The 53,599-nt window shown below is 70.1% G+C and carries 43 protein-coding genes and 1 pseudogene; 30 read left to right on the forward strand and 14 right to left on the reverse strand.

Annotation, left to right across the window (positions count from 1 at the left end; translation table 11 throughout):
- Positions 1-1,398, reverse strand: a 1,398-nt coding sequence (locus ACE3QP_RS18145; RefSeq protein WP_374437947.1) for a M14 family metallopeptidase, incomplete at its 3' end; no start/stop codon positions are given.
- A gap of 225 nt (positions 1,399-1,623) precedes the next feature.
- Between ACE3QP_RS18145 and ACE3QP_RS18150 the strand changes: the two genes are divergently transcribed.
- From ACE3QP_RS18150 to ACE3QP_RS18160, 3 genes are read left to right on the forward strand one after another with little or no spacing between them, the layout of a single operon-like run.
- The gene (locus ACE3QP_RS18150; protein ID WP_374437949.1) at positions 1,624-2,757 is read left to right on the forward strand and encodes a DUF3369 domain-containing protein; all 1,134 of its coding nucleotides are present in this window, start codon (positions 1,624-1,626) and stop codon (positions 2,755-2,757) included.
- A gap of 57 nt (positions 2,758-2,814) precedes the next feature.
- The gene (ssb, locus tag ACE3QP_RS18155) at positions 2,815-3,330 is read left to right on the forward strand and encodes a single-stranded DNA-binding protein (RefSeq protein WP_374437950.1); all 516 of its coding nucleotides are present in this window, start codon (positions 2,815-2,817) and stop codon (positions 3,328-3,330) included.
- Positions 3,330-4,166 carry an META domain-containing protein gene (locus tag ACE3QP_RS18160; RefSeq protein ID WP_374437952.1) on the forward strand — a complete coding sequence of 279 codons (837 nt, stop codon included), beginning with the start codon at positions 3,330-3,332 and terminating at the stop codon, positions 4,164-4,166. The genes ssb and ACE3QP_RS18160 overlap by 1 nt, the downstream gene beginning before the upstream one ends.
- A gap of 161 nt (positions 4,167-4,327) precedes the next feature.
- Here the strand turns inward: ACE3QP_RS18160 and ACE3QP_RS18165 are convergent, their stop codons facing one another.
- Both ACE3QP_RS18165 and ACE3QP_RS18170 read right to left on the reverse strand, forming a co-directional pair.
- The gene (locus ACE3QP_RS18165) at positions 4,328-4,687 is read right to left on the reverse strand and encodes a hypothetical protein (RefSeq protein WP_374437953.1); all 360 of its coding nucleotides are present in this window, start codon (positions 4,685-4,687) and stop codon (positions 4,328-4,330) included.
- Complete coding sequence (locus ACE3QP_RS18170) at positions 4,687-5,634, reverse strand: TraB/GumN family protein (RefSeq protein ID WP_374437954.1); 948 nt, start codon at positions 5,632-5,634, stop codon at positions 4,687-4,689. The genes ACE3QP_RS18165 and ACE3QP_RS18170 overlap by 1 nt, the downstream gene beginning before the upstream one ends.
- Before the next feature lie 69 nt (positions 5,635-5,703).
- Between ACE3QP_RS18170 and ACE3QP_RS18175 the strand changes: the two genes are divergently transcribed.
- The 8 genes from ACE3QP_RS18175 (at position 5,704) to ACE3QP_RS18210 (ending at position 17,898) form a co-directional block, all read left to right on the forward strand.
- Positions 5,704-6,672, forward strand: coding sequence for an SIS domain-containing protein (locus ACE3QP_RS18175; protein ID WP_374437956.1), 969 nt, complete (start codon positions 5,704-5,706; stop codon positions 6,670-6,672).
- Positions 6,673-7,245, forward strand: a complete 573-nt coding sequence (locus tag ACE3QP_RS18180; RefSeq protein ID WP_374437958.1) for a KdsC family phosphatase — start codon at positions 6,673-6,675, stop codon at positions 7,243-7,245.
- A complete protein-coding gene (lptC, locus tag ACE3QP_RS18185) occupies positions 7,242-7,910 on the forward strand; it encodes an LPS export ABC transporter periplasmic protein LptC (RefSeq protein WP_374437960.1) in 669 nt (222 codons plus the stop codon). Before ACE3QP_RS18180 ends, lptC begins: the two co-directional genes overlap by 4 nt.
- Positions 7,907-8,683, forward strand: coding sequence for an SDR family oxidoreductase (locus tag ACE3QP_RS18190; protein ID WP_374437962.1), 777 nt, complete (start codon positions 7,907-7,909; stop codon positions 8,681-8,683). Before lptC ends, ACE3QP_RS18190 begins: the two co-directional genes overlap by 4 nt.
- 84 nt (positions 8,684-8,767) lie before the next feature.
- Entirely contained in the window at positions 8,768-9,718 is a 951-nt protein-coding gene (locus tag ACE3QP_RS18195) for an ABC transporter substrate-binding protein (protein ID WP_374437964.1), read from the forward strand.
- The gene (locus ACE3QP_RS18200; RefSeq protein WP_374437966.1) at positions 9,715-14,292 is read left to right on the forward strand and encodes a PAS domain S-box protein; all 4,578 of its coding nucleotides are present in this window, start codon (positions 9,715-9,717) and stop codon (positions 14,290-14,292) included. Before ACE3QP_RS18195 ends, ACE3QP_RS18200 begins: the two co-directional genes overlap by 4 nt.
- Complete coding sequence (locus ACE3QP_RS18205) at positions 14,289-15,395, forward strand: HD-GYP domain-containing protein (RefSeq protein WP_374437968.1); 1,107 nt, start codon at positions 14,289-14,291, stop codon at positions 15,393-15,395. The genes ACE3QP_RS18200 and ACE3QP_RS18205 overlap by 4 nt, the downstream gene beginning before the upstream one ends.
- Before the next feature lie 256 nt (positions 15,396-15,651).
- Positions 15,652-17,898: a hypothetical protein gene (locus ACE3QP_RS18210; RefSeq protein ID WP_374437970.1), complete on the forward strand. Its 2,247-nt coding sequence runs from the start codon at positions 15,652-15,654 to the stop codon at positions 17,896-17,898.
- Between the two features lie 74 nt (positions 17,899-17,972).
- Here ACE3QP_RS18210 and ACE3QP_RS18215 read toward each other — a convergent pair.
- Positions 17,973-18,323, reverse strand: a pseudogene (locus ACE3QP_RS18215) (RNA recognition motif domain-containing protein); the annotation flags it as partial.
- 184 nt (positions 18,324-18,507) lie between these two features.
- On the opposite strand from ACE3QP_RS18215, the gene ACE3QP_RS18220 reads away from it, so the two are divergent.
- The 5 genes from ACE3QP_RS18220 (at position 18,508) to creD (ending at position 23,515) form a co-directional block, all read left to right on the forward strand.
- A complete protein-coding gene (locus ACE3QP_RS18220; RefSeq protein ID WP_374437971.1) occupies positions 18,508-19,293 on the forward strand; it encodes a helical backbone metal receptor in 786 nt (261 codons plus the stop codon).
- Positions 19,294-19,305: 12 nt separating this feature from the next.
- Positions 19,306-19,929: a MarC family protein gene (locus ACE3QP_RS18225; protein ID WP_374437973.1), complete on the forward strand. Its 624-nt coding sequence runs from the start codon at positions 19,306-19,308 to the stop codon at positions 19,927-19,929.
- Positions 19,930-20,005: 76 nt separating this feature from the next.
- Positions 20,006-20,653: a winged helix-turn-helix domain-containing protein gene (locus ACE3QP_RS18230; RefSeq protein WP_374437974.1), complete on the forward strand. Its 648-nt coding sequence runs from the start codon at positions 20,006-20,008 to the stop codon at positions 20,651-20,653.
- A gap of 6 nt (positions 20,654-20,659) precedes the next feature.
- Complete coding sequence (gene creC / locus ACE3QP_RS18235) at positions 20,660-22,081, forward strand: two-component system sensor histidine kinase CreC (RefSeq protein ID WP_374437975.1); 1,422 nt, start codon at positions 20,660-20,662, stop codon at positions 22,079-22,081.
- 54 nt (positions 22,082-22,135) lie between these two features.
- Positions 22,136-23,515 carry a cell envelope integrity protein CreD gene (creD, locus tag ACE3QP_RS18240; protein WP_374437976.1) on the forward strand — a complete coding sequence of 460 codons (1,380 nt, stop codon included), beginning with the start codon at positions 22,136-22,138 and terminating at the stop codon, positions 23,513-23,515.
- On the opposite strand, the gene ACE3QP_RS18245 is transcribed toward creD, so the two are convergent.
- Positions 23,516-24,904 carry a M17 family metallopeptidase gene (locus ACE3QP_RS18245; RefSeq protein ID WP_374437977.1) on the reverse strand — a complete coding sequence of 463 codons (1,389 nt, stop codon included), beginning with the start codon at positions 24,902-24,904 and terminating at the stop codon, positions 23,516-23,518.
- Positions 24,905-25,018: 114 nt separating this feature from the next.
- On the opposite strand from ACE3QP_RS18245, the gene cadR reads away from it, so the two are divergent.
- The 11 genes from cadR (at position 25,019) to ACE3QP_RS18300 (ending at position 37,283) form a co-directional block, all read left to right on the forward strand.
- Positions 25,019-25,477, forward strand: a complete 459-nt coding sequence (gene cadR / locus ACE3QP_RS18250) for a Cd(II)/Pb(II)-responsive transcriptional regulator (protein ID WP_374437979.1) — start codon at positions 25,019-25,021, stop codon at positions 25,475-25,477.
- Positions 25,478-25,586: 109 nt separating this feature from the next.
- Positions 25,587-25,760 carry a hypothetical protein gene (locus tag ACE3QP_RS18255; RefSeq protein ID WP_198111108.1) on the forward strand — a complete coding sequence of 58 codons (174 nt, stop codon included), beginning with the start codon at positions 25,587-25,589 and terminating at the stop codon, positions 25,758-25,760.
- Positions 25,761-25,809: 49 nt separating this feature from the next.
- A complete protein-coding gene (locus ACE3QP_RS18260) occupies positions 25,810-27,087 on the forward strand; it encodes a hypothetical protein (protein WP_374437981.1) in 1,278 nt (425 codons plus the stop codon).
- A 71-nt stretch (positions 27,088-27,158) separates the two neighbouring features.
- Positions 27,159-29,177, forward strand: coding sequence for a M13 family metallopeptidase (locus ACE3QP_RS18265; RefSeq protein ID WP_374437983.1), 2,019 nt, complete (start codon positions 27,159-27,161; stop codon positions 29,175-29,177).
- 47 nt (positions 29,178-29,224) lie between these two features.
- Positions 29,225-31,234, forward strand: coding sequence for a M13 family metallopeptidase (locus tag ACE3QP_RS18270; RefSeq protein WP_374437985.1), 2,010 nt, complete (start codon positions 29,225-29,227; stop codon positions 31,232-31,234).
- Positions 31,235-31,327: 93 nt separating this feature from the next.
- Complete coding sequence (locus tag ACE3QP_RS18275; protein ID WP_374437987.1) at positions 31,328-32,104, forward strand: sulfite exporter TauE/SafE family protein; 777 nt, start codon at positions 31,328-31,330, stop codon at positions 32,102-32,104.
- Positions 32,105-32,115: 11 nt separating this feature from the next.
- On the forward strand, positions 32,116-32,919 hold the full coding sequence (locus ACE3QP_RS18280) for an HDOD domain-containing protein (protein WP_374437989.1): 804 nt from the start codon (positions 32,116-32,118) through the stop codon (positions 32,917-32,919).
- Positions 32,916-33,239, forward strand: coding sequence for a divalent-cation tolerance protein CutA (cutA, locus tag ACE3QP_RS18285; protein WP_374437991.1), 324 nt, complete (start codon positions 32,916-32,918; stop codon positions 33,237-33,239). Before ACE3QP_RS18280 ends, cutA begins: the two co-directional genes overlap by 4 nt.
- A 33-nt stretch (positions 33,240-33,272) precedes the next feature.
- Complete coding sequence (gene asd / locus ACE3QP_RS18290) at positions 33,273-34,124, forward strand: archaetidylserine decarboxylase (protein WP_374437993.1); 852 nt, start codon at positions 33,273-33,275, stop codon at positions 34,122-34,124.
- On the forward strand, positions 34,121-35,431 hold the full coding sequence (locus tag ACE3QP_RS18295) for a tryptophan--tRNA ligase (protein WP_374437995.1): 1,311 nt from the start codon (positions 34,121-34,123) through the stop codon (positions 35,429-35,431). The genes asd and ACE3QP_RS18295 overlap by 4 nt, the downstream gene beginning before the upstream one ends.
- Before the next feature lie 160 nt (positions 35,432-35,591).
- Positions 35,592-37,283: an AMP-binding protein gene (locus ACE3QP_RS18300; protein WP_374437997.1), complete on the forward strand. Its 1,692-nt coding sequence runs from the start codon at positions 35,592-35,594 to the stop codon at positions 37,281-37,283.
- A gap of 151 nt (positions 37,284-37,434) precedes the next feature.
- On the opposite strand, the gene ACE3QP_RS18305 is transcribed toward ACE3QP_RS18300, so the two are convergent.
- From ACE3QP_RS18305 to ACE3QP_RS18345, 9 genes are all read right to left on the reverse strand, one after another.
- Complete coding sequence (locus ACE3QP_RS18305) at positions 37,435-38,619, reverse strand: GGDEF domain-containing protein (RefSeq protein ID WP_374437999.1); 1,185 nt, start codon at positions 38,617-38,619, stop codon at positions 37,435-37,437.
- A gap of 10 nt (positions 38,620-38,629) precedes the next feature.
- Positions 38,630-40,642 (reverse strand): diguanylate cyclase domain-containing protein, encoded by a 2,013-nt coding sequence (locus ACE3QP_RS18310; protein WP_374438001.1) that lies wholly within the window; start codon positions 40,640-40,642, stop codon positions 38,630-38,632.
- On the reverse strand, positions 40,639-42,660 hold the full coding sequence (locus ACE3QP_RS18315) for a diguanylate cyclase domain-containing protein (protein WP_374438004.1): 2,022 nt from the start codon (positions 42,658-42,660) through the stop codon (positions 40,639-40,641). Before ACE3QP_RS18315 ends, ACE3QP_RS18310 begins: the two co-directional genes overlap by 4 nt.
- 78 nt (positions 42,661-42,738) lie before the next feature.
- A complete protein-coding gene (locus tag ACE3QP_RS18320; RefSeq protein ID WP_374438006.1) occupies positions 42,739-43,617 on the reverse strand; it encodes an alpha/beta fold hydrolase in 879 nt (292 codons plus the stop codon).
- 4 nt (positions 43,618-43,621) lie between these two features.
- Positions 43,622-44,425: an esterase/lipase family protein gene (locus ACE3QP_RS18325; protein ID WP_374438008.1), complete on the reverse strand. Its 804-nt coding sequence runs from the start codon at positions 44,423-44,425 to the stop codon at positions 43,622-43,624.
- A 91-nt stretch (positions 44,426-44,516) separates the two neighbouring features.
- Positions 44,517-45,974 (reverse strand): wax ester/triacylglycerol synthase family O-acyltransferase, encoded by a 1,458-nt coding sequence (locus ACE3QP_RS18330; protein ID WP_374438010.1) that lies wholly within the window; start codon positions 45,972-45,974, stop codon positions 44,517-44,519.
- Between the two features lie 117 nt (positions 45,975-46,091).
- Positions 46,092-47,765 (reverse strand): ABC transporter ATP-binding protein, encoded by a 1,674-nt coding sequence (locus tag ACE3QP_RS18335; protein ID WP_374438012.1) that lies wholly within the window; start codon positions 47,763-47,765, stop codon positions 46,092-46,094.
- A gap of 5 nt (positions 47,766-47,770) precedes the next feature.
- Positions 47,771-48,826: an ABC transporter permease gene (locus tag ACE3QP_RS18340; protein WP_374438014.1), complete on the reverse strand. Its 1,056-nt coding sequence runs from the start codon at positions 48,824-48,826 to the stop codon at positions 47,771-47,773.
- Entirely contained in the window at positions 48,823-49,761 is a 939-nt protein-coding gene (locus ACE3QP_RS18345) for an ABC transporter permease (protein WP_198111091.1), read from the reverse strand. The genes ACE3QP_RS18340 and ACE3QP_RS18345 overlap by 4 nt, the downstream gene beginning before the upstream one ends.
- A 240-nt stretch (positions 49,762-50,001) precedes the next feature.
- On the opposite strand from ACE3QP_RS18345, the gene ACE3QP_RS18350 reads away from it, so the two are divergent.
- The 3 genes from ACE3QP_RS18350 to ACE3QP_RS18360 form a co-directional block, all read left to right on the forward strand.
- Positions 50,002-50,508, forward strand: a complete 507-nt coding sequence (locus ACE3QP_RS18350; RefSeq protein ID WP_374438017.1) for a hypothetical protein — start codon at positions 50,002-50,004, stop codon at positions 50,506-50,508.
- Positions 50,509-50,607: 99 nt separating this feature from the next.
- Positions 50,608-52,410, forward strand: coding sequence for an ABC transporter substrate-binding protein (locus tag ACE3QP_RS18355; RefSeq protein WP_374438018.1), 1,803 nt, complete (start codon positions 50,608-50,610; stop codon positions 52,408-52,410).
- Positions 52,407-53,599: ABC transporter substrate-binding protein (locus tag ACE3QP_RS18360; protein ID WP_374438020.1), on the forward strand; the 1,193-nt coding region annotated here is incomplete at its 3' end. The genes ACE3QP_RS18355 and ACE3QP_RS18360, both read left to right, overlap by 4 nt.

The raw sequence follows: 53,599 nt of genomic DNA on the forward strand, positions 1-53,599 counted from the left end.
GAAACCGCTGTTGCACACCGCCAGGCGCACGCGCCAGGTGTCTTCGCCCAGCGCCTGTGCGCGTGCCTGCAGCAGCTCCAGGCGCGGCAGCGAAAGCGCCAGCTGGTTCATCCACAGCGGGAACTGCTTGACCTCCTGCTCGCGCAGTTGCGGCGGCGGGTTGCGCCAGAAGTTCATCAGGTCCCAGCCGCCGATTTCCACCTCCCCCAGCTGCGGGTGCTGGAAGGGCTTCCAGTTGACGAAGGCGGTGTCGGGTCCGAGCGAATCGCTCCAGCGGATCAGCTTCAGGTCATGCTCGGCGGGGTGCTCGCGGTACCAGTCGATCCACTTGTAGTCGGTGATGCCGGCGGCCTTGTTCGGGCTCCACAGCTCCACCACCCAGAACAGTGCGCCCAGGTGCTCGTAGAACCACTGCTGGGTGCCGGTGATGACTTCCTTGGGGTGGTACTTGAACTCGTGCCAGGTGCTGATGGCCGGGTAGCCGGTGTGCTGCGTGCCCAGCTCGCTGAAGCGTTTGATGGACCAGAGGTCCTCGGGAATCATGTCGTCGTCGCTGCGCGTGCCGCAGCAGCGCAGGATCACGCCCGAGTGCGTGTGGTAGCTGATGGCCGCGCCGATGTTGGGGTGCTTGACGGCGAAATCCACCACGGCGCGCACCTCGGGCTCGCTGGTGGGGTAAGGGCCGGCACCCACCTGCTCGAACTCCTGGCGCCACTCGCTCGGGAAGTTGCGGTTCAGATCCAGGCCCTCGACATCCTTGTTGACGCGCACCTGGATGCCGTCGAAGCCCTGCACGAAGCCCTCGGGCATGACGCGGTAATAGGTGCCGCCGAACTCGCCCGGCGCGCGCGGGATCAGCACGCGCGGGTCGTCGGGGTGCTGGCGCCAGCCGCCGTTGGCGTCCTTGATGCGCATGCTCAGGATGCGACCGTCGCCATCGATGTCCTCGGGCGTCAGGCCATCCACCGGCGCTTCGTCATAGGGGTAGCGGCGCGTGCCCGAGCGCACATGGCGCGGGCGCTCGGCCAGGGCCAGCTCGGCGCCGTCCGGGCACAGGCGCGGAACCAGATAGATGGTGCGCGTGTCCAGCAGCCGGGTGATGGCGGCGTCGCTGCCATAGCCATTCAGCAGCTGGTGCAGGTAGTAAAGGCAGGCGGTGGAGGCCAGCAGCTCGGCGGCGTGGATGTTGCCGTCCACCCAGAGCGCCGGCTTGTCGGCGTGCGCGCCGGTGTCGTAGTTGGTCAGGGCCAGCAGCCAGATGTCGCGGCCCTCCTGGCTCTTGCCGATGGAGAACTTTTCCACCAGCCGCGGCCGCGCCGCCGCGTAGGCGTCCAGCAGCTCGCCCAGCTCGGCATGGTTGTAGAAGCGTTCGAAGCGTGGTTGCGGCAAGGGCGGCATGGCGGGAAGGGGAAACGCAAAGCGGGCGATTGTTGCGGCCCGGCGCGGTCGCGCCGAAGCGGCACAGCCCTGACGGGCGTGCAAAACGCCCGGCGCGACGCCCTCCAAGGGACTTTGCCAATGGCGTTCCCCCGGGCTTGGACAGGCCGGCACTCTGGCCTATAAGCTGGACTGGCCAGCAGCTGCGGCATCCCGCCGCCGCCCCGACCCGGGGAACATCGCCGCATGAACGCCGTGGACACACCGAACGAAGACGACTGGCTGATCGACGACAGCGACACCAGCAGCACCCAGACGCTGCCGCCCTGGCGCGTGCTCGTCGTGGACGACGAACCTGACGTGCACTCGGCCACCCGCCTGGCCCTGTCCAACGTGGTCTACAAGGAGCGCTCGGTACAGGTGCTCTCGGCCTACTCCGGCACCGAAGGCTTGATGATGCTGCGCCGCGAGGCCGACATCGCCCTGGTGCTGCTGGACGTGGTGATGGAGACCGAGGACGCCGGCCTGCGCCTGGCGCGCCAGATCCGCGAGGAGCTCAACAACCATCTGGTGCGCGTGGTGCTGCGCACCGGCCAGCCCGGCCAGGCGCCCGAGCGCGAGGTCGTGCTGCAGTACGACATCAACGACTACAAGAACAAGACCGAGCTGAGCAGCCAGAAGCTCTTCACCACCGTCATCAGCTCGCTGCGTGCCTACGAAGGCCTGAACATGATCGAGCGCAACCGCGCCGGTCTGGAACGCATCCTCGAAGCCTCGACCGATTTGTACCACGTGCGCTCGCTGCGCGAGTTCGCCTCCGGCGTGCTGAACCAGGTCAGCGCCATCCTGGACGTGGGCGCCGACGGCGTGCTGTGCGTGCTGCACGAAGCCGACCAGCCCAGCCCCAGCACCCCGGTGGTGGTGGCCGCCACCGGCGCCTATGCGCACATGGCCGACTCGCATACGCCCGAACTGGCTGCCCAGCCCTTCTGGAGCGCCGTGCAGCAAGCGTTTCGCGAGCGCCGCAGCAGCATCGATTCCCGCAGCGCCGCACTCTATGTGGGCACCCCCGAGCAGCACGAGTTCGTCGTGCTGGTCACTCCGCCCTTGCCGCTGGCCGAGCTGCAGCGCGAACTGCTGGAGACCTTCTGCGACAAGATCGGCTGGGCCTTTGACAACCTGCACGCGCTGGACGCCATGCGCCAGGCGCAGGGGCGCTTCGTGCAGGGCATTGCCGAGCTGTTCCAGGCGCTGCAAGGCGGAGATGCACGGCAACTGCCCGCCCGACTGGAGCCCTTGCTCGACCATCTGGCCCAGCAGGGCCTGGGCAGCATCGACGCCGCGCAGCTGCGCCAGCGCCTGCTGAAGGCCTGCGGCTAGCCCACCCTACTATCATTCCGCCCCTTTCTTCATTCACACCGTTTGGTGGAGCTCGTCATGGCCTCGGTCAACAAAGTCATCGTTCTCGGCAATCTGGGGCGCGACCCCGAACTGCGCTACACGCCCTCGGGCGCCGCCGTCTGCAATGTGTCCATCGCCACCACGCGCAACTGGAAGAGCAAGGACAGCGGCGAACGCCAGGAAGAGACCGAATGGCACCGCGTGGTCTTTTATGACCGTTTGGCCGAAATTGCCGGCGAATACCTGAAGAAGGGCCGCCCGGTGTATGTGGAAGGCCGCTTGAAGACCCGCAAGTGGCAGGACAAGGACGGCCGCGACAACTACACCACTGAGATCATTGCCGAGCAGATGCAACTGCTGGGCGGCCGTGAGGACGGCGGTGGTGGCGGCGGCGGTGGCTATGCCCGCGGCGGTGGCGACGACTATGGCCACGAGGCTCCGGCCGAGCGCCCGCAGCGGCCTGCCGCCCGCCCGGCGCCGCCTCAGCGCCCTGCGCCGGCACCTAAGCCCGCGAGCGGCTTCGACGACATGGACGACGACATTCCCTTCTGATGTTCCCCCGCAGTGCCGCCGCGCTTGCGGCCTGCGTGCTGGCGGCGGCCTGCAGCAGTTCAAGCCAGCGGGCCATTGAACCGGCCCGCCCGGTTGCCGCCGTGGCGGCCCAGTCGCCTGTGGCCCCCCACGCCCACCTCGCCCCACTCACCCCTCTGACGCCCCGGCCCGCCGCCAGCGCCACCGCAGTGCAGTTGGCGCCCCCCCGTTTTGAGGCCCAGGGCCACCAGCCGCGCTGGAGCCTGCGCCTGCAGGGGCAGGACGAGATCGTGTTCGAGGCCGAGGACGGCCTGCGCTTCCGCACCCAGACCCTGTTCACCCCGGACACCAGCCCAGGCGCGGCGGCCCTGGGCATTGAGGTGCAAGGGCACCCTGCCCTGCTGTCCGCGGAGCGGCGCCTGTGCCGCGACGCGCGGAGCGCCCAACCCCATCCCTGGCAGGTCAGCGTGACCTACCGGGGCAAGGTGTACCTGGGCTGCGGTGGTCGGCCGGCCACCTTGCTGGAAGGCGCAGCCTGGCAAGCCGATGCCCTGGATGGCGCGCCCTCGCTCAGCCCCAGGTTGAGCAGCCTCCAGTTCGAGCCCGACGGCCGCGTCAGCGGACGCACACCGTGCAACCGCTTTTCGGCGCGCTTTGACACCCGGGACGGCGGCCTGAGCCTGAGCGCACCGGCCAGTACGCGCATGGCCTGCCAGGAGCCGGCGCGCCAAGCCGAGGAGGCCGCCCTGCTGGCTTTCCTGCCGCAGGTGGCGCGCTTCGACTTCGAGCCCGGCGGCGACCTGCTGCTGCGCGCCGCCGACGGGCGGCGGCTGCGCCTGTCGCGCGCGGCGCGCTAGGAGTCTGCGCGGAAGAAGAGATCGAAGCGAAAGACCCGAGGCGAGCGGGCAATGGGTGTACGGATTCGAGGCGCGTACCCGTAGGTACGCAACGAGAAGCCGCACCCCAGTGCACGGTCGTTTCGGGGCTTGCAGCCGATTTCGTTCTGCCGCGCAGACTCCTAGATCTCGTCTTTCCCGCCTGCCGTCTCGCAGCGCTGGGTGGCCGGCACGCAGCGCGCACCCGGGTCCATCAGGGCGATGCAGGTGCCCAGCCGGCCGCTGGCCTGGTTCTCGGCCCGGCGCGCGGCGCGGTGCGCCTCGGCCAGTTGCTCCAGGCGCTCGGGCTTGGCGGTCAGCGTCGAATAGGGCAGGTACTGCTCCGGTCCGCCACAGGCGCGGCTGCCCACAGCCAGGGTGCGGCACTGCGCCGTTTCGGTGCAGCGTGGCACGCCGATCTCGCGCTCGATCTGGGCGCGCAGTTCCGCCGCCGTGGGGCTGACCGCTCCGGCCAGCACGATGAGATAAGCAGCCAGCGTCATCAGTGCAAACGCTCCACTTCGAAACCCTGGGCCTTGAGCAGGCCGGGCAGGGCTTGCGGTCCGCTCATGTGCAGCAGGCCCACGGCCGCCAGCACCGGCTTGCCCTTGCCATGCTCCTCCGCAATGCGGCGCGCCAGATGCGGGTTGCGGTCGTCGTTGAGCATCTTGTGGAAGGCGCGCTCCTCTTCACTGGGCTTGCACTGGCACAGGGTTTCGATGTCCCCCAGCAGCGCCAGGTCGCCCTCGACCCAGGCCTTGCCCAGGCGCTCCAGGGTGCGTGGGCTCTCGCCCTTCTCCAGGCCTTCCAGCGTCATGTGCAGCATGCGGCGGGCTTTGCTTTCTTCCTTGGGCAGCAGCACCGACATCTGCAGGCCGATGGTTTCCAGCGCCACGATGGGGCGCTGCAGGCTGCGGGCGGCACCCAGCAGGGCCATCTCCTGGCCGAAGGCCGGATCCAACCCGGCACGGCGGCCGGACAGCGCCACATAGGTCACCGCCTGCATCACCGGGTGCAGATGGGCCAGCGCCTGCGTGGGCACGCAGGCGGCCTTGGCCTGGGTGTCCAGGCGCTGCTGCTCTTCCGTGCTGAGCGGCAGCGGGGCGGCGCTGCGCTGGGCCTCGGCCATCTCGCGCTGGGTGTCGGGCGCGGTCACGTCCACCTCCACCGCCAGGACCTCGGTTTCGCGCAGGGCCTGGCGCAGGTTCGGGCCGGGGAATATCCAGTCCAGCTGGCCGACATGGGCCGTGCCGTACAGGTAGGAGGTGCGGCCGTCCTTCTTCAGCCTCCACAGCGCGCCGCGGTCGCGCGCCTTGGCCTGGCCCTGCTGCAGTTGATCGGGCGTGGGCGGGGCCGCCACCGGGGGGCAATCCTGGGCCAGGGCCTGCAGGGGGGGCACCCACAGCGCCAGCAGGGCGCACAGGGTGGACGCAAACAGTCGAACGCTCATCACATACCTCGGCAGGAACTGGGCGCAAGCCCGCAGGGGCCGAATCTTGCCTCGATAAACTGCCGCCCCATGCCTCCCAACCCGATTGCAACCGCGCGCGAAGCCCTGCGCATCGAGGCTCAGGCCCTGACGGCCCTGATTGACCGCATCGACGAGTCGATGGCGCGCGCCGTGCAGATCGTGCTGGCCAGCCGCGGCCGCGTCATCGTCATGGGCATGGGCAAGAGCGGGCATGTGGGGCGCAAGATCGCCGCCACCCTGGCCAGCACCGGCACGCCGGCCTTCTTCGTGCACCCGGCCGAAGCCAGCCATGGCGACCTGGGTATGGTGACCGCGCAGGACCTGGTGCTGGCCCTCTCCAACAGCGGCGAAAGCGATGAGCTGGCCGTCATCCTGCCCGTCATCAAGCGCCTGGGCGTGCAGCTGATCGCCATCACCGGCAACGCCCAGTCCACGCTGGCCCGCCATGCCGACTGCGTGCTCGACAGCCGCGTCGAGCAGGAGGCCTGCCCGCTGAACCTGGCCCCCACCGCCAGCACCACCGCGCAGATGGCGCTGGGCGACGCTCTGGCCGTGGCCCTGCTGGATGCGCGCGGCTTCCGCCCCGAGGACTTCGCGCGCTCCCACCCCGGCGGGGCGCTGGGGCGCAAGCTGCTCACGCACGTGAAGGACCTGATGCGCCAGGGCGAGGCCCTGCCCACCGTGGCGCCGGACACGCCCTTCACCGACATGATGAAGACCATGTCCGCCAAGACCCTGGGCTGCGCCGTGGTGGTGGATGGCAGCGGCGTCCTGCAGGGCATCTTCACGGACGGCGACCTGCGCCGCCTGATCGAGCGCGGCACCGACCTGCGCCCGCTGCGCGCGGCCGACGTGATGCACGCCCGGCCGCGGACCCTCCGCGCCGAGGCCCTGGCGGTGGATGCCGCCGACCTGATGGAGGAGGCGCGCATCACCGTGGTGCTGGTGGTCGATGAAGCCGGACGCCTGGTCGGCGCCATCAGCAGTAACGACCTGCTGCGCGCCAAGGTGATCTGAGTGAAACCCGTTCTTTCCTTTCCGCCCGAGCTGCTGCTCCTTGCCCAAGGCGAGGGCCCCGGCATGAAGGCCATGATCTTTGATGTGGACGGTGTGCTCACCGATGGCCGCATCTACATCGGCGAGCAGGGCGAGTCCTTCAAGGCCTTCAACACGCTCGACGGCCACGGCCTGAAGTCGCTGCAGCACGCCGGCATCGAGCCCATCGTCATCACCGGTCGCGACGCCCCTGGCGTGCGTCGGCGCATGGCCGATCTGGGCATCCGCCACGCGCTCTACGGCATCAAGGACAAGCTCGCTGCCGCGGAAGGCCTGCTGGCCGAGCTGGGCATCGCCTGGAGCGAAGTGGCCGCGATGGGCGACGACTGGCCCGACCTGCCGCTGCTGCTGCGCGCCGGCCTGGCCATCGCCCCACCCGGGGCGCATGCCGAGGTGCTGGCGGTGGCGCAGCACGTCACGCGTGCGGCGGCCGGCTACGGCGCGGCGCGGGAAGCCTGCGATTTGCTGTTGGTGGCCGCGGGGCAGTACGGCCGCATCTTTGCCGCGCATTGCCAGACGCTGGACGGGAAATGACCAGTCCGGCGCTGGCTCCCCTGGGCGCGGGCACACCGCGCCGCGCCCGCCAGTCCTGGGTCTGGCGCATCCAGACCTGGCTGTTCAACTACCTGCCCCTGGCCGTGCTGGCCCTGGGCGCACTGTTCACCACCTGGCTGGTGCGTCAGACCCCGCTGCCGCAGGGCCCCACCGAGGCCGTGCCGCTGCGCCATGTGCCCGACTACGAGATGCGCCAGTTCGAGCTGCTGCGCTACCTGCCCGACGGCCGCCAGCAGGCCTGGCTGCGCGGCGAACGCCTGCGCCATTACCCCGATGACGACCAGATCGAGGTCGACCAGCTGGAGCTGCGCATGCAGGACGAGCTGGGCCGCACCCTGCTGGTGACCGCCGCGCGCGGCCAGGGCCCCTCCAAAGGCGAGCGCCTGGTGCTCAGCGGCGCCGTACAAGTACGCCGCTTCGCGGTGGGCGCCGACCCGGGCAGCGCCGCCCCCGAGCTGGAACTGCGCACCGAAAAACTCACCGCCCTGGTGCCCGAGCGCCGCCTGCAAAGCGACGTGGCGGTGGATGCGCGCGCCCCGCGCCTGCAGCTGCAGGCCCAGGGCTTCGACTACCAGCATGCCAGCGGCCTGCTGCAGTTCCGCGGCCCCAGCCGCACCGTGATGCAGACCCTGCCCCGCCCATGACCCAGCGACTCGTCTTCATCACCGGCGCCTCCAGCGGCATCGGCCAGGCCCTGGCCCTGCACTACTACCGCGCCGGCTGGCGCCTGGCCCTGCAGGCCCGCCGCGTCGAGGTGGTGCAAGCCTGGGCGCAGGAACAGCAGCTCGACCCGTCGCGCTGGGCCGTCTATGGTGCCGATGTGGTCGATGCCGCCGCCTTCCAGCGCGCCGCCCAAGACTGCATCGCCCGCCAGGGCCTGCCCGACACAGTGATTGCCAGCGCGGGCGTCAGCATCGGCGTGGACACCGCCCTGGCCGAAGACCTGCCGGTGTTCAAGCAGGTGCTCGACACCAATGTCTACGGCACGGCGGTGAGCTTCCAGCCCTTCATCGAGCCCATGCGCCAGCGCGGCAGCGGCCGCCTGGTCGGCGTGGCCAGCGTGGCTGCCATCCGCGGTCTGGCGGGCCATGGCGCCTACTGCGCCAGCAAGGCCGGCGTGGTCAGCTACTGCGAGGCCCTGCGCATCGAATGCCGCGGCAGTGGCGTGCAGGTCGTCACCCTGGTGCCCGGCTACGTGGACACGCCGCTGACGCGCGTGAACAGCTACGCCATGCCCTTCCTGATGCCGGCCGATGCCTTTGCGGCCAAGGCCTTCCGCGCCATCGAGGCCGGTGTGAGCTACCGCGTCATCCCCTGGCAGATGGGCGTGGTGGCCAAGCTGATGCGCCTGCTGCCCAATGCCCTGTTCGACAAGCTGCTGAGCGGGCGCGGCCGCAAGCCGCGGGCCGAAGGTTGAGACAGATCAAGTCGCGCTAGGCCATCGGCCCGGCGGGACGGGCACACTCGGTTCCCGATCGGAGGGTCGCTAACCGGAGCGCGCGTGGCCATCAAGCGTCGGCACATCCTGCAGGGTCTGGGGTCGCTGGTCAGTCTGGCGGCCTGCGCACCCCCGCAGCGCCCGCTGCGGTTGGGCAGCATCGTCTTCCCCGGCTATGAGCCGCTGTTCCTGGCGCGCGAGCTGGGCTGGCTGGCGCCGGAGCGGGTGCGGCTGGTGGAGCTGATGTCCAACACCGACACCCTGCGGGCCCTGGCGGTCGGCCACCTGGACGCCGCCCAGCTCACGCTCGACGAGTTCCTGACCGCCGTGCACGACGGCGTGGAAATGCGCATTGTCAATGTGCTCGATCTCTCCGAGGGCGCAGACGCCGTGATGGCCCATCCGCAGCTGCCGGTGGGCGCCCCACTGGCCGGCAAGCGCATCGCCGTGGAAGAGAGCGCGGCCGGCGCGGTGATGCTGGCGAGCTTCCTGCATGCCCAGCAACTGCAGCCCGAGCAGCTGAAGCGTGTGCCCAGCACCCTGGTGGAATCCGTCGACCTGCTGCGCCGCGGCGAAGTGGATCTGGTGGTGAGCGCCGAGCCCTGGATCACCCAGCTCGAAGCCCAGGGCGCGCGGCGCCTGTTCGACAGCCGCGCCATCCCCTGGCGCATCGTGGATGTGCTGGCTGTGCGCAGCGATGCCCTGCCCCAGCACGCCGGCCATCTGGCTGCGGCCCTGAAGGCGCACTTCGACGCCCTGGCCCACTGGCAGCGCCAGCCCGAGGATGCCGCGCGGCGCACGGCGGCGCGCCTGCAGCTGGCCCCCGAGCAGGTGCCGCACGCCCTGCGCGGCCTGCGCCAGCCCGACGCGGCCACCGCACGCCGCTGGCTCAGCCCCGGCAGCCCGCTGCTGGAGCGCGCCCTGGCCCTGCAGGCCGTGATGCTCAAGGCCGGCCTGCTGCAACAGCCGCGCGAGTTGGCCGATCTGTTTGACACCCGCTTCCTGCCCACATGAGATTTCGGCTGCGCACCGTCATCCCCGTCCTGCTGCTGCTGGCCGTGGCCGCCGTGGTGCTGCAGTCCTATCTGCGGGCGGTGTCGGATGGCCGTACGGTGCTGCAGCAGCAGGCCGAGCGCGACGCCGGCGCCCTGGCCGACCGCCTGAGCCGCCTGGCCGAACGTCACGTTCCGGGCAATCTGCCCGAGATGGAGGCCGAGCTGACCCTCAGCGCCACCGATCTGCGCGCCGAGCGGGTGGTGCTGACGGACATGAAGCAGACCGTCATCGCCGCCAACCGCCTGGCCTGGCGGGGGCGGTCCCTGCGGGAGGTGTGGCCGGAGCTCGGCGCCGAGCGACTGGCCCGCCAGGAGCTCAACCACCAGCCCGATGTGCAGCTCTCGCCCGACGGCCTGAACCTGAGCGTGCTGATGCCCTACACCCCCCGGGCCACCGGCGCGGCGCTGCGCAACCAGCAGCACGGCCTGGTGGCGCTGAGCTTCGACCTGCGCCAGGAGGAAGCCGAGCTGCGCTACCTGAGCCAGCGCCGCGTGCTGACGCTTGGGGGGGCCACGGCGCTGGTGGTGGGTTTGCTGGCCTGGGCCCTGCGCCGCTATGTGAGCCAGCCGCTGGACCAGATGCGCGCCGCCAGCACCCACTTCATGGCCAACGAGGACCGCGTGCACCGCGTGCCCGAGCACGGTGCGGAGGAGTTGGCCACGCTGGCCCAGACGCTGAACCGGCTGCAGGAGAGCGTGCAGCGCTCGCGCGCGCAGCTGCGCGAAGGCGTGGCGCACTTCCAGGCGCTGGCCGATGCCGGCCGGCTGCTGGTCTGGCAGATCGACGCCAACCAACAGCTTGAGTACGCCAATGCCGTGCTGCGTCGCCTCAAGGGCTGGAGCGGCACCGAACTGCCGCCCGCCCCGCACTGGACCGAGGCCCTGGGGGTCTTGCCGGACCCCACCGTGCAGCAGCGGCTGGCCCAGCTGTGGGCGCAGCACAGCCCCTTCAGCATCGAGCTGCAGATGCTGGGCGCCAATGGCCAGCTCTGCTGGGTCCTGTGCGACGCCAGCCCGCGCCTGGACGACAGCGGGCGCTGTACCGGCTACCTGATGCAGGGGCTGGACAAGACCGAGCGCAAGCAAAAGGAGCTGGCGCTGATCCAGAGCGAGCAGCGCATGGCCTCGCTGATCGACGGCGCCATGGACGCCATCGTCTCGGCCGACGATCAACAGCGCATCCTGCTCTTCAACCCGGCGGCCGAGCGCATGTTCGGCTACCGCGCCACCGAGCTGCTGGGCCAGCCGCTGACGCTCCTGATGCCCGAGCGCACCCGCGCTCAGCACGGCGAGCGCATGCGCGGTCTGCCCCTGTCCTCCGGCCTGAGCGCCGCGCAGCGCGTGGCCGACAAGCGCCTGCGCGGCCTGCGTCGCGACGGCACCGAATTCCCCATCGAAGCCTCGCTTTCGCACATGGAAGTGGGCGGGCAGCACCTCTTCACCGCCATCCTGCGCGACGTGAGCGAGCGCGAACGCATGCAGGCCGAGCTGCATTCGCGCGAGGGCATCTTCACCGTCATTGCGGACCAGGCGCGCGAGTCCATCGTGCTGGTGGAACCGGACACCGGCCGCTTCCTGGAGTTCAACCGCTCCGCGCACCAGAACCTGGGCTACAGCGCGGCCGAGTTCGCCCAGATGGGCGTGGGCGACATCGTGCCCGAGGACCAGGCCGAGGCCCGCCTGGCGCGCCTGCCGCGCCTGGCCGGCAGCCAACCCACGGTGTTCGATGTGCAGCACCGGCACCGGGACGGCACGCTGCGCGACGTGCGCATCAGTGCACAGGGCGTGCAGGTGCGTGGCCGCCTGCTGCTGGCCGCCATCTGGACCGATGTGACCGAGGAGCGCGCGCAGGCCCGTGAGCTGGAGGCCTACCGCACACGCTTGCAGGCCCTGGTGGAAGAACGCACCGCCCAGCTGCAGGAGGCCACCGCGGGCCTGCAGCTCAGCAACGAGCAGCTCGCCACCCTGTTCGACGCCGCGCCGGTGGGCATCGTGCTGCTGCAGGAGCGCGTGGTGATGCGCTGCAACCGCCGGCTGGAGCAACTGCTCGGCGTGGCGCCGGGCGCCCTGCTGGGCCAGACCACACGGGTCTGGTACGCCGACGAAGCGGCCGATGCTGCGGGCGGCGAACCCGTGTACGCCGTGCTGCGCCGGGGCGAGCGGCACAGCCGCGAGCAGCAGCTGAAGCGACAGGACGGCACGTTGTTCTGGGCCCGCCTGACCGGCCAGTTCCTGGACGCCGAGCACCCCGAGAAGGGCGCCCTCTTCATCATCGAAGACATCGAGCAGGAGCACGCCGCCGCCGAGGCCCTGCAGCAGGCCAAGGACATCGCCGAGTCAGCCGCGCGCATGAAGTCGGAGTTCCTGGCCAACATGAGCCACGAGATCCGCACGCCGCTGAATGCCGTGCTCGGCATGGCCCACCTGGCGCTGCGCACCTCGCTAACGCCCAAGCAACGCGGCTACCTGGGCAGCATCCAGAGCGCTGGCCAGCACCTGCTGGGCCTGCTGAACGACATCCTCGACCTGAGCAAGATCGAGGCCGGCAAGCTGGAGCTGGAGCAGCGCCCCTTTGCCCTGGATGAGGTGCTGGGCAACCTGCGCAACCTGATCGCCGGGCGCGCCAGTGCCAAGGGCCTGAGCCTGCTGTTCGACGTCGACCCCGAGGTGCCGGCCTACCTGATGGGCGACGCGCTGCGCCTGGGCCAGGTGCTCATCAACTACGGCAACAACGCCGTCAAGTTCACCGAGCACGGCGAGATTGCCGTGCGCGTGCGCTGCCAGGCCCGCGAGCCCGGGCGCGTGCGCCTGCACTTTGCGGTGCAGGACACCGGCATCGGCCTGAGCCCGGAGCAGCGCGGCCAGCTCTTCCAGGCCTTCCAGCAGGCCGACACCTCGACCACCCGCAAGTACGGCGGCACGGGTCTGGGCCTGTCCATCGCCAAACGCCTGGCCGACCTGATGGACGGCGAGGTGGGCGTGGACAGCCAGCCGGGGGCCGGCAGCACCTTCTGGTTCAGCGCCTGGTTCGCCGAGGCCCATGGGCCGGCTGGCCGCACCCGGCCCGAGCTGCAAGGCCTGCGCGCACTGGTGGCGGTGGACAACGCGGCGCTGCGCAGCGCGCTGTGCCGGCAGCTGCACAACTGGGGCCTGCTGGCCTTGCCCGCGGCCACTGCGGACGAGCTGCTGAACCTGGCGCGCCAGGCCCCCGCACCGCGCTGGGTGCTGCTGGACCGGCAGTTGCAAGGCCGCAGCGGCGCCGAGCTGGCCACCGCCGTGCGGGCGCTGGACCTGCACCCGGCCCCGCAGCTGGTGCTGCTGATGGACCCGGACGCCGACCCGCAGGACACGGGCAGCTTGCCGGCGGGCTGCGCCGAGCTGATCAAGCCGCCCACGCCGTCCGACCTGCTCGACCTGCTGGTCTCCAGCCTGGGCGCGGCCCCGTCCGTGGCGCCCGCGCCCGCCAGCGGCCGCTGGGCCGAGGGGCGCCGCGTGCTGCTGGTGGAAGACAACGCCATCAACCGCCAGGTGGCGCAGGAGATGCTGGAAGACATCGGCTGCACCGTGGTGGGGGCCGAGCAGGGCGAGCAGGCGCTGCAGCTGCTGGCCAGCCAGCCCGCCTTCGACCTGGTGTTCATGGACATGCAGATGCCGGTGATGGATGGCCTGGAGGCCACGCGGCGCCTGCGCCAGAACCCCCAGTGGCGCGAGCTGCCGGTGCTGGCCATGACCGCCAACGCCCTCGCCCAGGACCGCGACGCCTGCCTGGCCGCCGGCATGAACGGTTTCCTCACCAAGCCCATCGATCCGGCGGCGCTCTACCAGGCGCTGCGGCGCTGGTTGCCGGCGGCGGTGGATGCACTCGCAGTGCAGGAGCGCACCGGAGAGGACCCCACTCCAGCAGTCAGCGAGGAACGCGGCGAACCCGCTGCCCTCAGCGATGTGCCGCTCGACCGTGCGCGCGGCCTGCGGGCCTGCCTGGGGCGCAGCGCGCTCTACACGCAGTTGCTGGAGCAGTTCGCCGCCCAGCAGCAGGGTGCGGCCGAGCGCCTGCAGCAGGCCTGGCAGGCCGGCCGGCGGGACGAATCCGTGCGCGGCGCCCACAGCCTCAAGGGCATGGCAGCACAGCTGGGGGCGGCCCCGCTGGCACGCGCGGCCGGCGCACTGGAGCAGTTGCTGCAGGCCGACGCCCCCTCGGACGCAATCGCACCGTGGCCCGCGGAAGCCGGCGACTCCCTGCGTGAGCGCCTGGCCGAGGTGCTGCAGGCCATCGGCACGCCCCACGCTGCAGTGGCCGCCACGGCCGACACGGCAGGCAGCCCCGTGCCGGCCGAGCAGATCGCCCCCGCGCTGGCCGGCCTGCGCGAACGCCTGGAGCAGGGCGACCCCGACGCCCTGGATTGGCTGGACCACCACAGCGCCGCGCTGCAGGCCGGCCTGGGCAGCCGCTTCGAGGCCGTGCGGGCCGCCTGCCAGGAATTCGATTTCGACCGGGCCCTGCGCCAGTGGCCCGCCCCAGGAGACCTTGCATGACGCCCAGCCCAGAAGCCCTCAGCCGCCGCCCCGCCGTGCTGGTGGTGGACGACACACCGCAGAACCTCGCCTTGATGAGCGAGCTGCTGCGGCCGCACTACCGCGTCAGCGTGGCCAACCATGGTGAACGCGCCCTGCACCTGCTGCAACACGGCGCGCTGCCCGATCTGATCCTGCTCGACATCATGATGCCGGGCATCGATGGCTACGAGGTGCTGCGCCGCCTGCGTGCCGACGCGCGCACCCGCCACATCCCGGTGATCTTCCTGACCGCCAAGGCCGAGGTGGAGGACGAGGCCGAGGGCCTGGCGCTGGGCGCGCAGGACTACATCACCAAGCCCATCTGCGCCCCCATCGTGCTGGCGCGCGTGCGCACCCAGCTGGAGCTCAAGGCCGCCGCCGACTTCCTGCGCGACCAGGCTGACTACCTGCAGGCCGAGGTGGCGCGGCGCACCCACCGCATCGAGGCGATCCAGGACATCACCGTGCTGGCGATGGCCTCGATGGCCGAGACGCGCGACAACGAAACCGGCAACCACATCCTGCGCACGCAGCGCTATGTGCGCTGCCTGGCCGAGCGCCTGGCGCAGAACGAGCGCTTTGCCGCCGCGCTCACGCCCGAGGCCATCCAGCTGCTGTTCAAGTCCGCCCCGCTGCACGACATCGGCAAGGTTGGCATCCCCGACCCCATCCTGCTCAAGCCCGGCAAGCTCACGCCCGAGGAGTTCGAGATCATGAAGACCCACACGACGATCGGCTACGAATCGATCGTGCGGGCCGAGCGGGCGCTGGGCGAGGACCTCGACTTCCTGGCCTTTGCGAAGGAGATCGCCCTCTCGCACCAGGAGAAGTGGGACGGCAGCGGCTACCCGCAGGGCCTGGCGGGCACGGCCATTCCGCTCTCGGCGCGGCTGATGGCGGTGGCCGATGTGTACGACGCGCTGATCAGCAAGCGCGTCTACAAGCCCGCCTTCAGCCACGAGGAGGCCCTGGACGTGCTGCGCAAAGGGCGCGGCACGCACTTCGACCCCGATGTGCTGGACGCCTTCCTGGACGTGGCCGAACAGTTCCGCGCCATCGCCGCGAGCTTCTCGGACGACTGAGCACGAGCCCCTGCTGCAGTGGCTGAGCGCTTGGCCAAAAGTCAGCTTGGCAGCGCGAATCGACCTCACTACACTGCGCGCCTTCCTCAAACCGGGCCACCCCCGCAAGGCCCATGGAGGGTGAGATGAAGGTGCTGCATCCCTGCTAACTGAAGCCGAAGACCGCCGCCCTGGTGGGCTCTTCGGTTCTCGCTGCCGCGCGCCGCGCTTGCGCCCGGCCACCTGCATCCATTGGCCCCTTGCGGGCCCCGCCCTCATGCGATTTCTTGCCCTGGCTGCGCTGCTGTCGTGCAGCGCCATGGCCGCCCCTGCCCTGCCCCATTTGCCCACCCACGCGCTGGGCCCTGCCACCCCGCCGCGCATCGACGGCCGCCTCGACGACGCCGTCTGGCAGACGGCCCCCACCTTCGAGGCCTTCCAGCGCTTCCGCCCCGACAGCGCCCCCGATGCCGGCCCCTACCGCACCGCCGTGCAGATCCTGGTCACGCCCGATGCGCTGATCTTTGCCCTCCGCGCCTGGGACCCGGAGCCCGCGCAGATCCGCGCCCCGCTGGCGCGGCGCGACCAGATCTACCCGGATCAGGACGCCATCACGCTCTGGATCGACCCGAACGGCCGCCAGCAGGTGGCGCAGTTCGTGCGCGTCAATGCCAGCGGATCGCTGGCCGATGGCCTCTACAGCGCCGCCGCTGACGAAGAGGACGCCGCGCCCGATTACCTGGATGTGGAGGCCGCGGCGCAGCGCCTGCCCGATGGCTACAGCATCGAGATCCGCTGGCCGCTGGCCTCGCTGCGCTACCCGCTGGATGGCCAGTTGCCCTGGCGCCTGATGGTGAGCCGGCGCGTGCCGCGCGACACCATGCTGACCTTCACCAGCGTGCCGCTGACGCGCGATCACCCGCACTTGCTGGCCCTGCTGCAGACCCTGGACCGCCCGGAGGCCCTGCAGCAAGGCTTGGCCCAGGCCCAGCACCGCGTGCTGCGCAGCGAGCTGACCGTGCGCCATGGCGAGCCGCAGCGCGCCAGCCCGCGCGCCAACCTGGGGCTGGAGGCGCAATGGCGCCCGCGCGCCGACTGGGTGCTGGACGCCACCGTGCGGCCGGACTTCTCGCAGGTGGACCTGGACGACCCGCAGCTGGCCGGTAACACGCGCTTCGCGCTCTTCGTGCCCGAGAAGCGTGCCTTCTTTCTGGAAAGCAGCGATGTGCTGGGCCAGGTGATGCCAGACAACTGGGGCGTGGCGCGTGGCCTGCTGGCCTTCTACTCACGCACCGTCACCAACCCGCGCTGGGGCCTGCGCGCCACCTGGCGCGGCACCGAGGCCGAGGCCACCGCCCTGGCCTTGCAGGACGCCGGCGGCGGCCTGCGCCTGCGCCCCGGGCCCTTCGGCACCGAGAGCGTGGACGAGGACCGGCGCTCGCGCCTGCTGTTCGCCCGCCACCGCAGCCAGTTGCATGAAGACTGGGCGCTGGCCGGCCTGGTGTCGCTGCGCGAGTGGGAGGACGGCGCACGCAGCAGCGTGCTGGGGCTGGACTTCCAGGGCGAGCCCGGCGAAGCCGAGCAGTGGCGCGGGCACCTGCTGTTCAGCCGCGAGCAAGAAGCTGGCCGCGCCCGCGACGGCCATGCCGGCTGGCTCTCGTGGCGGCACCGCGGCGAGGGCTGGCGCTGGCAGGCCGACTGGGAGCGCCTCTCACCGCGCTTTACCAACGACAACGGCTTCGTGCCGCAGGCGGGCATCGAGCGCCGCTCGGTTGAGTTTCTGCTGCCCCACCACCTCGACGACGGCGGCCCCATCCTGAGCTGGGAGGCGATGCTGCGCCTGCAAGACGTGCAGGCCCTGCGCGACCCGGAGCAGCAGGTGCAGCGGCGCCAGGCCATCGGCCAGGCGGTGCAACCCGGCTTCTGGCTGCTCGGACCGCTCAGCACCGAAGTTTTCGGGCATGTGAACCTGCAGCGCCAGCGCGCCCAGGCGCAGGGCCGGCTGCACCGCCCGAACAGCCTGTTGCTCGGCCTGGACAGCCACCCCGGCCCACGCTGGACCTATGTGCACCTGGAGCTGGAATGGGGCGAGCGCCTGGATGTGGAGGCCGACCGCGTGGGGCGCGGCCACATGCTCTCCAGCCAACTCACGCTGCGCGAGCGCTTGCCCGCCTGGCTGGGCGGCTGGGAGTTCGAGGCCGAGCAGCGCTGGGGCTTTGGCACCGTGCGTGCGCCGAACGGCGGACGGGCGCTACGCGAGGCACAGGCGCAGACCAAGCTGCTGCTGTACTTCAGCCCCGAGCAGGCGCTGCGCCTGCTGCACCAGCGCGGCCGCACCGTGCGCACGGCTGAACCCGGGCTGGCGGGCGGGCGCGAGGCGCACGAGGTGAGCACCCTGACCTGGCTGGCGCGCGCCGGTGCGCTGCGGGGCTGGAGCGTGGGCGCGAACTGGTCGCGCAAGGCGCAGAGCGCGCCGCGGCAGCGCGAGCTGTTCGTCAAATTCCAGCAGGGCTGGGATTTGTAAACGCAGAAAGCACAAGGCCCGCCGAGGCGGGCCTTGTGGACTCAGTTCAGTGAACCGGGTCGGGCAGGGCTTCAGTAGCCGCCGCGGTCGTTGCCGCCGCGATAGCCACCACCGCCACCACCACCACCGCCGCCCGGGCCGCGGCCGTAGGGGCTGGCGAAGCCAGCCGGACGGGCTTCACGCGGGCGTGCCACGTTCACCACGGCCGGACGGCCTTCGAGGGCCTGGCCATTCATGCCGTTGATGGCGGCTTGCGCCTCCGCGTCGGTGGCCATCTCGACAAAGCCGAAGCCCTTCGAGCGACCGGTTTCGCGATCCATCATGACCTTGGCCGAGTTCACGGTGCCAAAGCGGGCGAAGGCTTGTTGCAGGGATTCGTCGCGCACGCTGTAAGCGAGGTTACCGACGTAGAGCTTGTTGTTCATGGGGAGGCCCCTTAACCAGATACAAAGAAACAGAGAAACCGCAAGGAGCCTCAACCCATCAACACCTACCAACGAATCAATGCGTCCCAACCGGCAAAGCCATTATTCCGGCGGCTTGTGACGGGATTCGCGTGGCAACCCGAGCTTGTTGCTTTTTTATGCCCAGAGAAAACCCGCAATCCCCATGAGGGACCTGCTTTCGACCCCGGTTCGCATCGCCAGCCTGGTGCCTTCGGCCACCGAGTTGCTGTGCGCCTTGGGCCTGCGGCCCTGGCTGGTGGCGCGCACCGGCTTCTGCATCCACCCGCGTGAACAGGTGGCCGACCTGCCCAAGGTGGGCGGCACCAAGGACGTGAACCTGGCGCGCCTGCTGGCCCTGCAGCCCAGCCATGTGGTGCTGAACGTGGACGAGAACCTGCGCGAGCTGGCCGACGCCTTGCGCCAGCAGGCGCCGCAGACCGAGCTCATCGTCACCCACCCCTGCGGACCGGAGGACGTGCCGGCGCTGATCCGGCAGCTCAGCACACCCTTTGCCGCCCAGCACGGGGTGGGTGCGCGCGCCGAGGCGCTGCAGGCCGATCTAAGCCAGGCCCTGGTGGAAACGCCATCAACAGCAACCCGAAGCGTGCTTTACCTGATATGGCGCCAACCCTGGATGACGGTGGCGCGCGACACCTACATCGCCCGATTGCTGGCGCATGCGGGCTGGCGCACCGAACCGGCCGTCGAAGGCGGCGCCAGCGGTGCGGCGCGCTACCCGGAACTGGCGGCGGACGCCCCGCTGTGGCGGCTGGTGAATGAAGTCTGGCTTTCCAGCGAGCCCTATCGCTTTGGCGAAGCGCACCTGGCCGAGGTGCAGACCCTGGCGCCGCAGGCGCGCGTGCGCCTGGTGGATGGCGAGCTGTGCAGCTGGTGGGGCGCGCGCACGGCCGCGGGTCTGCGCTATCTGCGTGCCCTGCAGGCGCCTTGAGAATCGCCGCCCATGGACATCTTCAAACCCCTGGTCGCCCTGCTGGCGATGGTCAACCCGATCGGCGTGATTCCCTTCTTCATCGCCTTCACGCAGGAGTTCGACCGCACACAGCGCAAGCAGACGATCCGCATCGCGGCCTTCACCTGCTTTGCGGTGGTCAGCCTCTCGGCGCTGCTGGGCCTGCGCATCATCGAGTTCTTCAGCATCTCGATCGCCAGCTTCCAGGTCGGCGGCGGCACCCTGCTGCTGATCAACGCGCTGAGCATGCTGAACGCCAAGCCGGCCGAGGGCGGCACGGTGAGCGCCCCCGACGCCGGCGCCAACATCGCCGTCGTGCCGCTGGCGATTCCGCTGCTCACTGGCCCGGCCACCATTTCCACCATGGTCATCTACGCACAGAAGACCCAGCACTGGTGGCAGCAGGCGGTGTTCGTGGGTTACGGCCTGGTGGTGGCGGCCTTCGTGTGGCTGTGCTTCAGCGCGGCCGGGCGCATTGCCAAGGTGCTGGGCAGCACGGGCATCAACATCATGACGCGGCTGATGGGCCTGATCCTGGCCGCGCTGGCGGTGGAGCTGCTGGCCAGCGGCCTCATTGATCTGTTCCCCATCCTGGGCCTGACGAAGCTCAAATGATGCGCCCCCAGTCTCCCTGCGGTCGCCGCCCCCCGAGAGGGCACGCCGGCCCTCCGGGCGGCCGAGCGGGCCGGCCATGATCCTCCTTCTGGAAGACGACCCGGCCATCGCGCAGACCGTGCGCTTCGCGCTGGAGCGCGAAGGCCTGCAGGTGCAGCACCATGCCTGGCTGAAGGACGCCCGCGCCGCCTGGGCTTTGGCGCCGCCGCGCTGCGCGGTGCTGGACATCGGCCTGCCCGATGGCTCCGGCCTGGACTGGCTGCGCGAGCTGCGCCAGCAGGGCAGTGCCACGCCCATCCTGCTGCTGAGCGCGCGCGGCGAGGAACTCGACCGCGTGCTCGGCCTGGAGCTCGGCGCCGACGACTACCTGTGCAAGCCCTTCAGCCCGCGCGAGCTGGTGGCGCGTGTGCGCGGCCTGCTGCGCCGTGCCCCGGCCCCTGCGGCGCCGGGCCTGCGCATCGAAGGCCAGCAGGCGCGCTGGGACGGACAGGCCCTGAACCTGACGCGCCGCGAGCTGGCGCTGCTGCAGGCCCTGCTGGCGGCCCAGGGCCGAATCCTCAGCCGCGACAAGCTGCTGGACCAGGCCTGGGGCACGGCCAGCGAATCCAGCGACCGCACGGTGGACACCCACATCAAGACCCTGCGCGCCAAGCTGCGCGAAGCCGGCGCGGGCGAGGACGCGATCCGCACGCATCGCGGGCTCGGCTATTCGCTGGAACTCTGAGCCCGCATGCACCTGGGCCTGCGCGTCCTGCTCGCCTTCTTCCTGCTCTGCGGGCTGACGGCCTACGCGCTGCTGCGCGTGGTGCTGGGCGAGGTCAAGCCGGCGGTACGCGAGGTGGTCGAGGAGTCACTCGTCGAGACCGCCCACCTGGTGGCTGTGCTGAGCGCGGACGCACTTCAGCAAGGCCAATTGCAGGGCCTGGAGCAGCGCCTGCTGGAGCTGACGCAGCGCCAGCCGCAGGCGCAGATCTGGGCGCTGCACAAGAACCAGCTGGTGCTGCGCATCTACCTGACCGACGCCCAGGGCAAGGTGCTGCTGGACACCGCACGGCCCAGCGCCGTGGGGCAGGACTACTCGCAATGGAACGATGTGCTGCGCACCCTGCGCGGCCAGTACGGCGCCCGCGCAAGCCGGCAATTGCCCGATGACGAAGCCAGCCTGGTGCTGCAGGTGGCCGCGCCCATCCGCAACGCCGCGGGCGCGCTGATCGGCGTGGCCAGCGTGGGCCGACCGGTGGCCAGCCTGGAGCCGCTGATCCTGCGCACCGAGGGCCGCATCTGGTGGATCGGTGTCGGCCTGGTGGGCGCCGCGCTGCTGCTGGGCAGTCTGGTCACCGGCTGGCTGATCTGGACCCTGCGCCGATTGCGCGACCACGCGCTGCATGCGCCCGTGGGCGCCCCCGCACCGCGCCTGCAAGGCGAGCTGGGCCAGCTGGCGCGCGCCATGGACGCGATGCGCCTGCGCCTGGAAGGCCGCAGCCAGTGGGAACAGCGCGTGCGCGCCCTCACGCATGAGCTCAAGAGCCCCATTACCGCGCTGCGCGGCGCCGGCGAGCTGCTGCAGGAGGAACTGCCCGCGCCCGACCGCGAGCGCTTTGCGCAGCAGGTCGTGGAGCAGAGCGAGCGCCTGCAGGCCCTGGTGGAGCGGCTGCTGGAACTCTCCAAGCTCGAAGCCCAGAGCGAGCCGGCACGGCAGGAGCCCCTGCGCCTGGACGAGCTGCTGCGCGCCGCGGTGCGCCACGAGGCCGACCGCTGCAGCCAGCGCGGCCTGCACTGGCAGGGGCTGGAGCAGCTGCCCGCCGCCCCGCTGCGCGGCGACGCCGAGGCCCTGAGCCTGCTGCTGGCCAATCTGATCGGCAACGCGATCGACTTCGCCCCGCCCGGCAGCACGCTCGAACTGGAGCTGCAGCCCCAGGGCCGTGCCTGGCTCTTCAGCCTGCGCGACCACGGCCCCGGCGTGCCCGAGGCGGCGCTGGCGCGCCTGGGCGAGCAGTTCTTTTCCACCACCCGGCCGGATGGTCGCAAGGGCTCCGGCCTGGGCCTGGCGCTGGCCCGCCAGGTGGCAGCCCTGCACGGCGGCAGCCTGCAGTTCGAGAACGCCGCACCGGGTTTGCGCGTGCGCCTCACATTGCCTTCACAAACGCCCTAAGCCCCTCACGGCGGCTGCCGAGCATCACGACTCCAACAACAAGAGGAGCGATGAATGCGAGGCAAGCTATGGCTGGGCAAGGCCCTGGGGCTGGTGGCGGTGTGCCTGATGCTGGCGCTGGTGTTGGCGCAGATCGAGCGCCTGGTGCGCGAGCGCCTGAGCTACCAGCAGCAGGCGGGCTGGTCGGTGCGGCAATCGCTGGCCGAGGCGCAGACCGTGCTGGGCCCGGTGCTGCGCCAGCAATGCACCGAGCAGTGGGAAACCGTGGAGGAAGACAGCAAGGGCGTGGCGCGGCGCCAGGCACGCAGTGAAAGCCAGGTGCGTACCGCCCTGCCCAGCCAGCTCAGCATCAACGGCGAGCTGCAGCCCGAGGCCCGCCACCGGGGTCTCTTCAAGGTCAACACCTATGTGGGCCGGCTGGCCGTGCAGGCGGAGTGGAAAGACGCCAAGGAGCTTCAACCGGTGGCCCGGCACGGCGGCACGCTCAGCTGCGCCACGCCGCAGCTGCTGCTGTCGGTGAGCGACGCACGCGGCCTGCGCAGCGTCAGCCTCAAGCTCAATGGCGAGAGTCTGCAGCCTCGCCCGGGCAGTGGCCTGCTGCTGCGCGCGCCCACGGCGCCGGCCAGCGGCAGTGAACCCGCCGCCGCGCAAGCCGCCGACCCCGACACCCGCCAGGGCCTGCATGCCCAACTGCCGCGCCTGGACCTGAACGAACGCCAGCGCCTGGACATGCAGCTCGACCTGGTGGGCACCGAGAGCTTCGCCTGGGCGCCCGCGGCCGAAAACCTGCAGATGCAGCTGCGCTCCAGCTGGCCGCATGCCAGCTTCGGCGGGCGCTTCCTGCCGGTGCAGCGCGAGGCCAGCGACAAGGGCTTCCGGGCCGAGTGGCGTGTCAGCGCCCTGGCCACCACGGCAGGCGCAGAGCTGGCCGAGGGCCGGCCGGTGAAGGACAGCCTGGGCGTGGAGCTGATCGACCCGGTGAACCCCTACTCCCTGAGCGAGCGGGCGATGAAGTACGCCATCCTCTTCATCGCCCTGGTGTTCGTGGCCGTGGCCTTGATCGAGGTGCTGGGCGCCCTGCGCGTGCACCCGGTGCAGTACCTGCTGGTGGGGCTGGCGCTGGGCCTCTTCTTCCTGCTGCTGCTGGCGCTGTCCGAGCACCTGGCCTTTGTGATGGCCTACACGCTGGCGGCGGCGGGCTCGAGCGCGCTGCTGGCCGGCTACGCGGCCGCGCTGTTCAAGCGCTGGCGCGCCGGCGCCATGTTCGGCGCCGGGGTGGGCGGGCTGTATGCCGCCCTCTATCAGGTGCTGAACCTGGAGCAAACCGCCCTGCTGATGGGCAGTCTGCTGCTGTTCGCCGTGCTGGGCGGGGTGATGTTCGCGACGCGTCGGATCGACTGGTACGCGTTCACCACCCGGCTTCAAGCCGACTGATCAGGCCGAGTAACGGCGCTCGAGGTAATGGATCAGCGTGCGGATCGTCTGCGCCTCGCCGCCCACCGGGCGGCCGGGGCGGGACAGATTGGTCCAGGCGAACAGGTCGAGGTGCAGCCAGGCCTGCTCGGCCGGCACGAAGCGGTCCAGGAACAGCGCGGCGGTCACGGCGCCGGCCATCGGGCTGCTGCCGCTGTTGCTCACATCGGCCATTGGCGTCTCGATCAGCGCCTGGTAGGGCTGCCACAGCGGCATGTGCCAGAGCGGATCGCGCTCCTGCAGGCCCAGGTCCACCAGTTCGCGGCCCAGCGCCATGTCGCGCGTGAACAGGGCCGGCAGCTCCGGGCCCAGGGCCACGCGGGCGGCGCCGGTCAGCGTGGCCATGTCGATCAGCAGATCGGGCTTGGCTTCGCAGGCGTAGGCCATGGCATCGCACAGCACCACGCGGCCCTCGGCGTCGGTGTTGCCGATCTCGATGGTCAGGCCCTTGCGGGTGCGGAACACGTCACCGGGGCGGAAGGCATTGCCGCTGATGGCGTTTTCCACCGCCGGGATCAGCAGCTGCAGGTGCACGGGCAGCTTCAAGGCCATCACCAGCGCGGCCAGGCCCAGGGCATTGGCGGCGCCGCCCATGTCCTTCTTCATCAGGCGCATGCCGTCGGCCGGCTTGATGTCCAGGCCGCCGCTGTCAAAGCAGACGCCCTTGCCGACCAGGCTGAGCCTGGGGTGCTTGGGGTTGCCCCAGGTCAGCTCGATCAGGCGCGGCGCGCGGTCGGCTGCGGCGGCGCGGCCCACGGCGTGGATGGCCGGGAAGTTCTGCTTCAGGAGCGCGTCGCCCACGATCTCCTTGACCTTGGCGCCATGCGGCTTGCCGACCAGCTTGACGGCATTGGCCAGGTGGGCCGGGCCCATGTCCTCGGCCGGGGTGTTGACGAGGTCGCGCGTGGCGCACATGGCGGTGGCCACGGCCAGGCCGCGCTGAGCCTCGGGGCCATCGGCCAGCAGCAGTTCGGCGCCGGCGCGGCCGCGCGCCTTGTAGGCGTCGAACACGTAGTCGCCCAGGCTCCAGCTCAGCGCGGCGGCCTGCGGGTCCAGTGCCAGGCCCTCTTCGGCCAGGCGGTAGCGGCCCAGCGGCAGGGCCTGCGGCAGGGCCGCGAGGGCGTAGGGGTCATCGGCGCCGCGCACGCCGGCCAGCACCAGGGCGATGCCGCCTTTTTCATCGGCGATCAGGGTGTGCGTGTCCACCTTGCCGGCAAAGCCCACGGCCTTGGCCCAGGCGCGCTGCGCGGGGCTGAGCAGCTTGCTGTCGGCGTCCCAGCTGCTGGGGCTGGTGCAGAAGATGGGCGTGCTGGCGGGCAGCTTCTTGGTCTTGACGAGAGTGACGCTCATGGCCGGTGGGTTTGGGAATCGGAAAGCAGGGATTCTCGGTGTAGCGTGCCGACCCTGCCGCTTCGGCCCCACGCGGCCGCTTGCGGCGCATCGGCAGCAAGGAGCCGCCACATCATGAAGATCGGCGAACTGGCCAAGGCCAGCGGCACGGCGGTGGAAACCATCCGCTTTTACGAGCGCGAGGGCCTGTTGCTGCCGCCGGCGCGCAGCCCGGCCAACTACCGCCACTACCAGCCCGCGCACCTGGAGCGCCTGCGCTTCATCCGCCGCTGCCGCGCGCTGGACATGGCGCTGGACGAAGTGCGCGCCCTCTTGCAGGCGCGCGACCAGCCGCCGGCCGATTGCAGCGGCGTCAACCAGGTGCTGGACGCCCATATCGCGCATGTGGCCGCGCGGATGGCCGAGCTGCAGGGCCTGCAGCAGGAGTTGCTGACCCTGCGCCAGCGTTGCTCGGCACCCGGGCCGGACTGCGGCATCCTGGCCGGCTTGGCCGAGGCGGAGCCCGGTCGCAAGCCCTTGGGCGCCGTGCACGGGCCGCACGAAGGCGGCCGGACCGGCAAAACCAAGGGTTAACCCTTGTATTTGGGTGGCAAACTTTCTTCACCGGGCTGTCAACCAACCGGCTTCGGGCCCCGTTGCGGCTCACATCGGTCGATTCCACGACCCGCTCCGAAGAAGCAAGATGCTGCACAGCCAACCCGCCCGCCACACCCAAGCCCCGCGCCGCCTGCCTGCCGACTGGCTCGGCGATGCCCTGTTCGACAAGGGCCCCAAGCATGTGGGCTTCGACGCCCCCTCGCTGGGTGGCGGCCGCCGCGCCGTCGAACGCGCGCTGAAGCTGGACAAGAAGCGCTAAAACGCCCTGAACCCGGGGCCTGCCGCCGCCCGGCTGGCAGACTCCCCGTATGAAACTCCCTTCCCGCCGCCTGCTGCTGTTTGCACTGGCGGCGTTGTGCTTTCTGAGTCCCCTGCTCGGCCTGGCCCTGGCGCTGCAGACCGAACCCCGCCTGCCCGAGCTGCACAGTCGCCTGGGCCCTGCCGAACTGGCGCGCGGACGACAGTTGCTGCGCCAACTGGACCCGCGCCGGCTGCCGGCCGACAGCGTGAGCGAGCTGCGTCTGCGCGAGGCCGACCTCAACACCCTGCTGGCCCACTCCGGCCAGCGCGCCCAGTTGCAGCTGCGCCGTGACGGTGCGCTGCTGCAGGCCAGCCTGCCCTGGAAGCTCGGGCCCTGGCCGGTGTGGCTGAACCTGGAGCTGGAGCTCGACTCCCCCTCCTGGGTGGGCGGCGCCGTGTGGCCGCAGCCCCGCCGGCTGCGCATCGGCCGGCTGCCGCTGCCCCCGAGCTTGAGCCTGCGCCTGGCGCGCTCGGCGTTGGAGCGGCGCTTCGGCGCCGCGCCCTGGGCGGCGGTGGACATGGTCGAGGCCGTGCGGCTCGATGAGGAGGCCGTCTGGCTGCGCTGGCGCTGGCAGCCGCAGCAGGCCGCGGCCGCCCTGGCGAGCCTGTGGCCGCAGGCTGAACAGGAAGCCCTGCGCGCCCAGCACCGCCGCTGGCAGGCCCTGGTGGGGCAGTTGCAGCCGCCACGCCCCAGCGTGGAGCTGGCCCAGCTGCTGCCCGAACTGGCGCGGGAGGCCCTGGCGCGCGTGGAGGGCGGGCAGGCCGCGGCGGCCGAGCTGCGCGCCCTGTGGCTGCAGCTGGCCCTGCGCAGCGTGGGGCGCGACCCCGGCCGGCTGATCGGCGACCCCGACAACCGCCCCAGCCCCGGCCTGCGCCTGGCCGGGCGCGAGGACATGGCCCAGCACTTCCTGATCTCCGCCTGGCTGGCCGCCCAGGGAGCCGGCCAAATGGGCGACGCTCTGGGCCTGGCCAAGGAGCTCAGCGATACCCAGCGCGGCGGCAGCGGCTTCTCCTTCAACGACCTGGCGGCCGACCGCGCGGGCGAGCGCATCGGCCGCCTGGGCAGCGGCCGGCCGCTGGAGCTGCTGCGCCTGCTGGCGCAGCAGCCGCCCGAGACAGCCTTCTTTCCGAAGGTGGCCGACCTGCCGGAATTCCTGAGCCGGCAGCGCCTGCAGCAGGAATTTGGCGGGGTGGACGGCCCCGGCTACCGTGCATTGATGACGGAAATCGAGCGCCGCATCGACGCCTTGGCCGTGCATCGTGGTTTGTCCGGGGGTGCGCCCTGAACTGAGCTTTTGTCCGCGCAGGGTCGGCGCGCTTAGGCTGCGCGCCTTTCACGCCTCCGCCCCCCCCCCCCATGCGCCCTCTTCGCCCCGCGGCCCTTGCCGCCGCCCTGCTCAGCCTGAGCCTTGCCGCCCCCGCCCAAACCCAGTCCGGCCTGGACCGCGCCGGCTTCGACCCCGCCGTGCGCGCCCAGGACGATCTGTTCCGCGCGGCCAACGGCCAGTGGCTGAAGACGGTCGAGATTCCGGCCGACAAGCCCGAGTACGGCACCTTCATCCAGCTGCGCGACAAGAGCGACCGCGAGGTGCGCGCCATCGTCGAGGGCCTGGCCGCCAAGCCCCAGGCCGCCGGCAGCGTGGCCGAGAAAGTGGCGCTGTACTACGGCGCCTACACCGATCTGGCCGGCATCGACCAGGCCGGGCTCAAGCCCATCCAGCCCCTGCTGGCCAGCATCGACGCCATCAAGACGCGCAAGGAGCTCTCGCACTGGCTGGGCCGCCAGCAAGGGCTGATGAACCTGCCACTGGGCCTGGCCGTGTACCCGGACTTCAAGGAACCCGGCATCAACCGCCCGCTGACCTGGCAGGGCGGCCTGGGCCTGCCCGACCGTGACTACTACCTGAAGGCCGAGGAAGAGCGCTTTGCCAAGGCGCTCAAGGCCTATGGCGAGTACCTGACCACCTTGGCCCGCCTGGCCGGCATGAAGCACCCCGAGCAGGCCGCCCAGACCACGCTGGCGCTGGAGCGCCAGATCGCCGCGGCGCACTGGGACCGGGTCGAGAACCGCAACATGGTCAAGCTCTACAACCCGCACGCGCGCGCCGACCTGGCCAAGGCCGCACCCGGGCTGGACTGGCAGGCTTTCCTGGACGGCGCCGGCCTTGGCGCCATCGACCGCCTCTCGATCTCGCAGCCCAGCGCCACCGCGGCAATTGCCAAGCTGCTGGCCGAGGCCCCGCTGGCCGACTGGCAGACCTATCTGAAGCTGCACGCGCTGGACGGCGCCGCCGACACCCTGCCCAAGGCCTTCCGCGACGCCCGCTTTGCCTTCCGCGGCACCGCGCTGACCGGCGCCACCGAGCCCAAGCCGCGCTGGCAGCAGGGCATCGACCAGGTCAATGCCGCCATGGGCGAGGCCCTGGGCCAGCTCTACGTCGCCCAGCACTTCCCGCCCGGCCACAAGCAGCGCATGGTCACGCTGGTGAACAACCTGCTGGGCTCGTTCGGCGACAGCCTGGACGGCCTGACCTGGATGGGCCCCGAGACCAAGGGCCGCGCGCGCGCCAAGCTGCAGAGCTACGTCACCAAGATCGGCTACCCGGACACCTGGCGCAGCTACGAGGCCCTGGTGGTGAAGAAGGGCGACGCGCTGGGCAATGGCGAACGCGCCGCGCGCTTCGAGTGGGCGCGCCAGGTGGCCAAGGCCGGCAAGCCGGTGGACCGCCGCGAATGGGCGATGACGCCGCAGACCGTCAACGCCTACTACAACCCGCTGGCCAACGAGATCGTGTTCCCGGCCGCCATCCTGCAGCCGCCCTTCTTCAATGCCGCCGCCGATGACGCGGTGAACTACGGCGCCATCGGCGCGGTGATCGGCCACGAGATCAGCCATGGCTTCGACGACTCCGGCAGCCAGTTCGACGCCGACGGCGCGCTGCGCAACTGGTGGAGCGACGCCGACCGCGAAGCCTTCAAGAAGCTGGGCGACCAGCTGGTGGCGCAGTACGAACAGTACGAGCCCGTGCCCGGCAAGAAGCTCAACGGCCGCCTGACCCTGGGCGAGAACATCGCCGACCTCAGCGGCCTGCAGATCGCCTACAAGGCCTATCTGAAGAGCCTGGGCGGCAAGGAAGCGCCGGTGATCGACGGCCTGACCGGTGCGCAGCGCTTCTTCATGGGCTGGAGCCAGGCCTGGCGCGAGAAGGCCCGCGAAAGCCGCGTGCTGCAGTTGCTGACCAGCGACACCCACTCGCCCCCCGAGTTCCGCGCCAACGGTGCGGCGTTGAACCACGACGGCTTCCACGAGGCCTTCGGCGTCAAAGAGGGCGACAAGATGCACAAGGCGCGCGAGCAACGCATCCGCATCTGGTGAGCGACGGCCTTCCCCTCCTCATTCCGAATCCTCCTGCCATCGTTCCCATGAAACTGCTTTGCACTGCAGCCGCCGCGCTGACCCTGTGTTTGACATCCCATGCCGAGATCCTCTCCGGCCTGGACCGCCAGGGCGCCGACCCCACCGTGCGCGTCCAGGACGACCTGTTCCGCGCCGTCAATGGCGAGTGGCTGAAGAAGACCGAGATCCCGGCCGACAAGGCGCGCTACGGCAGCTTCATGCTGCTGCGCGACCAGAGCGACCGTGAGGTGCGCGAGATCATCCAGGCCCTGAGCACCCAGCCGCAGGCCAAGGGCAGCGTGGCCGAGAAGCTGGCGCTGTACTACGGCAGCTATGTCGATCTGGACACCATCGAGCGCGTCGGCCTGCAGCCGCTGCAGGCCGACCTGAAGCGCATCGCCGCCATCAAGGATCGCGCCGCGCTGGTGCGCTGGATCGGTGCGCGCCAGGGCCTGCAGAACCAGATCGTCAACCTGGGGGTCGAGCCCGACTCGCGCCACCCCGACGTCTACCAGGCCGTGATCGGCCAGGGCGGCCTGGGCGTGCCCAATCGCGACTACTACTTGAAGGACGGCGACGAGCGCTTCGCCAAGGCCGTCGCGGCCTACCGCAGCTACCTCGAGACCCTGGGCCGACTGGCCGGCCTGCCCGACCCGGTCAAGGCCGCCGAGCACACCATCGCCCTGGAGCGCCAGATCGCCGCCGCGCATTGGGACAAGGTGGAGATGCGCGATCCGGTCAAGCTCTACAACCCCAAGACCCGTGCCGAGCTGCAGAAGTTCGCCCCGCAGATCGACTGGAACCTGCTGCTGCAAAGCGCCCAGCTGGGCAAGGCGCAGCGCCTAATCGTGGGGCCGAGCTCGGCGGTGCAGGGCGCCGCCAAGCTGCTGGCCGAAGCCCCGCTGGCGCAATGGCAGGACTATCTGAAGCTGCACCTGCTGGACTCGCAGGCCGACAGCCTGCCCAAGGCCTTCCGCGACGCGCACTTCGCCTACCACGGCACCGCGCTGACCGGCACCACCGCCGAGCGCCCGCGCTGGCAGCAGGGGATCGAACAGACCAATGCCGCGCTGGGCGAGGCCCTGGGCCAGCTCTATGTCGGCCAGCACTTCCCGGCCGAGTCCAAGCAACGCATGGTCACGCTGGTGAACAACCTGCTCGGCAGCTTCGGCGACAGCCTCGAATCCTTGAGCTGGATGGGCGCCGAAACCAAGACCAAGGCGCGCGCCAAGCTGCAGGCCTACACGGTCAAGATCGGCTATCCGGAGCAGTGGCGCGATTACAGCGCGCTGGTCGTCAAGGCCGGTGACGCGGTCGGCAACGGCGAGCGCGCCGCGCGCTTCGAGTGGGAACGCAATGCCAAGCGGGTCGGCCAGAAGGTCGACAAGAAGGAATGGGGCATGACGCCGCAGACCGTCAATGCCTACTACAACCCGCTGGCCAACGAGATCGTGTTCCCGGCCGCCATCCTGCGTCCGCCCTTCTTCAATGCCGCCGCCGACGACGCGGTCAATTACGGCGCCATCGGCGCCGTGATCGGCCACGAGATCAGCCACGGCTTCGACGACGAGGGCAGCCAGTACGACGCCGATGGCGCGCTGCGCAACTGGTGGACCGAGGCCGACCGCAAGGCCTTCGAGCAGTTGGGCGAACGCCTGGTGGCGCAGTACTCGGCCTACGAACCCCTGCCGGGCAAGCAGGTCAACGGCCGGCTGACCCTGGGCGAGAACATCGCCGATCTTTCGGGCCTGCAGATCGCCTACAAGGCCTATCTGAAGAGCCTGGGCGGCAAGCCTGCGCCAGTGATCGACGGCTTGAGCGGCGAGCAGCGCTTCTTCATGGGCTGGAGCCAGGCCTGGCGCGACAAGAGCCGCGACAGCCGCGCGCTGCAGATGCTGGTCGTCGACCCGCATTCGCCCGCCGAGTTCCGCGCCAACGGTGCCGCCGTCAACCACGACGGCTTCCACCAGGTGTTCGGCACCAAGGCCGGCGACAAGATGTTCAAGCCCAGCGAGGAGCGCATCCGCATCTGGTGAGGCCGCGGGGCGCACGGAGAATGCCGAGATGCCGCGCGCCCTGCCTCCGCCCTCACCCGCCCGCTCCCCCTTGCACCAGGGGGCGCTGGGCTGATGGAACTGGCACTGGTGGTGCTGGCCTCGCTGGCGGCCGGATTCATTGATGCCATCGTGGGCGGCGGCGGCCTGGTGCTGGTGCCGGCCCTGTTCGCCGCCTACCCGCAGGCGGTGCCGGCCACGCTGTTCGGCACCAACAAGGGCGCAGCCATCTGGGGCACGGCGCTGGCCGCCTGGCGCTATGCCCGCCATGTGGAGCTGCGCTGGCACTCGCTACTGCCGGCCATGGGCGCCGCCCTGGCCGGCAGCGCGCTGGGCGCCTGGGGCGCCACGATGGTGGACGCGCGCGTCTGGCGCTTGGCGCTGCCCATCATCTTGCTGGCGCTGCTGATCTACACCCTGGCCAAGAAGGACCTGGGGCGCGCCCATGCCCCGCTGCACGAGGGCCGTGCCGAGGTCTGGCGCGCGGTGGCGATCGGCGGCGGCATCGGCCTGTACGACGGCTTCTTCGGACCCGGCACCGGCAGCTTCTTCGTCTTCCTGTTCGTGCGCCTGCTGGGCTACGACTTCCTGCACGCCAGCGCCAGCGCCAAACTGCTCAACACCGCCACCAATGCGGCCGCGCTGACCCTATTCGCCGCCACCGGCCATCTGTGGTGGGGCGTGGCCGCCGCGATGGCGGTGGCCAATATGGCGGGCAGCTGGATGGGTTCGCACCTGGCGATTGCACGCGGGGCCGGCTTTGTGCGGGGGGTTTTCCTGGTGGTCGTCGCGGCGCTGATCCTGAAAACCGGTTGGGACGCGGCGCTAACATGGTCCGCAGTCTTCGCCTGAAAGGCCTCGTCATGTCTGTGGATCCCGAACTGCGCTCGCTCGACATCGAAATCCCCGCCCAGCCCGAAGTGCTGGTCAAGCTCTCGGTGCTGATGGCCGAAGACGAGATCGATCTGCTGGCGGTCTCGGCCCTGGTGGAAGGTGACATGGCGCTCGCCGCCGCCGTGCTCAAGGCGGTCAACTCCTCGCTCTACGGCCTGCGCGGCCGCGTGCAGACGGTGCACCAGGCGCTCACCTACCTGGGCATGCGCGAGGTCTCGGCCATCGCCTTCGAGATGAGCCTGCGCGCGGCCTTCCCGCCCGCGGCTGAACTCGACCCGGTGTGGGACCGCGCCGCCAAGCGCGGCCTGATGATGGGCCGCATCGGCCAAATGCTGGGCATCGACCCCTGGGCTGCGCATTCCGCCGGCCTGTTCGAGGAATGCGGCAAGGCCGTGCTGTACCGCCACGCCCCCCAGCATTACCCCGCCATGCTGCGCGCCGCCGCCACCGATTCCGAGCTCTGCGGGCTGGAAACCGCCGCCTTCGGCGTCAGCCACGACGCATTGGGCGCGGCCCTGTGCGAAAGCTGGGGCCTGGCCCCGGCCGCTGTGGCCAGCGTGCGCCACCACGTGACCCTGCAAGCCACCGGCGAAATGCCCGAGGCCCTGCAGCGCCGCGGCGTGGCCGCCATCTCGGGCCTCGTCTACACCCTGATGAACGACCCGGATGCGCTGGAGTCGCAGGTCAACCTGATCGCGCCGCAGGCTCAGATCGACCCCGCCGCCGCACTGCGCGCCGCCCGCCGCGTGCAGGAGCAGCTGGAAGCCGCATGAGCGGCAGCGGCCTGATCGCCGCGCTGACCAGCGTCAGCACGCGCGAGCAGGCCGAGGCGCTGGCCCACCACCTGGTGGAGCAGGGCCTGGCGGCCTGCGTACAGCTGCAGGCCATCGAATCCGTCTACCGCTGGCAGGGCGTGGTGCAGCAGGAGCCCGAGTGGCGGCTGCTGATCAAGAGCACGACGACCCGCTGGGCCGAACTGCAGGCCGCCGTGCTGGCCCAGCACCCCTACGAGCTGCCCGCGCTGGTGGCCTGGCCGCTGCCCGAGGGCCATGCGGCCTTTCAGGATTGGGTGCGGGAGCAGACGGCTTCCTAGAATCCGACCCTTTGCCCGACGGTGCGTGCCCGCATGAGCTTTGAAGACTTCCGCACCCTGCTGCCGCAGCGCCTGCTGCCCAAACGCCTGCTGACGGAACAGCTGGGCCGCCTGGCCGCGGCCGAGGGCGGCGCCTGGACGACGCGGGTGATTGAGCGCTTCATTCGCCGCTATGGCGTGAACATGGCCGAAGCCGCCAACCCCGACCCGGCCAGCTACAAGAGCTTCAACGAGTTCTTCACCCGCGCGCTCAAGCCCGGCGCGCGCCCGCTGAGCCCCGCCACCTGGATCTGCCCCGTGGACGGCGCCATCAGCGCCTTCGGCCGCATCGAGGCCGACCAGGTCTTCCAGGCCAAGGGCCATGGCTACAGCACGCGCGAGCTGATCGGCGGCGACGCCGCCGAGGCCGCGCGCTACCAGGACGGCCACTTCGCCACGCTGTACCTGAGCCCCAAGGACTACCACCGCATCCACATGCCGGTGGCCGGCACCCTGCGCCGCATGACCTGGGTACCGGGCAGCCTGTACTCGGTGAACCCCGCCACCGCGCGCGCGCTACCGGGCCTCTTTGCCCGCAACGAGCGCGTGGTTTGCCACTTCGACACCGCGCACGGCCCCTTCGTGCTGGTGCTGGTGGGGGCCACCGTGGTGGGCAGCATGGCCACCACCTGGCATGGCGTGGTCAACCCGCCGCGCCACCCCACGGTGAAGAGCTGGGACTACGAGAGCGGCCTGCACCGCTTCGAACAAGGCCAGGAGATGGGCCGCTTCCTGCTCGGCTCCACCGTGGTGATGCTGTGGCCCAAGGGCCCGCTCGCCTTCAATCCCGACTGGGCCCCGGCCCGTTCCATCCGCCTTGGCGAAGCCATGGCAGACCTCGCATGAAGACCACCCGCGTCCTGACCGGCATCACCACCACCGGCACCCTGCATCTCGGCAACTACGTCGGCGCCATCCGCCCGGCCATTGCGGCCAGCCGTGAGCCCGGCGTCGAGAGCTTCTTCTTCATGGCCGATTACCACGGCCTCATCAAGTGCGACGACCCCGACCGCGTCGAAGCCTCGCGCCTGCAGATCGCCGCCACCTGGATCGCCGCCGGCCTGGACACCGATGTGGCCCTGCTGTACCGCCAGAGCGACGTGCCCGAGGTCTGCGAGCTGACCTGGTTGCTGACCTGCATCACCGCCAAGGGCCAGATGAACCGCGCCCATGCCTACAAGGCGGCGGTGGATGCGGCCGTGGCCGCGGGCGAGGAGCCGGACTCCAACGTGACGATGGGCCTGTACTGCTACCCCATCCTGATGGCGGCCGACATCCTGCTCTACAACGCCCACCGCATCCCGGTCGGCAAGGACCAGGTGCAGCACATCGAGATGGCGCGCGACGTCGCCCAGCGCTTCAACCACCAGTACGGGGAAGACTTCTTCGTGCTGCCCGAGGCCCAGGTGGACGCCGAGATGGAGCTGCTGCCCGGCCTGGACGGCCGCAAGATGAGCAAGAGCTACGACAACGTCGTGCCCCTGTTCGAGGGCGGGCTGGACGGACTGAAGGGCGCCATCGCGCGCGTGGTGACCGACTCGCGCCTGCCCGGCGAACCCAAAGAGCCCGAGGGCACGACCTTCATCCAGCTCTGGGACAGCTTTGCCAACCGCGAGCAACGCGCCGCGATGCGCGCCGAGCTGCGCGCCGGCCTGGGCTGGGGCGAGGCCAAGCAGCGCCTGGTGACCCTGATCGACGCCGAACTCGGCCCGATGCGCGCCCGCTATGAACACCTGATGACCCACCCGGACGAGGTCGAGGCCATCCTGCTCAAGGGGGCCGAGCGCGCCCGCGCCATCGCCCGGCCGCTGCTGGCGCGCCTGCGCGAGGCCGTGGGCCTGCGCCGCTCGCGCCTCTTGCCCGGGCGTGCCGCACCCCAGGCGCCCAAGGCGGCCGTGGTGCCGGTGGCCAAGCAATACCGCGAGGCCGACGGCCAGTTCTACGTCAAGCTGCTGCAGGGCGAGCAGGTGCTGCTGCTTTCACCCGGTTTCACCCAGGGCAAGGAAGCCGGCCAGTGGTGGGCGCGCGTGAAGGCCGAGGGCTCGGGCGCCGCCGCCGGTGCGCAGCAGCTGGACGCCGGCCTGGACGCCGTGCTGGCCCTGCTGCGCGCGGCCGAGGCGGAAAAGGCCGAGAAGGCCGGCAAGGCGGGCTGAAAAGCCGCGCCAGCGTGAAATCTTGCCTGGCGGCCCCCGCAACAGCGGGGGGCTGTCGGGCCCGCTCTCTAGAAAGCCCTGGGGAAAGCGCCCAGGGCGCAACAGGCCGGGACGGGCTAACTTCGGCGCCTCTTTCGCCGTCCTCCACTAGAAGCCGTCCATGAGCACGACCGTCGCCCCCGAACGCCTGGCCCTGCAATGCCTTTACTACTGGGAGACCGCCCATCCCGAACGCGTCACCCTGACCCAGCCGATGGGCAATGGGGTTGTAAAGGAATTCACCTGGGGACAGGTGGCCGATGAAACCCGCCGCATGGCGGCCTGGCTGAAAAGCCAGGGCTGGCCCGAGGGCAGCAAGGTCGCCATCCTTTCCAAGAACTGCGCCTGGTGGCTGATGACCGATCTGGCCATCTGGATGGCCGGTTACGTCTCGGTACCGCTGTACCCGACGCTGGCGGCCGGCACCATCACCCAGATCCTGGAGCACAGCGAATCCAAGATGTGCTTCATCGGCAAGCTCGACGGCTGGGAAGGCATGAAGCCCGGCGTCCCGGCCGGCCTGCCCTGCGTGAGCTATGCGCTCAGCCCCGATGACGCCAAGGCCAGCTACCAGAGCTGGGACGAGATCATTGCCGACACCGCCCCGCTCAAGGGCCAGCCGGTGCGCGGCGCCGATGAGCTCGCCACGCTGATCTACACCTCCGGCACCACCGGCGCGCCCAAGGGCGTGATGCACACCTTCGGCAACTTCGCCTGGGCGCTGACCGCCGGCCTGGGCCGCGTGCCGATGAACGACAAGGACCGCATGCTGTCCTACCTGCCGCTGGCCCACGTGGTGGAGCGCTGCCTGGTGGAGCACGGCTGGCTGGTGACCGGCATGCATGTGTACTTCGCCGAGTCGCTCGAAACCTTCACGCAGGACCTGCAGCGCGCCCGCCCGACGATCTTCTTCAGCGTGCCGCGCCTGTGGGTCAAGTTCCAGCAGGGCATCCTGTCCAAGATGCCGCAGGCCAAGCTGGATCGGATGCTCAGCATCCCGCTGCTGAACCTGGTGGTGAAGAAAAAGATCCGCAAGGCCCTGGGTCTGGACCAATGCCGCTTTGCCGCCGGCGGCGCCGCGCCGATGCCGGTCGAACTGCTGAAGTGGTACCGCAAACTCGGCCTGCCCATCAACGAGGGCTACGGCATGACGGAGAACCTGGCCGTCAGCCACATCACCGTGGCTGACCAAGACATGACCGGCACCGTGGGCCCGGCCTACGACGGCGTGCAGGTGCGCATCGACAAGAAGACCGGCGAGCTCCAGATGAAGAGCCCAGCGGTGATGAAGGGCTACTACAAAGAGCCCGAGATGACCAAGGAGGCCTTTACCGAGGACGGCTGGCTGCGCACCGGTGACAAGGCCGCGCACGACGACCGCAAGTGCCTGAAGATCACCGGCCGCGTCAAGGACCTGTTCAAGACCAGCAAGGGCAAGTACGTCGCCCCGGCGCCGATCGAGGACAAGCTGGTGATGCACAGCGCGGTGGAAGCCTGCGCCGTGGTGGGCGCCAACATGGGCCAGCCGATCGGTCTGGGCATGCTGGGCCCCGATGCCGCCCAGAAGCTGGCCGACCCGGCCGAGCGCCAGGCCCTGGCCGACTCGCTCGCCGAGCACCTCAAGGCCATCAACGCCAAGCTCGACCCGCACGAGCAGATGGACTGCCTGGTGCTGTTCAAGGAAGCCTGGACGGTGGACAACGGCTTCATCACGCCCACCTTCAAGGTCAAGCGCAACCGCATCGACGAGGTCTACGGCCCGAAATACGAGCAGTGGGCCGACAGCCGCCAGAAAGTGATCCTGGTGGACTGAGGGCGGCCGTCTCGCGGCCGCCGGCTGACACGCGCTCCGCCACCGGCGGTCCGGGACAGCCCTCTTCGATCAAGTGCCACCGCGGAACCGGCTCTGCCGGGCCGCTGGTGGCGCCCCCTGGGGGGAGGCGCCAAAGGCGCTTCGGGGGGACCTAAAGATCCATCCACCCAGAAGCGCGGGCGCCGTCTTTGCCGCCGCGCTTGGCCTCATACATGGCCTTGTCGGCCGCCTCGTACACCGCGTGGCGGTTGGCCTGGGTGCCGGTGGGCAGGGTGACGATACCGATCGAGGCCGTCAGCTTTCGGGTGCTGCCGTCCGGTAGCGGCAGGGGCTGCTCGTGCAAGGCGCGGCGCACCTGGGCCGCCACCTGCAGCGCGCCGGCCGCGTCGGTGCTGGGCAGCACCACCCCGAACTCCTCGCCGCCCATGCGCGCGAGCTTGTCGGTGGCGCGCAGGCGCTGGCGCAGCAACTTGACGACGTGCCGCAGCGCCGCATCGCCCACACCGTGGCCAAGCTGGTCGTTCAGGGCCTTGAAGTCGTCCAGGTCGATCAGCATGAAGCTCAGGACCGAGCCACCACGGTGCAGGCGGGCCAGTTCGGCATTCATGATCTGGTCGAGCCGGCGCCGGTTGCGGCAGCCGGTGAGCGGATCGCGCGTGGCCAGGCGGTGCAGTTCCTTGTGCGCGCGCTCGTGCGCCGCCAGCACATAGCCGAAGCCCACGCCCAGCACGGCCAGCATCAGCAGCAGCATGGACAGGCCCTGCCCGAGCGGCGCGAAGAGCTGGCCGGCCAGGTTCTGGTAGTCCTGCGGGTACATCAGCGCGTCCAGCGCGCGCCAGCACAGCACCAGTTCCAGGGCCACCAGGGCCAGGCCGATGGAGCGCAGCGCCGAGCCCACGCCCCAGCCGCGCCGCAGCACCGTCACCACCAGGGGCAGCAGGAAGGACGCCGCCGCCGCAGTGGTGAGGGCGATGCGCTTGGACTGCGGCAGGCCCAGCGACAGCAGCACCACCGCCGCGTACAGGACGAAGGCCCCGACCACGACGCGCCAGCGCGGCGCGATGTCCAGCAGCTGCAGCACCGTCCAGACCATGGCCAGCAGGCCCAGGCCCAGGATGGCATTGCTGGTCAGCACCAGCAGCCACTCGGGCAGCTGGCGGCGCAGCGCGAACAGCGCCGCCGAGGCCAGCAGGGCCGCGCAAACGCCGATCCAGCTCAGGGTCTCGCGGCGCGGCAGGCTGCGCCAGCCCGACAGCGCGATCTGCAGCACCATCAGGCCGAAGCCGCCCACCATGGCCAGCGTCAGCGTGGGCACATGGATGGCGGGCCAGTCCATCAATACCGAACTAGCCGAGTTGCAGAGGGCCGTTGACCTGGGCCAGCTTGATGCGTGCGGCCAGGGCCGCGCCCTCGAAATCGGCCTCGATGCGTGCCTGCGCCTCGTCGTCCTCGGCCTGGGCTTCGGTGATACCCACGGCGCGGTTGCGACCACGGTGCTTGGCCGCGTACAGCGCCAGGTCGGCCCAGTTGACGGCGCGCTCCCAATGCAGGCTCAGACCGGCAGGCGGCAGCGGGAAGCAGACAAAGCCGATCGAAATCGTGACGCGCAGCTGCTGCTCGGCGCCGATGGAGATCGGCGCATCGGCCACGGCGATCAGCAGGCGGTCGGCCAGCAGCTGCACATGCGCGGGCTTGAGCGAAGGCGCCATGATGAGGAACTCCTCGCCGCCCCAGCGCACCAGCAGATCGCCTTCACGCAGGGTGCGCTGCAGGCGCTTGGCGACGGCCTGGATGACCTGGTCGCCGGCGCCATGGCCATGGCTGTCGTTGATGCGTTTGAAGTGGTCGATGTCCAACATCAGCAAGCCACCGGTCAGCGGCTCGGCACCGCGCGCCTGCATGGCGGCCAGGAAGTGGCGGCGGTTGGCCAGCTGCGTCAGCGGGTCGCGCTCGCTCAGCACCTGCAGCAGTGCCTGGTTGGCGCGCAGGCGCAGATGGGCCTTGCGCATGCGCACCAGCGCCAGCACGGCGATGACGGCGCACAGCCCGAGCAGCACCGCGCCGATGCCGGTGACCTTGCGCGCCATGCTCTGGTTCGCCAGGGTCTGATCCTGCACGGCGCGCTCGCGCCGCAGCAGCTCGACCTTGGCCTTCTGCTGGTCAGCGTCGTACTTGGCGCGCAGCTCGGCCAGCACGGCCTCGCGGGCGCGCTGCTGCACGTCCAGCGTCAGCCGACGCTCGGCGTGGTAATGCGCCAGCGCCTCCTTGGCCAGGCCCACGGCGGTCCAGGCTTCGCCCAGCTCGCGCAGTTCCTCGGCGCGGCTGCGGGTGTCGTCCTCGCCCACCGGCATCTGCTCCAGCAGAGCGATCTGCGCACGCGCGGCGTCGAAGGCGCGCAGCTTGACCAGCGCCACCGCCAGGTTGTGGCGCGCCGTGCGCAGGGCACGCGGCTCGCCGAAGCGCTGCAGCAGCGGCAGCGCCGCCTCGGCGAGCTTGCGCGCCTGCTCGGGCTGGTCGGCATGCAGATAGAAGTCGGCCAGCGCGGCCTGCAGCAGCGCATGGGTGCGCGGCAGGTCGGCCTGGCGCGCCAGCGCCAGCGCCTCTTCCAGGGCCTTGCGCTGGGTCTCGCGGTCGTTGCGGCGTACCGCCAGCGCGGCTTCGTAGCTCTTCACGGCCGCCAGGGTGCGCGGCGTCTGCGCGGCCTGGCGCAGGGCATCGGTCAGCGCGCGGCGCGCCAGCTCGGGTTGCTCCAGCAGCTCGTGCAGATCGGCCGCCTCGGCAAGGTCGCGCGCGGTGGTCTCTTCGTCCTGGCCGGCCCGGCTCAGCGCCAGCGCGGCCGTGACGGCCTGCAGGGCCGGGCTGAGCTGACCGGCCCGCTTGAGGGTGCGCGCCAGCAGGCGCTGGGCGTCGTGCAGCGGGCGGAAGTCGCAGCTCAGCGGCCCTTCGGCCGGGCCTTTCCAGTCCTTGCAAGCGGGCTCCAGTTCGGCAATGACCTGGCCGGCGGCCTGCGCGGCCTCCGCATTGCGGCCCTGGCGCTCATGCACCAGCCCCTGCACGAGGCGCTGGCGCGCCTGCTGCGGGCCCTGGCGGGCCCATTGCAGCGCGGGTTCCAGCTCGCCTTGCAGCACGGCGACGCGTGCGCGCACATAGGCCGTGGCGTCCGCCTGGGCGGGCTCCAGCTGCTTGAGCTCGCTCAGCACCTGCTGCGGGTGGTCGTAGGCCCTGGCCAGCAGCTCGGCCAGGCGGCGCTCGGTGGCAGCGTCCGGCGCGGCATGGCCGGCCAGCGGCATCACCAGCAGGGTCGCGGCCAGCGCCCGCCGCAGCCCAGCCAGATCGATCCGGCAGAAGCGGCCGCTCATGGCGCACCTCCGGGCATCGGGCCTGGTGTCACCTGCAGCTCCAGGCTGCCGCGCTCACGCGCCTGATTGAGCTCACCGAGGTCTTGCATCAGTTCGGCCACGCTGGCAGCACGCGACACCGTCAGGCCCCAGGCTTGGTTGCGGCCGTGGCCCTTGGCTTGGTACATCAGGGTATCGACGACGTCAATGGCACGCTCCCAGTCGGGCGCTCCGCCACCACCGGGCAGCGGGAAGCTGGCGTAGCCCACCGAGCCGGTGATGTGCACCGACTGCCCTTGCGGCAGTGCCACCGGGGTGCCACCAAGCTCGCGCAGCATGCGCAGGGCCAGCGCGTAGGTCAGCGCGGGCTCGCGCGTGCCCACCAGCACCAGGAATTCCTCGCCCCCCCAGCGCACCACGATGTCCTGCTCGCGCACCGCGGCGCGCAGGCGCTGCGCCACCGCCACCAGCACGGCGTCGCCCCCGGCGTGTCCGTAGCTGTCGTTGATGCGCTTGAAGTGGTCGATGTCGATCAGGAACAGGCTGGCCTGCAGCTTGTCTTCGAGCTGGTGCTTGAGCACCTCACGCTGGAAGTAGCGGCGGTTGGCCAGACCGGTGAGGGGATCGCGCTCGCTGCGCACGGCAAGCTCCTCGTTGGAGCGCGCCAGCTCGCGGTTGGTCTGGCGCATGCGCTTGAAGATCATTGCCAGCAGCACCATGGCCGCCAGGCCACTGGCCATCAGCAGGCCCCATTGCAGCAGCTGCAGGTTGCGGGCCTTGATCTGCTCGCCCTGAAGCACCGTCTGCTGACCCAGCAGCTGCGCTTCGCGCTCGCGGCGCTCGGCATCGAACTGCTCCTGGGCTTCGAGCACGCGCTTGCGCTGGTCGGCACGCGAGAGCGTGTCGGCGATGCGGCGGTGCTCCTCGAAGGCCTGCATGGCGCCAGCGAAGTCGCCCGCGCGCTCCAGGTACTGACCCAGTTCCGCCCAGCCCTCGGAGACGCTGGTGGTGGCGCCCTTCTGGCGCTCGGTGGCGATGGCCTTGAGCACGTCGGCCTTGCCCTCGGCCACGCGCTTGAGGCCGATCTTGGCCAAGCCCATGTTGTGCATGGCCAGCAGCTCGGTGCTCTGGTCCTCCAGCCGCTGTGCCAGCGGCAGGCATTCCTGTGCCAGCGCCAGGGCACGGTGGAAGTCGCCCGCGCGTAGGTAGCTGTCGGCCAGATTGCCCATCAGCAGGGCCTGCAGGCTCTCGTCGCCCGCCAGACGTGCGTGGTGCAGCGACTGTTCGTACGCGCGCCGCGAGGGCATCGGGTCGGCGTCTTCCGAGAGCACCAGGCCCAGGGTCAGCTGCGCCTCGGCCTGCACGTTGTGGTCGTCCGGCACGCTCTCGGCCACCTGCTGGGATTCCTTGGCCGCCTCTACCGCCTTGTCATGCTGGCCGGCCCGGTAGTAGGTGTAGGAGAGCGAGCCCAGCGCCGACACATGGCGCCAGACCTCGGCGGACTGTGCGCCCAGGCGCACCACGTCCAGGCGCAGCAGCAGGGCCTCGTCGATGTGGCCGGTCTCTTCCAGCACATTGGCGCGGATGCTGCGCTCGCGGTAGCGCCACTTCAGCGGCAGCTCGCCCAGGGATTCGGGCTTGAGCGAGTCAATCTCCTGCTGGGCCAGCTGCAGATGGCCGGAGCGGATGTGGAACACCGTCCACGCCAGAGCCCAGGCGGTTTCGCCCAGCACCCGCTGGCGCGTCTCGGAGGAGCGGCGCCAGGGGGCGAACTCGTGCTCCAGCCCTTCGAGCGCGGCCCGCTGCTTCTCGCCGGCGTAATGGGTCGAGAGCAGGAAGAGCAGGTCGAACTGCTCGTCGCTGGTTTCACGCGCCTGGCGGCGCAGGTGCGCCACCAGTCCGGGCAGGCGCGGGCGCTGGGCCTGCGGCAGGCGTTCGAGCTTGGTGATCTCGGGCCGCAAGGCCTCCTGCGCGCACGCGGGCTGCGGCACAACGCCGAGCAGGGCCAGGGACAGCGAGCAAAGGGCGAGTACGCGCATGGGTGGCCCGCATCCTAGGGCCAGCTCTCCGCGCCGCCATTGGGGGAGAGCCGCAAAGTTCTCACACTTCGTTGCAATTCATGCGGCCGCGCGCCGCACCGCATCCACCAGCACGGGGTGCAGGGCCGCAGGCAGGTCATGGCCCCAGCCGGGGATCTCGGTCAGCTGCGCCTGCGGCAGCGCCTTGGCCAGCGCGCGGCCATGGGCGATGGGCAGCAGCGGATCGGCCAGGCCGTGCAACACCTGCACGGGGCGCTGGAGCTGGCGCAGCCAGGGGCGGCGGTCGCCGTCGGCGGCAATGGCGATGAGCTGGCGCGCCGTGGCCTGCGGGCGGAAGGAGCGCGCCAGGTTGTGCGCCACGCGGGCGCGCAGCTCGGCCGGGTCGCTCGGGTAGGCCGGGCTGCCGATGGCCTGGAAGAAGCGCTCGCCATAGGCCTGGTAGCCCGCACGGTCGGGCCGGCTGAGCAGCAGGCGCAGCACATCGCCGCGCGGCGGGGGCAGCAGGCGGCCGCCCGGGCTCGTCATCCACAGGTTCAGGCCGCGCACCCGCTGCGGGTGGCGCCGGGCCAGGTGCTGGGCCACCATGCCGCCCATGGAGATGCCCACCACCTGGGCAGCCTCCAGCCCCAGGGCGGCGATCAGACCCGCGGCATCGTCCGCCAGCTCGGCCAGCGTGTAGGGCGGCTGCAGCGGCAAATGGAAGGCGTGGCGCCAGAAGGCCTGAGCCAGCCGCGGCCGACCCAGGTGGTCGCAGCTGGAGGAAAGGCCGATGTCGCGGTGGTCGTAGCGGATGACGCGAAAGCCCGCTGCGGCCAAGCGTTCCACCAGCTCGCTGGGCCAGCTCGTCAGCTGCAGGCCCAGGCCCATGATGAGCAGCAGCGGCTCGCCCTGGGCCGGGCCGTCCAGGGCCACGGCCAGCTCCTGCGCGCCGACGCGGATGCGGCGCTCCTCGCTCACCGCGTCACTTGCTCGGGTAGAACCAACGCTTCGCCCCTTGCGGGTTGAAGGGCTGCCAGTTCATTGGCGGCTGTGCCAGGCGGTCGGCCACGGCGTACAGCGCCAGCGGGTTCATGCCCAGGCCCAGGTGGCTGGCATGCACCTCGATGTTCTCCACCTGCGGCGCGGGCTCGTTGACGCTGCAGCGCCAGCTGACCACGCCGTCGCTGCGCGAGTAGATCGAGGTGGTGGGCACCGGCGGCGCCTCCTTCAGGCCTTCCAGCACTTCCTCGTCATGGCTGTCGTGGCCACTCACCAGCTCGAAGAAGCGCCAGGCGTGCGTGGCACGCGGGTGGCCGGCGAAGGGGGTGCCCAGGGTGATGACGTTGCGCACCCACTCGGGGTGGCGCTTGGCCAGTTCGCGTGCGTAGATGCCGCCCAGGCTCCAGCCGAGCAGGCTGGCCTTGCGGCCGCTGCTCTCGAACACGCGCTGCAGATCGGCCTCGGCCTGCTCGATCACGCCCGGGCGCGGGCCGAAGTTGAAGCCCTGGCGCCAGGGGTGGGTTTCGTAGCCCAGGCTGTCCAGCCACAGGCGCAGCGGCGCGGTGCTGATGTCGTTTGCCCCGAGGCCGGGGAACACCACCACTGGGTGGCCATCGCCCTTGGGCCAGCGGCGCAGCCAAGGGCTGGCGGCGATCAGGGCCGCGAACTCCCAGGGGGCGCGGCCTTCGAGCATCAGGAGCAGGGTGTGCGGGGGTTCGTGCGCATCGGCGGGCGCAGGGGCGGCGCGCGACGGCAGGCGGCGCGGGCGCGGAATCTTGTTCAGCATGCCGCAAGCGTAAGCGGCTGTTGCCGCAGGCGGCAGCGGCCTTTCCCGATGACCCTGCCTAGCACGGCGTCAGCCTGGTGTCAGCTCGGGCTCAGGATTCCGCCGCCAGCTCGATGAACTGCTCGGCCGCCGCCGCCAGCTGGGCGGCCAGGGCGTCGATGTCGGGCAGGGCCTCGCCGCAGGCGATCACGCCAACTTCCAGGTGCTTCTCGTAGGTCTGCACCGTGATGTTGAGCGCAATGCCATGCACGACGATCGAGGCCGGCGCATTGCTGAGCATGCGCGCGCCGGCCAGGTAGAGCGGCACGCCGGGGCCGGGCACGTTGCTGATGACCAGGTTCACCAGCGGCGGCACCTTCTCGGCCACGCCACCCCAGGCCTTGGCGGCCAGCGGCAGCAGCCAGGGCAGGCCGATGGAGGGGAAGTCCAGCGGCATCAGGCTCTTCAAGGAACCCAGGCCGGCCTTCATCGAGCCACTGGCCGCCTGGATGTGCTTGAAGCGCTTGGCGGGGTCGGCAATGTGCGTGCCCAGGCTGAGCGCGCTCATCGTCACCTGGTTGTTGGCGCGCGTGTCACCACTCTCGCGCATGGACACCGGCACGGCGGCGATCAAGGGCTTGCGCGGCAGCTCGCCCTCGGCCTTGAGGAACTCGCGCAGCGCGGTGCTGCACAGCCACAGCACGGCGTCGTTCAGGCTCGCCCCCAACGCCTTGCGCGCCGCCTGCAGCGGCATCAGCGGCAGGCTCAGCGATGCAAAGCTGCGCGTGGCCGACACCGGCACATTGAAGCGCGTGCGCGGCGCCAGGTTCAACATGCCGTGGCTGCGCGGCGCCTTCTCGCCCTTCAGCCGGGCCCAGGCGCCCTTGGCGGTCTGGCCCAGCCAATCGCTGGCGGCACTGCCGGCCAGGCTGGAAAGCGTGCCGGCCTTGCCGGGCAGGCTGCGCGCCAGCTCGAACCACTGGCGCGCCTGCAAGGTCAGGGCGCTGCGCAGCAGGTCCACCTCGCCATGTGCGGCCGAGCGTTTGCCGCGCGGCGGCAGCGCCGGCAGCTCGCGCGGCTGCGGCGTCAGGTCCAACAGCACTTGCGCCAGGGCAACTGCCGCCTGGCCGTCCACCGCGGCATGGTGCAACTGGGTGTAGAGGGCGACGCGCTTGCGGCCATTGGCCGCCGGCGCCAGACCTTCGAAGACATGGAAGCGCCACAGCGGCCGGTCGCGCGGCAGCAGCTGGCAATGCAGGGCCGCCACCTGGGCGTGCAGCTCGGGCAGGTCGGCGTCCGGCCCGAGCTGGTGCTGCAGCACATGCTGGCGCAAGTCCGGTTCGGCCGGCTCCCAGATCGGGTTGCTGAAATTCAGCGGCAGCTCGGCCAGGCGGCGTCGCAGCGCGCCGGCGTACGGCAGGCGCGCCTTCAGGTGTTTGCGCAGCGCATTCACCCACTGGCCGCGAAAGCCCGCCGGCAGCTCGAACAGGTGCAGGGCGCCCACATGCATGGGCATCTCGGGAGTTTCGAGGTGCAGGAACAGGGCGTCGAGACCGGGCAGTTGGCGCATGGCGGATCCCTCAGGGTGGGCCCGCAGATCATAGGCAGCGCCCTCTGCTCGCCGACTCCGCCCAGGGCGCCGAGTTGCCCGAATGGCACAAGGGGCGCCGCAGCGCCCCTTGCTTCATCAAGCCGCCGCCTGGTAGCCCCTGGGCACCGCGCCCAGGAGCTTGCGCGTGTACTCCTGGCGCGGGTTGGCCATCAGCTCCTGCACCGGGGCCTGCTCCACCACGTCGCCGTGCTGCATCACCAGCACCTCGTCGCTGATGAACTTCACCACCGCGAGGTCGTGGCTGATGAAGATGTAGGAAAGCCCCAGCTCGTCCTGCAGGTCCTTCAGCAGGTTCAGCACCTGGGCCTGCACCGACACGTCGAGCGCCGACACGGCTTCGTCCAGCACCAGCACCTCGGGGTTGAGCGTCAGGCAGCGCGCGATGGCGATGCGCTGGCGCTGGCCGCCGGAGAACTCGTGCGGGTACTTGTGCAGAGCGGCCTCGGGCAGGCCGACCTTCTGGATCAGCGCGGTGGCGCGTGCCAGGCGCTCGGCATGGTCTTTGCCGATGCCATGGATCTCCATCGGCTCGACCAGGGTCTGGCCGATGGTGAAGCGCGGGTTCAGGCTGGCATAGGGGTTCTGGAACACCACCTGGATGCGGCGGCGCATCTTCTGCCAGTCGGGGCCACTCATCTTCAAGAGGTCCTGGCCATCGAACATCACCGAGCCGCCGGTCGGCTCGTGCAGGCGCAAGAGCGTCAGGCCCATGGTGGTCTTGCCCGAACCGGACTCGCCCACCACGCCCAGGGTGTGGCCCTTCTTCAGCTCGAAGTCCACGCCCTTGACGGCCTTGAACTCCTTCTTGCCGAACAGGCCTTCCTTGAACCAGAAGCTCTTCTTCAGGCCCTTGGCCTTCAGCACCACGGGGGCGTTCGGGTCCTTGGCCTTGCCATGCTGCTGCGCGGCCTTGCCGGCGATGTGGTCGTCGATGACCATCAGGCGCGCCGGGTTCTCCGTCAGGCTGGGGCGGCAGGCCAGCAGCGCCTTGGTGTAGCTGTCCTGCGGGTTGGAGAAGATCTGCGCCACCGGTGCCTTCTCGCGCACCTCGCCGTGGCGCATCACCACGACGTGGTCGCTGATCTCACCCACCACGCCCAGGTCGTGGCTGATGAACAGCAGGCCCATGCGGTGCTTTTCTTTGAGCTTGGCCATCAGCTCCAGCACCTGGCGCTGAATGGTCACATCGAGCGCCGTGGTGGGCTCGTCGGCAATCAGCAGCTTGGGCTCGCAGGCCAGGGCCATGGCGATCATCACGCGCTGCTGCTGGCCACCGCTCATTTCGTGCGGATAGGCCTGCAGGCGGCGCTTGGGCTCGGGAATGCCGACCTCGTGCAACAGTTCCTCGGCACGCACCCAGGCCTGGCGGGGGCTCATGCCCATGTGCTTGATCAGGGGCTCGCAGAGCTGCTGGCCGACGGTGAACACCGGGTTCAGCGAGCTCATCGGGTCCTGGAAGACGCAGGCGATCTCCTTGCCGCGGATGGCCTGAAGCTCGCGCAGGCCCATGTGCAGCAGGTCCTTGCCCAGGAACTGGATGGCGCCCGAGCGCTCGGCGTTCTCGGGCAGCAGGTTCAGGATCGACATGGCCGTGACCGACTTGCCCGAACCCGACTCGCCCACCAGGGCCACGGTGCTGTTCTCGGGCACGTCGAAGCTGATGCCCTTGACGGCGAGCTGGCGCTGCATCTCGCCGCCCTGCTTGCCCATGCGGAAGGCGACCTTGAGGTCTTGAATGCTCAACAACATGGTGCTTACTCCAGACCGCGCAGCTTCGGATCGAGCGCATCACGGAGGGCATCCGTGAACAGGGCGAACGCCGTCACAAACAGCGCCATGAAGGTCGTCACCGCCGCCAGCTGCCACCAATAGCCCAGGATCAGCTCGCTCTGCGCTTCGGAGAGCATCGTGCCCCAGCTGACCTGGTCCACCGAAACGCCCAGGCCCAGGTAGCTCAGGATCACCTCGTACTTGATGAAGCTCACCACATGCAGCGAGAGCTGCACCAGCGCGACGTGCGAGACGTTGGGCAGGATGTGCTTGAACATGCGCGAGCTGGTGCTGGCGCCGATGGCCTCGGCGGCGCGCACGTACTCGCGCTGACGATGCTTCATGAACTCGGCGCGGATCAGGCGGTAGATGCCGGTCCAGCCCGTCAGGCCCAGGATCATCACGACCGAGAGCACGCCGCGGCCGAAGATCACCGCGAAGGCGAAGATCAAGAGGATGCTGGGGATGGCCGTGAAGACGTTGTAGACCCACTCCAGCAGATCGCCCACCTTGCCGCCGAAGAAGCCGCTGAGCGCGCCCAGCAGGGTGCCGATCAGCGTGGCCAGCGTGGCGGCCAGCAGGCCCACGACGATGGACACCTCGGCGCCGCGGATCACCTTCTGCAGGATGTCGCGGCCCAGGCGATCGCCGCCCAGGATCAGGGTCTCGGCCTTGACGGTCTCGACGGTCTTGTACTTCTTGGCCACCTCTTCCCATTCCTTGTACTTGGGCGCCAGCGGATCGATGTCCGAGATGTCCACGTTCGGGCCGGTGGGCACGGCAATCGCGCCCACGGCCTCGGCGGGCTTCGGGCCGATGAAGTGCGGCGGCGCGTTGGGCACGCCCACCTCGTCCTGCCAGTTGGCGGCCACCACATTGGCCAGGGTCAGCGCCACCAGGGCCATGAAGGCGGCCACGATGTAGAGGCTGACCATGCCGACACGGTCGGCCTTCAGGCGCTTCCAGGCCGCGGCCCAGACGCCCTGCGAGCGCGCCGGGGTGGCGGGGGTCGGAGAGTTGTTGATCACGGCCGTATTCACTTCAGCACCACCCGTGGATCGACGAGCTTGTAGAGGATGTCGGTGACCAGATTCACCACCATGGTGATGACCGACAGGTAGATCGCGAAGGCCTGGATCACCGGGTAGTCGGAGCGGTTCACCGCCAGCACGATCTCGCGGCCCAGGCCGGGAATCGAGAAGAACACCTCGAGCAGGAAGGAGCCCACGAACACCCCGGGCAGCAGCACCGAGATGTTGGTCATGATGGGGATCAGCGCATTGCGCAGCACATGCTTGAAGAGGATGGTCTTCTCGTCCAGACCCTTGGCGCGCGCGGTGCGCACATAGTCGTGGCCGATCTCATCCAGGAAGAAGCTGCGGTACAGACGCGTCTGCGGCGCCAGCGCCACGAACACCGCCAGCAGCACCGGCAGCGGCGCGTAGACGGTCAGGTTGGTCCAGAACGAATCCGTCCAGCCCTGCACCGGGAACAGCCCGAGGCGGAAGGCGAACAGGTACTGGCCGACGATCACGTAGACCAGCAGCGAGATCGACACCATCACGGTGGTGACGATCATGACCGAGCGGTCGATCAGGCTGCCACGCACATAGGCCACGGCCATGGCGAAGGGCACGGCCAGCAGCACTTCCAGGAACAGCAGCGGCACCATCACCGTGAGTGTGGCCGGCATGCGGCTGGCGAACAGGCTGGAAACCGCCTCGTTGGTGGCCCAGCTCTTGCCCCAGTTGAAGGTGGCGATCTGCTTGATGAAGATCCAGAGCTGTTCCCAGACCGGCTTGTTCAAGCCCAGCTGGTCGCGGATCGCGTCGATCTGTTCTTGCGTGGCCGACAGACCCCCGAGGATTTCGGCCGGATCGCTGCCAAACCACTTGAACAGGAAGAACACCAGCAGCACGACACCCAGCAGCGTGGGGACCATTTGCCACAGGCGTCGGATCAGATAAGCCGTCATGGGGCGGCCCCTTCTTCGAACGTCTAAGCCATAAAACGAACCCCGCCGAGGGGCGGGGTGGAGGGCCGAACCCGCAGGTCCGGCCGGCGCGCAGTCTAGGCGAAGGCCCTAGGCGGGCGGGCTGGGGTAAGTCTGGGTGGCAGAGGTCATGGCTGGCGCCAACTGCATCACGATCCGGCCAGGGCGAGCCCTGTGCAGCGACAGCACAATCCCGCCCCTTTTCACCAAGGGGAGGAACCCATGAAACCCATCGCACTCAAGACAACTGCCCTGCTAGCTGCTCTGGCCCTGCAGGCCTGTAGCTCGACCGCACGCTTTGAGACTTCGCAGGCTGGCACGCAGCTCACCGTGCGCGGGCTTGAGACCGTCCAGCTGCCGCACAGCTTTGACCTTGGCGCCAAGGCCACTGGCCAACACGAGTTCCAAGCGTTGGGGCCGGACGGCAAGTCGATGTACGGCATCCTGCCGCTGCGCGTGAATGGCGGCCGCATGGCGGTCAGCATCCTGTTCTTCGCCCCCGCGCTGGCACTGGGCGGCTTCCGCGACGCCTACCCGGTCTACGAGTTGGACATCGAAAAGGGCGAGATCCGCTATCAGGCAGACGACAGCAAGCATTGGCGCGTGCACCGCATTTCACCGGCCGAGTCCGAGCGCGCCAAGGCCTTCTTCCAAGGCTGCAAGCAAGGCCCTGCCGCCGCCGACTGTCCCAAGCCTGGCGCCACGGCCAAGGCCGCCCCCCAGGGTTAATGATCTGCCGGCGCCCCCGCCGGGCTGCCTAAACTTCGCCCCTCTGCGCCGCAACCCTTGCCGGGTCTGCGGCGCATCTGCTTTGGCTTGGAGTGTGGCGTGAAAAAGGTCATGGTGGCGGCGGCATTGGTGCTGGCCGCACTCGGTGTTCAGGCGCAGGGTTCTGCGCCCGAAAAGGTGTTCCGTTATTCGTTCCGCGTCGCCGAAACCGGCTTCGACCCGGCCCAGGTCACCGACCTGTATTCGCGCACCCTCACCGCCGGCATCTTCGACGCGCCGCTGCGCTACGCCCATCTCGCGCGCCCGTTCAAGCTCGAACCCTCGGGTTGTGAGCTGCCCGAGGTGTCGGAGGACTTCAAGACCCTGACCTTCACGGTGCGCCCGGGCCTGTTCTTCGCGCCCGACCCGGCCTTCAAGGGTGTCAAGCGCGAGCTGGTGGCGGCCGACTACGTCTACTCCATCAAGCGCCACTACGACCCCAAGAACAAGAGCGGCAACCTCTACATCCTGGAGAACGCCGGCATCCTGGGGCTGGACAAGCTGCGCCAGGAGGCGCTCAAGGGCAAGCCCTTCGACTACGACCGCGAGGTCGAAGGCCTGCGGGTGCTGGACAAATACCGCTGGCAGATCCGCATGAAGGTGGGCGACCCGCGCTTCATGCACAACCTGGCCGACCCCTTCGTCGGCGCGGTGGCGCGCGAGGTCGTCGAGTTCTATGGCGACAAGATCATGGAGCACCCGGTGGGCACCGCGGCCTTCATGCTGAAGAACGACGAGTGGCGCCGCAGCAGCAAGATCGTGCTGGTGAAGAACCCGCATTTCCGCGAGGAGTTCTACAACGAGGAAGCGCCGGCCGACCGCCCCGATCTGCAGGCCATGGCCGCCAAGCTCAAGGGCCGGCGCCTGCCGATGATCGACCGCGTCGAGTTCAGCATCATTGAAGAGAACCAGCCGCGCTGGCTCGCCTTCATGAAGGCCGAGGCCGACATGGTCGAAGAAGTGCCGGCCGAGTTCGCCTCCATCGCCATGCCCAATGGCCAGCTGGCGCCGAACCTAGCCAAGCGCGGCGTGCAGATGAACCGCTACGCGCGCGCCGACGTGGCGGTGAGCTTCTTCAACATGGAGCACCCGATGGTGGGCGGCACCGAGCCGCACAAGGTGGCGCTGCGCCGCGCCATCTCGCTCGGCGTGGACCTGGACAAGGAAGTGCGGCTGGCGCGCCGCGGCCAGGCCATCCCGGCGCAGGGCCTGCTGGCGCCCAACACCTATGGCTACTCGCCCAGCTTCAAGAGCGAGATGAGCGAGTTCAACCGCGCCAAGGCCAAGGGGCTGCTGGACCTGCACGGCTATGTGGACAAGGACGGCGACGGCTGGCGCGACAACCCCGATGGCAGCCCGCTGGTGCTGGAGTACGCCACCCAGCCCGACGGCCAGAACCGCGCCCTGGCCGAGCTGTGGCAGAAGAACATGGACGCGCTCAAGATCCGCATCCAGTTCAAGCTGGCCAAGTGGCCCGAGCAGCTCAAGGCCAGCCGCGCCGGCAAGCTGATGATGTGGGGCGTGGGCTGGAGCGCCAGCGTGCCCGACGGCGACGCCTTCCTGACCCTGGGCTACGGCAAGAACAAGGGCCAGAGCAACCATGCCCGCTTCGACCTGCCCGCCTACAACGCCCTGTACGAACAGCAGCGCGCCCTGCCCGACGGCCCCGAGCGCCTGGCGGTGATGGAGAAGCTCAACCGCATGGCCGTGGCCTACATGCCTTACAAGGTGCATGTGCACCGCATCTTCACGGACATGGCGCATCCCTGGGTCAGCGGCCTGGAACGCAACATCTTCCGGCGCGACTTCTGGCAGTACCTGGACATCGACGCCGAGGCCCAGCGCAAGGCCCGCGAGCAGTGAAGCGCGTGCTGGCCACGCTGGCGGCAGCGCTGTCGCTGGCCGCCGGCGCCCAGCCGGAGAAGACCCTGCGCGGCACGCTGCGCGTGGCCGAAACCGGCTTCGACCCGGCCAAGGTCACCGACTTCTATTCGCGCAGCATCCTGGCGCACATCCTCGAAGCGCCCTACGGCTACGACCCGCTGGCCACGCCCTATCGCATCGTGCCGCTCACTGCGGCGGCCCTGCCCGAGGTCAGCGCGGATCAAAAGACCTGGACGGTGCGCCTGCGCCCCGGCATTCACTTCGCCGCCGACCCGGCATTTGGCGGCCAGCCGCGCGAGCTGGTGGCCGAGGACTACGTCTACAGCATCAAGCGCTTTGCCGACCCGGCCGTCAACAGCCCGGGTTGGAAGGATGTCGAGGCGCTCGGCCTGGTGGGCCTGAAGGCCTACCGCGCGCAGCTGCTGCAGAGCAAGGCGCGCTTCGACTACGCCCGGCCCATCGCCGGTCTGCAGGTGCTCGATCGCCACACCCTGCGCTTCCAGCTGGAGCGCCCCAACCCGCGCTTTTTGTTCGCGCTGGCCAGCGGCGACATCTTCGGCGCCGTGGCGCGCGAGGTCGTCGAGGCCCATGCCGACGACACCATGGCCCATCCGGTGGGCACCGGGCCCTTCGTGCTGAAGGAATGGAAGCGCAGCGCGCGCCTGGTGCTGGAGCGCAACCCCGGCTACCGCGAGCGCCACTACGAGGCCCAGCCGGCGGCCGAGGACGCGGCCGGCCAGGCCATCCTGGCGCAGCTGCAGGGCCGCCGCCTGCCGATGGTGGACCGCGTCGAGGTCGCCGTCATCGAGGAGACGCAGCCGCGCTGGCTGAGCTTCCTGCAGGGCGACTTCGACATCGTCTCCGTGCCGGAGGAATTCGTGCCCCTGGCCCTGCCGCACGGGCGCCTGGCACCCAATCTGGCCCGGCAGGGCATGCAACTGCACCGCAGCCTGGGCGCCGAGACCCTGCTGCTCGTCTTCAACATGGACGACCCGGTGGTGGGCGGCCTGAACCCGCAGGGCGTGGCGCTGCGCCGCGCCATCAGCCCAGGAGGCTGTCGGGCTTTGGGCATGCCCCGCGCTGGGCTGCCAGGGCCGGCCAGGCTAGACGCTGGCGAGGCGTGTGGCGGGCCCCCACAACGAGCCGGCAACGACGCATGGCCGGCCCT

Source organism: Inhella sp. (assembly GCF_041912635.1).
Classification (GTDB): domain Bacteria; phylum Pseudomonadota; class Gammaproteobacteria; order Burkholderiales; family Burkholderiaceae_C; genus Inhella.

Bases quoted from the DNA above. Each gene is read 5' to 3' on its own strand.
- ACE3QP_RS18150 (WP_374437949.1), top strand. From the start codon at position 1,624: ATGAACGCCGTGGACACACCGAACGAAGACGACTGGCTGATCGACGAC.
- ssb (WP_374437950.1), top strand. From the start codon at position 2,815: ATGGCCTCGGTCAACAAAGTCATCGTTCTCGGCAATCTGGGGCGCGAC.
- ACE3QP_RS18160 (WP_374437952.1), top strand. From the start codon at position 3,330: ATGTTCCCCCGCAGTGCCGCCGCGCTTGCGGCCTGCGTGCTGGCGGCG.
- ACE3QP_RS18165 (WP_374437953.1), bottom strand. From the start codon at position 4,687: ATGACGCTGGCTGCTTATCTCATCGTGCTGGCCGGAGCGGTCAGCCCC.
- ACE3QP_RS18170 (WP_374437954.1), bottom strand. From the start codon at position 5,634: ATGAGCGTTCGACTGTTTGCGTCCACCCTGTGCGCCCTGCTGGCGCTG.
- ACE3QP_RS18175 (WP_374437956.1), top strand. From the start codon at position 5,704: ATGCCTCCCAACCCGATTGCAACCGCGCGCGAAGCCCTGCGCATCGAG.
- lptC (WP_374437960.1), top strand. From the start codon at position 7,242: ATGACCAGTCCGGCGCTGGCTCCCCTGGGCGCGGGCACACCGCGCCGC.
- ACE3QP_RS18190 (WP_374437962.1), top strand. From the start codon at position 7,907: ATGACCCAGCGACTCGTCTTCATCACCGGCGCCTCCAGCGGCATCGGC.
- ACE3QP_RS18200 (WP_374437966.1), top strand. From the start codon at position 9,715: ATGAGATTTCGGCTGCGCACCGTCATCCCCGTCCTGCTGCTGCTGGCC.
- ACE3QP_RS18205 (WP_374437968.1), top strand. From the start codon at position 14,289: ATGACGCCCAGCCCAGAAGCCCTCAGCCGCCGCCCCGCCGTGCTGGTG.
- ACE3QP_RS18210 (WP_374437970.1), top strand. From the start codon at position 15,652: ATGCGATTTCTTGCCCTGGCTGCGCTGCTGTCGTGCAGCGCCATGGCC.
- ACE3QP_RS18220 (WP_374437971.1), top strand. From the start codon at position 18,508: ATGAGGGACCTGCTTTCGACCCCGGTTCGCATCGCCAGCCTGGTGCCT.
- ACE3QP_RS18225 (WP_374437973.1), top strand. From the start codon at position 19,306: ATGGACATCTTCAAACCCCTGGTCGCCCTGCTGGCGATGGTCAACCCG.
- ACE3QP_RS18230 (WP_374437974.1), top strand. From the start codon at position 20,006: ATGATCCTCCTTCTGGAAGACGACCCGGCCATCGCGCAGACCGTGCGC.
- creC (WP_374437975.1), top strand. From the start codon at position 20,660: ATGCACCTGGGCCTGCGCGTCCTGCTCGCCTTCTTCCTGCTCTGCGGG.
- creD (WP_374437976.1), top strand. From the start codon at position 22,136: ATGCGAGGCAAGCTATGGCTGGGCAAGGCCCTGGGGCTGGTGGCGGTG.
- ACE3QP_RS18245 (WP_374437977.1), bottom strand. From the start codon at position 24,904: ATGAGCGTCACTCTCGTCAAGACCAAGAAGCTGCCCGCCAGCACGCCC.
- cadR (WP_374437979.1), top strand. From the start codon at position 25,019: ATGAAGATCGGCGAACTGGCCAAGGCCAGCGGCACGGCGGTGGAAACC.
- ACE3QP_RS18255 (WP_198111108.1), top strand. From the start codon at position 25,587: ATGCTGCACAGCCAACCCGCCCGCCACACCCAAGCCCCGCGCCGCCTG.
- ACE3QP_RS18260 (WP_374437981.1), top strand. From the start codon at position 25,810: ATGAAACTCCCTTCCCGCCGCCTGCTGCTGTTTGCACTGGCGGCGTTG.
- ACE3QP_RS18265 (WP_374437983.1), top strand. From the start codon at position 27,159: ATGCGCCCTCTTCGCCCCGCGGCCCTTGCCGCCGCCCTGCTCAGCCTG.
- ACE3QP_RS18270 (WP_374437985.1), top strand. From the start codon at position 29,225: ATGAAACTGCTTTGCACTGCAGCCGCCGCGCTGACCCTGTGTTTGACA.
- ACE3QP_RS18275 (WP_374437987.1), top strand. From the start codon at position 31,328: ATGGAACTGGCACTGGTGGTGCTGGCCTCGCTGGCGGCCGGATTCATT.
- ACE3QP_RS18280 (WP_374437989.1), top strand. From the start codon at position 32,116: ATGTCTGTGGATCCCGAACTGCGCTCGCTCGACATCGAAATCCCCGCC.
- cutA (WP_374437991.1), top strand. From the start codon at position 32,916: ATGAGCGGCAGCGGCCTGATCGCCGCGCTGACCAGCGTCAGCACGCGC.
- asd (WP_374437993.1), top strand. From the start codon at position 33,273: ATGAGCTTTGAAGACTTCCGCACCCTGCTGCCGCAGCGCCTGCTGCCC.
- ACE3QP_RS18295 (WP_374437995.1), top strand. From the start codon at position 34,121: ATGAAGACCACCCGCGTCCTGACCGGCATCACCACCACCGGCACCCTG.
- ACE3QP_RS18300 (WP_374437997.1), top strand. From the start codon at position 35,592: ATGAGCACGACCGTCGCCCCCGAACGCCTGGCCCTGCAATGCCTTTAC.
- ACE3QP_RS18305 (WP_374437999.1), bottom strand. From the start codon at position 38,619: ATGGACTGGCCCGCCATCCATGTGCCCACGCTGACGCTGGCCATGGTG.
- ACE3QP_RS18310 (WP_374438001.1), bottom strand. From the start codon at position 40,642: ATGAGCGGCCGCTTCTGCCGGATCGATCTGGCTGGGCTGCGGCGGGCG.
- ACE3QP_RS18315 (WP_374438004.1), bottom strand. From the start codon at position 42,660: ATGCGCGTACTCGCCCTTTGCTCGCTGTCCCTGGCCCTGCTCGGCGTT.
- ACE3QP_RS18325 (WP_374438008.1), bottom strand. From the start codon at position 44,425: ATGCTGAACAAGATTCCGCGCCCGCGCCGCCTGCCGTCGCGCGCCGCC.
- ACE3QP_RS18330 (WP_374438010.1), bottom strand. From the start codon at position 45,974: ATGCGCCAACTGCCCGGTCTCGACGCCCTGTTCCTGCACCTCGAAACT.
- ACE3QP_RS18335 (WP_374438012.1), bottom strand. From the start codon at position 47,765: ATGTTGTTGAGCATTCAAGACCTCAAGGTCGCCTTCCGCATGGGCAAG.
- ACE3QP_RS18345 (WP_198111091.1), bottom strand. From the start codon at position 49,761: ATGACGGCTTATCTGATCCGACGCCTGTGGCAAATGGTCCCCACGCTG.
- ACE3QP_RS18350 (WP_374438017.1), top strand. From the start codon at position 50,002: ATGAAACCCATCGCACTCAAGACAACTGCCCTGCTAGCTGCTCTGGCC.